The sequence below is a fragment of the Mycolicibacter nonchromogenicus genome (assembly GCF_002101775.1).
Taxonomy (GTDB): domain Bacteria; phylum Actinomycetota; class Actinomycetes; order Mycobacteriales; family Mycobacteriaceae; genus Mycobacterium; species Mycobacterium nonchromogenicum.
In genome coordinates this window covers 1-55,897 of sequence record NZ_LQPI01000090.1, presented here as the reverse complement: position 1 = coordinate 55,897, position 55,897 = coordinate 1, and the positions used below count along the sequence as shown (strand labels likewise).

At 68.7% G+C, this 55,897-nt stretch carries 55 protein-coding genes, 5 tRNA genes and 1 other RNA gene (1 of these 61 cut by a window edge); 29 read left to right on the top strand and 32 right to left on the bottom strand.

Annotation, left to right across the window (positions count from 1 at the left end):
• Window positions 1-4,787, top strand: the 3' portion of a protein-coding gene (locus AWC18_RS22270) for a PE family protein (RefSeq protein ID WP_165758029.1). 4,219 nt of this gene lie to the left of the window's left edge; the window shows 4,787 of its 9,006 coding nt (coding positions 4,220-9,006); the start codon falls outside the window, past its left edge; its stop codon occupies window positions 4,785-4,787.
• Between the two features lie 143 nt (window positions 4,788-4,930).
• Here the strand turns inward: AWC18_RS22270 and AWC18_RS20625 are convergent, their stop codons facing one another.
• Both AWC18_RS20625 and AWC18_RS20620 read right to left on the bottom strand, forming a co-directional pair.
• Window positions 4,931-5,542, bottom strand: a complete 612-nt coding sequence (locus AWC18_RS20625) for a GNAT family N-acetyltransferase (RefSeq protein ID WP_234806615.1) — start codon at window positions 5,540-5,542, stop codon at window positions 4,931-4,933.
• 183 nt (window positions 5,543-5,725) lie between these two features.
• Window positions 5,726-6,694: an NAD(P)H-quinone oxidoreductase gene (locus AWC18_RS20620; protein ID WP_207504853.1), complete on the bottom strand. Its 969-nt coding sequence runs from the start codon at window positions 6,692-6,694 to the stop codon at window positions 5,726-5,728.
• A gap of 107 nt (window positions 6,695-6,801) precedes the next feature.
• Here AWC18_RS20620 and AWC18_RS20615 point away from each other — a divergent pair.
• A tRNA-Ser gene (locus tag AWC18_RS20615) sits at window positions 6,802-6,891 on the top strand.
• A 12-nt stretch (window positions 6,892-6,903) separates the two neighbouring features.
• Here the strand turns inward: AWC18_RS20615 and lipE are convergent.
• The 4 genes from lipE to AWC18_RS20595 are packed head-to-tail and all read right to left on the bottom strand — an operon-like array spanning window position 6,904 to window position 10,191.
• The gene (gene lipE / locus AWC18_RS20610; RefSeq protein WP_085139948.1) at window positions 6,904-8,142 is read right to left on the bottom strand and encodes a lipase LipE; all 1,239 of its coding nucleotides are present in this window, start codon (window positions 8,140-8,142) and stop codon (window positions 6,904-6,906) included.
• 26 nt (window positions 8,143-8,168) lie between these two features.
• Window positions 8,169-9,035 carry an acyl-CoA thioesterase gene (locus AWC18_RS20605; protein ID WP_064999350.1) on the bottom strand — a complete coding sequence of 289 codons (867 nt, stop codon included), beginning with the start codon at window positions 9,033-9,035 and terminating at the stop codon, window positions 8,169-8,171.
• An 8-nt stretch (window positions 9,036-9,043) separates the two neighbouring features.
• Window positions 9,044-9,367: a DMT family transporter gene (locus AWC18_RS20600; RefSeq protein WP_085139947.1), complete on the bottom strand. Its 324-nt coding sequence runs from the start codon at window positions 9,365-9,367 to the stop codon at window positions 9,044-9,046.
• Window positions 9,367-10,191 carry a crotonase/enoyl-CoA hydratase family protein gene (locus AWC18_RS20595; protein WP_064999346.1) on the bottom strand — a complete coding sequence of 275 codons (825 nt, stop codon included), beginning with the start codon at window positions 10,189-10,191 and terminating at the stop codon, window positions 9,367-9,369. Before AWC18_RS20595 ends, AWC18_RS20600 begins: the two co-directional genes overlap by 1 nt.
• A gap of 23 nt (window positions 10,192-10,214) precedes the next feature.
• On the opposite strand from AWC18_RS20595, the gene AWC18_RS20590 reads away from it, so the two are divergent.
• Window positions 10,215-10,790 (top strand): TIGR03086 family metal-binding protein, encoded by a 576-nt coding sequence (locus AWC18_RS20590; RefSeq protein WP_064999347.1) that lies wholly within the window; start codon window positions 10,215-10,217, stop codon window positions 10,788-10,790.
• A 56-nt stretch (window positions 10,791-10,846) separates the two neighbouring features.
• Entirely contained in the window at window positions 10,847-12,052 is a 1,206-nt protein-coding gene (locus AWC18_RS20585) for a TerC family protein (protein ID WP_085139946.1), read from the top strand.
• Here the strand turns inward: AWC18_RS20585 and AWC18_RS20580 are convergent.
• The 3 genes from AWC18_RS20580 to hisC are packed head-to-tail and all read right to left on the bottom strand — an operon-like array spanning window position 12,034 to window position 13,990.
• Window positions 12,034-12,504 carry a DUF4334 domain-containing protein gene (locus AWC18_RS20580; RefSeq protein WP_085139964.1) on the bottom strand — a complete coding sequence of 157 codons (471 nt, stop codon included), beginning with the start codon at window positions 12,502-12,504 and terminating at the stop codon, window positions 12,034-12,036. The genes AWC18_RS20585 and AWC18_RS20580 overlap by 19 nt on opposite strands.
• 13 nt (window positions 12,505-12,517) lie before the next feature.
• Window positions 12,518-12,931 carry an SRPBCC family protein gene (locus tag AWC18_RS20575; RefSeq protein WP_085139945.1) on the bottom strand — a complete coding sequence of 138 codons (414 nt, stop codon included), beginning with the start codon at window positions 12,929-12,931 and terminating at the stop codon, window positions 12,518-12,520.
• Between the two features lie 12 nt (window positions 12,932-12,943).
• Window positions 12,944-13,990, bottom strand: a complete 1,047-nt coding sequence (gene hisC / locus AWC18_RS20570; protein ID WP_085139963.1) for a histidinol-phosphate transaminase — start codon at window positions 13,988-13,990, stop codon at window positions 12,944-12,946.
• 154 nt (window positions 13,991-14,144) lie between these two features.
• Between hisC and AWC18_RS20565 the strand changes: the two genes are divergently transcribed.
• Window positions 14,145-14,233: transfer RNA gene (locus tag AWC18_RS20565), tRNA-Ser, on the top strand.
• A gap of 37 nt (window positions 14,234-14,270) precedes the next feature.
• Window positions 14,271-14,343: transfer RNA gene (locus AWC18_RS20560), tRNA-Arg, on the top strand.
• 51 nt (window positions 14,344-14,394) lie between these two features.
• Here AWC18_RS20560 and AWC18_RS20555 read toward each other — a convergent pair.
• From AWC18_RS20555 to AWC18_RS20520, 8 genes are all read right to left on the bottom strand, one after another.
• On the bottom strand, window positions 14,395-15,126 hold the full coding sequence (locus AWC18_RS20555) for a hypothetical protein (RefSeq protein WP_234806614.1): 732 nt from the start codon (window positions 15,124-15,126) through the stop codon (window positions 14,395-14,397).
• Window positions 15,127-15,140: 14 nt separating this feature from the next.
• Window positions 15,141-15,878, bottom strand: a complete 738-nt coding sequence (locus AWC18_RS20550; protein WP_076049245.1) for a hypothetical protein — start codon at window positions 15,876-15,878, stop codon at window positions 15,141-15,143.
• Window positions 15,875-16,615, bottom strand: a complete 741-nt coding sequence (locus AWC18_RS20545) for a hypothetical protein (RefSeq protein WP_076049244.1) — start codon at window positions 16,613-16,615, stop codon at window positions 15,875-15,877. Before AWC18_RS20545 ends, AWC18_RS20550 begins: the two co-directional genes overlap by 4 nt.
• A 9-nt stretch (window positions 16,616-16,624) precedes the next feature.
• Window positions 16,625-17,380 (bottom strand): hypothetical protein, encoded by a 756-nt coding sequence (locus AWC18_RS20540; RefSeq protein ID WP_085139944.1) that lies wholly within the window; start codon window positions 17,378-17,380, stop codon window positions 16,625-16,627.
• 28 nt (window positions 17,381-17,408) lie between these two features.
• Window positions 17,409-17,717 carry a hypothetical protein gene (locus AWC18_RS20535; RefSeq protein ID WP_085139943.1) on the bottom strand — a complete coding sequence of 103 codons (309 nt, stop codon included), beginning with the start codon at window positions 17,715-17,717 and terminating at the stop codon, window positions 17,409-17,411.
• Window positions 17,718-17,787: 70 nt separating this feature from the next.
• A complete protein-coding gene (locus AWC18_RS20530) occupies window positions 17,788-19,032 on the bottom strand; it encodes an amidohydrolase (protein ID WP_085139942.1) in 1,245 nt (414 codons plus the stop codon).
• A complete protein-coding gene (locus tag AWC18_RS20525; RefSeq protein ID WP_076049251.1) occupies window positions 19,029-20,027 on the bottom strand; it encodes a phosphotransferase family protein in 999 nt (332 codons plus the stop codon). The genes AWC18_RS20530 and AWC18_RS20525 overlap by 4 nt, the downstream gene beginning before the upstream one ends.
• 83 nt (window positions 20,028-20,110) lie before the next feature.
• Entirely contained in the window at window positions 20,111-20,455 is a 345-nt protein-coding gene (locus tag AWC18_RS20520; protein WP_076049250.1) for a nuclear transport factor 2 family protein, read from the bottom strand.
• A 77-nt stretch (window positions 20,456-20,532) separates the two neighbouring features.
• On the opposite strand from AWC18_RS20520, the gene AWC18_RS20515 reads away from it, so the two are divergent.
• The 6 genes from AWC18_RS20515 (at window position 20,533) to AWC18_RS20495 (ending at window position 25,860) form a co-directional block, all read left to right on the top strand.
• Complete coding sequence (locus AWC18_RS20515) at window positions 20,533-21,237, top strand: response regulator transcription factor (protein ID WP_109551918.1); 705 nt, start codon at window positions 20,533-20,535, stop codon at window positions 21,235-21,237.
• Window positions 21,215-22,738 (top strand): sensor histidine kinase, encoded by a 1,524-nt coding sequence (locus AWC18_RS20510; RefSeq protein WP_085139941.1) that lies wholly within the window; start codon window positions 21,215-21,217, stop codon window positions 22,736-22,738. The genes AWC18_RS20515 and AWC18_RS20510 overlap by 23 nt, the downstream gene beginning before the upstream one ends.
• 195 nt (window positions 22,739-22,933) lie before the next feature.
• On the top strand, window positions 22,934-23,116 hold the full coding sequence (locus AWC18_RS20505; RefSeq protein WP_085139940.1) for a hypothetical protein: 183 nt from the start codon (window positions 22,934-22,936) through the stop codon (window positions 23,114-23,116).
• 4 nt (window positions 23,117-23,120) lie between these two features.
• Complete coding sequence (locus AWC18_RS22265) at window positions 23,121-23,255, top strand: hypothetical protein (protein ID WP_272937701.1); 135 nt, start codon at window positions 23,121-23,123, stop codon at window positions 23,253-23,255.
• A 54-nt stretch (window positions 23,256-23,309) separates the two neighbouring features.
• On the top strand, window positions 23,310-25,181 hold the full coding sequence (locus tag AWC18_RS20500) for an alkyl/aryl-sulfatase (protein ID WP_085139939.1): 1,872 nt from the start codon (window positions 23,310-23,312) through the stop codon (window positions 25,179-25,181).
• A gap of 34 nt (window positions 25,182-25,215) precedes the next feature.
• Complete coding sequence (locus AWC18_RS20495) at window positions 25,216-25,860, top strand: histidine phosphatase family protein (protein ID WP_064997464.1); 645 nt, start codon at window positions 25,216-25,218, stop codon at window positions 25,858-25,860.
• 1 nt (window position 25,861) lies between these two features.
• Here AWC18_RS20495 and AWC18_RS20490 read toward each other — a convergent pair whose 3' ends face one another.
• The gene (locus tag AWC18_RS20490) at window positions 25,862-26,194 is read right to left on the bottom strand and encodes a LapA family protein (RefSeq protein ID WP_085139938.1); all 333 of its coding nucleotides are present in this window, start codon (window positions 26,192-26,194) and stop codon (window positions 25,862-25,864) included.
• A 170-nt stretch (window positions 26,195-26,364) separates the two neighbouring features.
• Between AWC18_RS20490 and AWC18_RS20485 the strand changes: the two genes are divergently transcribed.
• Window positions 26,365-26,889, top strand: a complete 525-nt coding sequence (locus AWC18_RS20485) for a putative glycolipid-binding domain-containing protein (protein ID WP_234784422.1) — start codon at window positions 26,365-26,367, stop codon at window positions 26,887-26,889.
• Here AWC18_RS20485 and AWC18_RS20480 read toward each other — a convergent pair.
• Window positions 26,855-27,790, bottom strand: a complete 936-nt coding sequence (locus AWC18_RS20480) for a prephenate dehydrogenase (protein WP_420093376.1) — start codon at window positions 27,788-27,790, stop codon at window positions 26,855-26,857. The genes AWC18_RS20485 and AWC18_RS20480 overlap by 35 nt on opposite strands.
• 90 nt (window positions 27,791-27,880) lie before the next feature.
• Between AWC18_RS20480 and AWC18_RS20475 the strand changes: the two genes are divergently transcribed.
• The 3 genes from AWC18_RS20475 (at window position 27,881) to AWC18_RS20465 (ending at window position 28,986) form a co-directional block, all read left to right on the top strand.
• Complete coding sequence (locus AWC18_RS20475; protein ID WP_064997453.1) at window positions 27,881-28,402, top strand: tRNA adenosine deaminase-associated protein; 522 nt, start codon at window positions 27,881-27,883, stop codon at window positions 28,400-28,402.
• On the top strand, window positions 28,399-28,866 hold the full coding sequence (locus AWC18_RS20470) for a nucleoside deaminase (protein WP_064997454.1): 468 nt from the start codon (window positions 28,399-28,401) through the stop codon (window positions 28,864-28,866). The genes AWC18_RS20475 and AWC18_RS20470 overlap by 4 nt, the downstream gene beginning before the upstream one ends.
• Window positions 28,867-28,895: 29 nt before the next feature.
• Window positions 28,896-28,986: transfer RNA gene (locus tag AWC18_RS20465), tRNA-Ser, on the top strand.
• A gap of 132 nt (window positions 28,987-29,118) precedes the next feature.
• Here AWC18_RS20465 and AWC18_RS21280 read toward each other — a convergent pair.
• From AWC18_RS21280 to AWC18_RS20450, 3 genes are all read right to left on the bottom strand, one after another.
• The gene (locus AWC18_RS21280) at window positions 29,119-29,448 is read right to left on the bottom strand and encodes a DUF4333 domain-containing protein (RefSeq protein WP_234806613.1); all 330 of its coding nucleotides are present in this window, start codon (window positions 29,446-29,448) and stop codon (window positions 29,119-29,121) included.
• A gap of 289 nt (window positions 29,449-29,737) precedes the next feature.
• The gene (locus AWC18_RS20455) at window positions 29,738-31,201 is read right to left on the bottom strand and encodes a neutral zinc metallopeptidase (protein WP_085139935.1); all 1,464 of its coding nucleotides are present in this window, start codon (window positions 31,199-31,201) and stop codon (window positions 29,738-29,740) included.
• Between the two features lie 2 nt (window positions 31,202-31,203).
• Complete coding sequence (locus tag AWC18_RS20450) at window positions 31,204-31,935, bottom strand: Rv3717 family N-acetylmuramoyl-L-alanine amidase (protein WP_085139934.1); 732 nt, start codon at window positions 31,933-31,935, stop codon at window positions 31,204-31,206.
• 50 nt (window positions 31,936-31,985) lie between these two features.
• Here AWC18_RS20450 and AWC18_RS20445 point away from each other — a divergent pair, with 50 nt between their 5' ends.
• Window positions 31,986-33,344, top strand: a complete 1,359-nt coding sequence (locus AWC18_RS20445; protein ID WP_085139933.1) for a WS/DGAT/MGAT family O-acyltransferase — start codon at window positions 31,986-31,988, stop codon at window positions 33,342-33,344.
• Between the two features lie 4 nt (window positions 33,345-33,348).
• A complete protein-coding gene (locus AWC18_RS20440) occupies window positions 33,349-33,822 on the top strand; it encodes an NUDIX hydrolase (RefSeq protein ID WP_085139961.1) in 474 nt (157 codons plus the stop codon).
• Here AWC18_RS20440 and AWC18_RS20435 read toward each other — a convergent pair.
• The 3 genes from AWC18_RS20435 to AWC18_RS20430 are packed head-to-tail and all read right to left on the bottom strand — an operon-like array spanning window position 33,819 to window position 36,252.
• Window positions 33,819-35,654, bottom strand: a complete 1,836-nt coding sequence (locus tag AWC18_RS20435; RefSeq protein WP_085139962.1) for a fatty acyl-AMP ligase — start codon at window positions 35,652-35,654, stop codon at window positions 33,819-33,821. The two genes, AWC18_RS20440 and AWC18_RS20435, sit on opposite strands and share 4 nt — an antisense overlap.
• 34 nt (window positions 35,655-35,688) lie before the next feature.
• A complete protein-coding gene (locus tag AWC18_RS22385; RefSeq protein WP_526022697.1) occupies window positions 35,689-35,823 on the bottom strand; it encodes a DUF8730 family Cys-rich protein in 135 nt (44 codons plus the stop codon).
• A gap of 12 nt (window positions 35,824-35,835) precedes the next feature.
• Window positions 35,836-36,252, bottom strand: coding sequence for a DUF302 domain-containing protein (locus AWC18_RS20430; protein WP_085139932.1), 417 nt, complete (start codon window positions 36,250-36,252; stop codon window positions 35,836-35,838).
• A gap of 77 nt (window positions 36,253-36,329) precedes the next feature.
• On the opposite strand from AWC18_RS20430, the gene AWC18_RS20425 reads away from it, so the two are divergent.
• The 3 genes from AWC18_RS20425 to AWC18_RS20415 all read left to right on the top strand — a co-directional run bounded on the left by AWC18_RS20425 (window position 36,330) and on the right by AWC18_RS20415 (window position 39,500).
• Window positions 36,330-37,235, top strand: coding sequence for a haloalkane dehalogenase (locus AWC18_RS20425; RefSeq protein ID WP_085139931.1), 906 nt, complete (start codon window positions 36,330-36,332; stop codon window positions 37,233-37,235).
• Between the two features lie 188 nt (window positions 37,236-37,423).
• Window positions 37,424-38,467 (top strand): ATP-dependent DNA ligase, encoded by a 1,044-nt coding sequence (locus AWC18_RS20420; RefSeq protein WP_085139960.1) that lies wholly within the window; start codon window positions 37,424-37,426, stop codon window positions 38,465-38,467.
• A 1-nt stretch (window position 38,468) separates the two neighbouring features.
• On the top strand, window positions 38,469-39,500 hold the full coding sequence (locus tag AWC18_RS20415) for a DNA polymerase domain-containing protein (protein ID WP_085139930.1): 1,032 nt from the start codon (window positions 38,469-38,471) through the stop codon (window positions 39,498-39,500).
• Window positions 39,501-39,504: 4 nt separating this feature from the next.
• Here AWC18_RS20415 and AWC18_RS20410 read toward each other — a convergent pair whose 3' ends face one another.
• The 4 genes from AWC18_RS20410 to AWC18_RS20395 all read right to left on the bottom strand — a co-directional run bounded on the left by AWC18_RS20410 (window position 39,505) and on the right by AWC18_RS20395 (window position 45,169).
• Window positions 39,505-40,740 (bottom strand): GNAT family N-acetyltransferase, encoded by a 1,236-nt coding sequence (locus tag AWC18_RS20410; protein ID WP_085139929.1) that lies wholly within the window; start codon window positions 40,738-40,740, stop codon window positions 39,505-39,507.
• A gap of 45 nt (window positions 40,741-40,785) precedes the next feature.
• A complete protein-coding gene (locus AWC18_RS20405; RefSeq protein ID WP_085139928.1) occupies window positions 40,786-43,128 on the bottom strand; it encodes an MMPL family transporter in 2,343 nt (780 codons plus the stop codon).
• 26 nt (window positions 43,129-43,154) lie between these two features.
• A complete protein-coding gene (locus tag AWC18_RS20400) occupies window positions 43,155-44,081 on the bottom strand; it encodes a DMT family transporter (protein WP_167659261.1) in 927 nt (308 codons plus the stop codon).
• A 401-nt stretch (window positions 44,082-44,482) separates the two neighbouring features.
• Entirely contained in the window at window positions 44,483-45,169 is a 687-nt protein-coding gene (locus AWC18_RS20395) for a TetR/AcrR family transcriptional regulator (protein ID WP_420093375.1), read from the bottom strand.
• A gap of 109 nt (window positions 45,170-45,278) precedes the next feature.
• Here AWC18_RS20395 and AWC18_RS20390 point away from each other — a divergent pair, with 109 nt between their 5' ends.
• From AWC18_RS20390 to AWC18_RS20375, 4 genes are all read left to right on the top strand, one after another.
• Window positions 45,279-45,701, top strand: a complete 423-nt coding sequence (locus tag AWC18_RS20390) for an MmpS family transport accessory protein (RefSeq protein WP_085139958.1) — start codon at window positions 45,279-45,281, stop codon at window positions 45,699-45,701.
• Window positions 45,698-48,607, top strand: coding sequence for an MMPL/RND family transporter (locus AWC18_RS20385; RefSeq protein ID WP_085139927.1), 2,910 nt, complete (start codon window positions 45,698-45,700; stop codon window positions 48,605-48,607). The genes AWC18_RS20390 and AWC18_RS20385 overlap by 4 nt, the downstream gene beginning before the upstream one ends.
• 207 nt (window positions 48,608-48,814) lie before the next feature.
• Window positions 48,815-49,297: a DUF5078 domain-containing protein gene (locus tag AWC18_RS20380; protein ID WP_234784406.1), complete on the top strand. Its 483-nt coding sequence runs from the start codon at window positions 48,815-48,817 to the stop codon at window positions 49,295-49,297.
• A 10-nt stretch (window positions 49,298-49,307) separates the two neighbouring features.
• Window positions 49,308-49,865: a hypothetical protein gene (locus AWC18_RS20375; protein ID WP_085139926.1), complete on the top strand. Its 558-nt coding sequence runs from the start codon at window positions 49,308-49,310 to the stop codon at window positions 49,863-49,865.
• 33 nt (window positions 49,866-49,898) lie between these two features.
• Here AWC18_RS20375 and AWC18_RS20370 read toward each other — a convergent pair whose 3' ends face one another.
• The 3 genes from AWC18_RS20370 to AWC18_RS20360 form a co-directional block, all read right to left on the bottom strand.
• A complete protein-coding gene (locus tag AWC18_RS20370; protein WP_085139925.1) occupies window positions 49,899-51,230 on the bottom strand; it encodes a DUF4226 domain-containing protein in 1,332 nt (443 codons plus the stop codon).
• A gap of 29 nt (window positions 51,231-51,259) precedes the next feature.
• Window positions 51,260-51,961 carry a lipid uptake coordinator LucA gene (gene lucA, locus AWC18_RS20365; RefSeq protein ID WP_085139957.1) on the bottom strand — a complete coding sequence of 234 codons (702 nt, stop codon included), beginning with the start codon at window positions 51,959-51,961 and terminating at the stop codon, window positions 51,260-51,262.
• 81 nt (window positions 51,962-52,042) lie between these two features.
• Window positions 52,043-52,128, bottom strand: a tRNA-Ser gene (locus AWC18_RS20360).
• Window positions 52,129-52,275: 147 nt separating this feature from the next.
• On the opposite strand from AWC18_RS20360, the gene ffs reads away from it, so the two are divergent.
• The 4 genes from ffs to AWC18_RS20340 form a co-directional block, all read left to right on the top strand.
• Window positions 52,276-52,370: signal recognition particle sRNA small type (gene ffs / locus AWC18_RS20355), an RNA gene on the top strand.
• A 30-nt stretch (window positions 52,371-52,400) separates the two neighbouring features.
• Window positions 52,401-53,675: an aspartate aminotransferase type Ic gene (locus AWC18_RS20350; RefSeq protein WP_085139924.1), complete on the top strand. Its 1,275-nt coding sequence runs from the start codon at window positions 52,401-52,403 to the stop codon at window positions 53,673-53,675.
• A 97-nt stretch (window positions 53,676-53,772) separates the two neighbouring features.
• Window positions 53,773-54,432: a CHAP domain-containing protein gene (locus AWC18_RS20345; RefSeq protein WP_085139923.1), complete on the top strand. Its 660-nt coding sequence runs from the start codon at window positions 53,773-53,775 to the stop codon at window positions 54,430-54,432.
• 54 nt (window positions 54,433-54,486) lie between these two features.
• A partial coding sequence (locus tag AWC18_RS20340; RefSeq protein WP_109560158.1) for a DNA polymerase III subunits gamma/tau occupies window positions 54,487-55,897 on the top strand: 1,411 nt, incomplete at its 3' end.

Below are 55,897 nucleotides of genomic sequence, written 5' to 3'. Positions count from 1 at the left end.
CGGACGGTGGCGCCGGTGGTAACGGTGGCCAGGGCGGCGCGGCCAGTGCCGGCGTCGGTGGTGTCGGTGGCGACGCCGGCAACGGTGGTGACGGTGGCGCCGGTGGCATCGGTGGCGTCGGCCTCGGCGGCGGCGGTGGCACCAACGCGGGCAACGGTGGTAACGGCGGTGACGGCGCTGAGGGCGCCGGCGCCGGTGCCAAGGGCCTGGGCGGCGTCGGCACGCTGGGTGACGGCGCGGCCGGGAACGCAGGTGTCGCGGGCGTCGGCAGCGACGGTGGCGCGGGCGGTAACGGTGGTGCCGGTCTCGGCGTGATCGGCGTCAGCGACATCGGCCAGGGCGGTGGTACCGGTGGTACGGGCGGTAACGGCGCCGTGACGGGCAACGGTGGCGCCGGTGGTGCCGGCGGTGCCGGTGCGGCGGGCGCGGACGGTATCACCGACATCGACGGCCACGGCACCAACGGCACGCACGGTGGCGTCGGTGGCACCGGCGGTGTCGGCGGCAAGGGCGGTTCGGCATCCGGCAACGGTGGTGCAGGTGGTGTCGGTGGTGCCGGTGGCGGTGGCGGCAACGCGGGTAACGGCGCCGAGGGCATCAGTGGTGCTGTGGTGGCCTTCGGCAGCGGCCTGTCCGGCGCGGACGGCACGGACGGTGGTAACGGCGGTATCGGCGGTAACGGTGGTGCCGGTGGTAACGGTGGTGCCGGCGGCACCGCGACCAACGGCGCGACTGGAGTCGAAGGCGCCGGCGGCGTGGGCGGTAGCGCGGGTAACGCGGGCAACGCCGGCAACGGCGGGCGCGGTGCCGACGGTGCCGGCGGCGGCCTCAACGCAGTGGCCGGCTCGGGTGGTAACGGCGGCAACGGTGGTAACCGGGGCACGGCCGGTACGGCCGGTGTCGGCGGCTGGAACGCCTCGAACACCGCGCAGGCGGCGGCTGGTGCCGCCGGTGTTGCGGCGATCGGTGGTAACGGTGGCGCCGGTGGTAAGGGCGGCAACGGCGTGTTGCTGGGTGACGGGACGGCCCAGATCGGTGGCGCCGGCGGTGACGGCGGTAACGCCGGAACCATCGGTACCGGTGGTGCGGGCGGTAACGGTGGCGCCGGCGCGAACGGTGCCACCGGGTCGGTCGCGACCGCCAACGGTGGTGCCGGTGGAGCCGGTGCGGCCGGTGGTCACGCCGGTAACGGCGGTAAGGGCGGCACCATCTCCGGTAACGGCGGCCTGGGCGGCGTCGGCGGCGCCGGTGGTAACGGTGGCGCCGGTGGAGCGGGCGTCGAAGGTATCGCGGGTGCCGACGCAGCGGCGGGCAGCGGCGGCAACGGTGGCGACGGAACCGACGGCGGTAACGGCGGCGACGGTGGTGCCGGTGGCACCGGCGGTAACGGCGGTAAGGGCGGTTCGGCGACCAACGGTCTCGCGGGCCTCGACGGCACCGGCGGTATCGGCGGTAACGGTGGCGCCTCGGGCAAGGCCGGTAACGGCGGTAACGGTGGTGCGGGCGCCGGTGGCGGCGCCAACGACACCGCCGGACACGGCGGTAACGGTGGTAACGGCGGTGACCGCGGTGCCGTGGGCGCAGCCGGTAAGGGCGGCCTGAACGGTGACGGCGTCACCTACCGCGCCAGCGGCGCCCTCGGCGCCGATGGCGGCGGCGGCAACGGCGGTAATGGTGGCGCCGGTGGTCACGGCGAGCTGCTGGGCGACGGGTCGACCGGCCAGGCCGGTGGCTATGGCGGTAACGGCGGTGCGGCCGGCACGGTCGGCACCGGTGGTGCCGGTGGCGCTGGCGGTAACGGTGGCAACGGTGTGCTGGGCGGCGTCGACCTCGACGGCAACGGCACGCTCGGCGGTAACGGTGGCGTCGGTGGCGCCGGCGGTAACGGCGGCCAGGGTGGCACGATCTCCGGCGCCGGTGGAGTCGGTGGTGCTGGTGGCACCGGCGGCAGCGGCGGTAACGGTGGCGACGGTGTGCTCGGCGCGGCGGGCGAAACCGGTGGCAACGGTGGCCAGGGCGGTAACGCAGCCGCCGGTGGTGCCGGAGGTATCGGCGGCAACGCGACCAACGGCGCAGGCGGTGTCGGTGGCGTCGGTGGTAACGCCGGTGCGGCCGGTAACGGTGGCGCCGGTGGCCACGGTGGCGACGGCGGCCTGGACGTGGCGGCCGGCAACGGTGGTCACGGCGGTACCGGTGGTGACCGCAGCGTCGGTGGTGTCGGCGGTGCGGGCGGCCTCGGCCTGGGTGGTCAGGCGGCCACCGGTGCGACGGGCACCAACGGCTCCGGTGGTGACGGCGGTGCCGGTGGTAACGGCGGTAACGGCGTGCTGCGGCCGGGCGACCTGGCACAGGATGGCGGTGTCGGCGGTAACGGTGGCGCGGCCGGTGCGATCGGCACCGGTGGTGCCGGTGGTAACGGTGGCGCCGGTACGGCCGGTGTCGACGGAATCACCGACATCAATGGCGACGGCACGGCCGGTACTGCGGGCGGCAACGGCGGCGCAGGCGGTAAGGGTGGTGCCGGTGGCACCACCGAAGGCAACGGCGGCGCCGGTGGTCTCGGCGGCGTCGGTGGAGCCGGCGGCCACGGTGGCGCCGGTGAGAACGCCGCGAACGGTGCGGACGCGGCCGGCGGTAGTGGCGGCAACGGTGGCGACGGCGACGACGCCACCAGCACCAACGGTGACGGTGGCGCGGGCGGTAACGGCGGTGCCGGTGGCGCCGGCGGTACGGCCACCAACGGTGAGGCCGGACTGGCCGGAGCCGGCGGTGCCGGTGGTGCCGGTGGTAACACCGGTAACGGTGCCAACGGCGGTAACGGCGGTAACGGTGCCGGTGGCGGCATAGCGAACATCGCCGGATCCGGCGGTAACGGTGGTGCCGGCGGTATCGCGGGCACGGCCGGTGTCGGCGGTGCTGGTGGTCTGGGCGGCGACGGTGTCGCAGCCGAGAACGGCCAGGACGGCGCGATCCTCGGCGGTAACGGCGGTAACGGCGGTCGCGGTGGCGACGCCGCACTCGGCCAGGTCGGCGGTAACGGCGGTAACGGTGGCGCAGCCACCACCATCGGCACCGGTGGCGCCGGTGGTGACGGTGGCTCCGGAGCCGACGGCCTCGCGGGCAGCACCGACATCTCGGGCAATGGCACCCACGGTACGGACGGCACCGCGGGTGGCCACGGTGGCGCGGGCGGCGCCGGTGGCGCGATCGCCGGTGACGGTGGTGCCGGCGGTAACGGCGGTGTCGGTGGACACGGTGGTGCCGGCGGCCACGCGGCCAACGGTGCTGACGGAGCCCACGCCACGGCGGGCACCGGCAACGCCGGCGGCAACGGTGGCGACGCCACGGGTACGGCCGGTAACGGTGGCGTCGGTGGCGCCGGCGGTAACGGCGGTGTCGGTGGTGCTGCGACCGTCGGCAACGCGGGTGCTGACGGCTCCGGTGGTGTCGGTGGCGACGGTGGCGCGGGCGGTAACGCCGGCGTGGGCGGTCGCGGCGGCGACGGCGCCGGTGGCGGTTCGAACCTGGTGGCGGGGTCCGGCGGCAACGGCGGTAACAGCAACAGCATCGCGGGTGAGGGTGGCGCAGCCGGTGCAGGTGGTCTCGCTGGCGACGGCGTGACCCAGGCCGACAACGGAAACGCCGGCAACGGCGGCGCGGTGGCCACCGGTGGTACCGGCGGCAAGGGCGGCAACGGCGTGGTGCTCGGCAGCGGCCTGGCCCAGGCCGGTGGCCACGGTGGCACCGGCGGTAACGCCTACGGCGAGTTCGGCAACGGCGGCACCGGTGGTAACGGCGGTAACGGTGCCAACGGCACCTCCGGTACCAACGCCGCCAACGGCGCCGGCGCTGCCGGTGGTAACGGTGGTAACGGTGGCGCGGCGGCCCAGCACGGCACCGGTGGTACCGGCGGTAACGCCGGTAACGGCGGTAACGCCGGCGCCAACACCTCGGTGGCGGCCAACGGCGCTACGGGCACCTCGCCCAAGGACCCCAACGGCAACTCCATGGCCGGTAACCCCGGCGGCGACGGCGTCAAGGGCGCCACCGGTTACGCCGGTGGAGCCGGCGGCCGGGGTGGCGTCGGTGGTGCTGGTGGCACCATCACCGGCGACGGCGGTAAGGGCGGCCTCGGCGGCAGCGGCGGTATCGGCGGCGCCGGCGGTAAGGGCGGCAACGGTGGTACCGGCGGCGCCGGTGGTGCTGGTGCCCTCGGTCTGCCCGGACGCACCGGTGGTACCGGTGGTGTCGGCGGCCAGGGCGGTGACGGTGGTGTCGGCGGCAACGCTGGCCTGGGCGGTGCCGGTGGTGTCGCACTGGGTATCGGCAACTCCGGCGCAGTGGGTGCGGCCGGCGTCGGCGGTAAGGGCGGTGCCGGTGGTGCTGCGGGTGTCGGTGGCACCGGTGGCGCCGGTGGCGCCGGCTACAACGGCCTGCTTGGTCAGGGCACCGGCGGTGGTGGCCGCGGCGGTAACGGTGGCGATGGCGGCCAGGGTGGTACCGGTGGTCTGGGCGGCCTCAACGCCGACGGCACCCGGGCCCAGGGCGGTTCCGGTGGCATCGGCGGCGACGGCGGCAAGGGCGTCAACGGCGCCTCCCGGCCCAGCAAGTCCAACTGGGCAGGTGCCGGCGGTAACGGCGGTTCCGGTGGTACCGGCGGTACGAATGGCGACGGTGTCGCCGGTACGCCGGGTACCCCGGGTGTCTTGGGCACGCCCGCCGGCGCTGGTAAAGGCCCCGCTGGTACCGGCGGCAGCGGCGGCAAGGGCGGTGCCGGCGCACCGTAAGGCAGCGCTGAGCACGGACGAATCCCCGGACGCGACACTTCGGTGTCGGGTCCGGGGATTCGTCTTATTCGTGCGGCGATGGCACCGGCAAAAAGGGGCGGTGACGGAGTCGATCCGTCACCGCCCCTGCGGCATCACCGGTGTCAGACCGAAGCCTCGTCTTTCGGCCGCGGCCAGGCGAACAGAGCGATGTGCTGGTCCCACTTGGCGATGTAGTGTTCGCCGAGGAACTGACCGCCGCGACGTTCCCAGAACCGGCGCCCGTGTGAGCCGGCGGCCTGGGAGTCCCCGATCACTCGTTGACACTCGGGCTCGGCCGCGAAGATGCTGGTGACCAGCGGGCCGAAGATATTGGCCCCGTGCCCCTTCTCGACCATGTTGGGGTCCGCCATGGCGCCGTGCAGTCCGATGTCGTACGGGTCCGCGTCGTAGACGGTCGAAATGTCGTCCTGTGCGGCCCGGAACAGCTCCATGTACCCCAACGGCTCGCCGTGCAGGTTGTAGACGTAGGGCCGCGAATAGCTGCCCTCGTGCTGGATCTCGAGGTGGCGGCGCCATTGGTCAGGCGGGTAGTCATAACCCCAGGTTTGGGCCAGATGGGGCCGGTTCATCCACTCGGAGATCATCGCGGCGTCTTCGACCGGATCAGCGAAGCGGATGCTGTAGGGCTCGGCAAGGATCGGCAGTGGTGGCGGTGGGACCGCCAGGAGCTCCTCGGACAGGCCGACCCGTTGCCGCGGCATCCGGGCGCTCATGACGCCGCCGAATCCGTTGCGGCGGTGCCGGTTCCGATAACCATGAAAACTCCTCCTGAGTACGTTGACGGCATCGCCGTCGCCGATGGGACCGCTATTGATGCTACGTCGATCACGCGGGGCGCAGCACCAAATGTGCTGTCTCGGGCCAAAAGAAGGGCAGCTACTGCGCGGATAAGCCGGCTACAGCGTCAGAACCACCTTGCCGGTCACCTCGCCCGAAGACAGCAACCGGTGCGCCTCACCGGCCTGCTCGATGGGCAGCCGGGCCCCGATCACCGGCTTGATCCGGCCGGCGCTGACCATCGGCCAGAGTTCGGCGGTCACTGCGGCGACGATCGCGCCTTTGCTGTGCGGACCCTCCACGGGACGACCGCGCAAGGCGGTCCCGATCACCCGGGCGCGTTTGGAGATCAGCTTGCCCAGGTTCAGTTCGCCCTTGACCCCGCCCTGCATCCCGATGACCACCAGCCGGCCGTCGTTGGCCAGCGCGTCGACATTGCGGTCCAGGTAGGCCGCCCCCATGATGTCGAGGATCACGTCGGCGCCGCCGGCTTCGCGCACCCGCGCCACGAAGTCCTCGTCGTGGTAGTTGACGGTGATCTCGGCGCCCAATTCGCGGCAGAACGCCAATTTGGCCTCCGATCCGGCGGTGACGGCCACCCACGCCCCGAGTTGGCGGGCCACCTGAATGGCGTGGCTGCCCACGCCACTGGCACCGCCGTGGACCAGCAGCAGTTGGCCCTCGGACAATCCGGCCGTCAAGACCAGATTCGACCAGACCGTGCAGGCCACCTCCGGTAGGCCGGCGGCATCTGTCAGGTCCACCCCGACCGGTATCGGCAGCAGCTGGGGGGCCGGAACCGCCACATACTCGGCGTAGCCGCCGCCGGCCAGCAGCGCGCAAACCTGTTGGCCGATCACCCAATCCGACACGTCGTCGCCCACCGCGGCGATCTCGCCGGAGACCTCCAGGCCGAGGATCTCGCTGGCCCCGGGCGGGGGCGGGTAGCGGCCCGCCGCCTGCAGCAGGTCGGCGCGGTTGACCCCGGCCGCCGCCACGCGAATCAGCACCTCACCCGGGGCCGGTTGGACGTCGGGAACCTCTTGCCAAGCGAGGACGTCGGGGGATTCGGCGACGATGGCACGCATATCCGACACGCTACTACCGGCTGTGAAGTCGCCCGCGATGCGCAGCGCAACCCGCACGGCGGCCAACCCGGCGGGACCGCTGATCCGGCCAAGGTACGATTTCCCGCGGTGGCGTGGCAGAGCGGCCTAATGCACTCGCCTTGAAAGCGAGAGACGGCTAAAACCGTCCGGGGGTTCAAATCCCTCCGCCACCGCCATATCGAGGGGCGTCACCCGACGCGCGGGATCTCCGCGGCGATGGTGTTCATCAGGGCGGTGTAGCGCTTGGCCTCCGGGTCCTGGCCGGGTTTGCCGCTGGAGATCAGCCCGGCCGACAGCCCCCGCTCCGGGTCGGTCCAGATGGCACAGTTGACCAGGCCGAGATGGCCGAACGCCGCCGGGGCGTTACGCCCGAACGGGCCGAACCGCTTGGATCCCAGCATGAAACCGGTGCCCCAGCGCAACGGCGCCAGGCCGGTGGCGACGTCGGGCCGCAACCGGCGGCACTGTGTCGTCGCGCCGGCCAGCGTCTCCTCCGACAGCACCCGCACCCCGTCGAGTTCGCCTCCGCGACGCCAGATCTCGGCGAAGCGCGACAGTTCGAACGCGGTGGAGATGGTGTTCGACGACGGCACCACCGTGGTCAGGAAGAACGGGCTGTTGGTGACCGGGATGATCTCGTACACCGACCCGCCGATCGCCTTGCGGAACACCGCGACCGCCGCCCCGGTCGGCTGCTTACCGGTGGCATGACTGGGCGCCACCAGTGGAATATCTTGCGGGGCAACACCGTAGTTGGTCCACCGAAAGCCCAGCGGATCCAGGATCTCGGTGGCCAGCACGTCGCGGATGTCCTTGCCGGTGGCCGCCCGCACGATCTCGCGCGTCAGCGGTCCCCAGGTCAGGGCGTGGTACATGTGCATCAGCCCGGGGGGATACACCAGCTTCAGGTTGGCCAGCTGCGCCTGGGCGTACTCCGGGTCATCGGCACGGTTGAGGTCTGGCTTGGGTCCGGTGGCAAACGGCACTCCGGCGCTGTGGGTCATCACGTGCCGAATGGTGGTGCGGTGCTTGCCGTGTCGGCCGTAGTCGGGCAGGTAGTCGCTGACCCGGTCATCCAGGGAGAAGGCGCCCCGCTCGGCCAGCATGTGCATCACGGTGCTGGTGATGGCCTTGGCGGTCGAATACACGCAGAACGGGGTGTCGACGCTGACCGGGACCAGATCCGCGTCGTCGGGATCACCGGGACCATTGCCCCAGCCGTGCCCGATTGCCCGGTTGAGCACCACCCGGCCGTTGTGGCGCAGGCACAACTGGATGGCGGGGTGCAGGCCGGCGGCATACCAGTGCCGGGCGGCCCGCCAGATCCGGTCCACCGCCGCCGGGTCGATACCGGAGTGGTCCTCGTCGCCGATCGCGGTGACGGCGTCGAGGTCGGTGGGGATACGGACGGTGCCGTCGGGTGTCATGCCCGCCAGGTTACGTGGCCGGCGTGTCAGTGCCGAGGGGCTGTGCCCCGGCCGAAATAGAGTTCCTGGGTGGCCACGCAGACCAGCTGCCCCGCCCGGTTGTACATCGTCGAGGTGGTCAGGCCACGCCCGGCGATACCGCTGGGGGTGAACTGGTCGGAGAGCACCCAGTCCGACAGATCGACGGGCCGCTGAAACCACAGCGCGTGGTCGATCAGGGCGTTGAACGTGGCGGCCTGGTTGGTTCGCCGCATGGCCAGCGCCGTCTCGACCATCTTCGTGCCGGACAGGTAGGCCAGCAGGGCACTGTGCATCACCGGATCCGCCGGCACCGCATCGACGGGCTTCCACCACATGCGCAGCCGTGGCGACGGTTCGCCGAGGTCCGCGGCCAAGCGCGGTGGGGTGTCGATGTAGCGCACGTCGAACGGGTGGGGCTGCACCCAGTAGCCGCCCAGCTCGTCGGCGTAGGCCGCGTGCTGCTCCTGCGACGACGGCAGCGAATCCGGGTCGGGCACATCGGGTATCGGCTGCTGGTATTCGGGTGCGTCGACGTCCACGGTGAATGACGACAGCACTTCGAGCAGAATCTGGCCGTCCTGGCGGGCGGTGACCTGCCGCGTCGACAGCGTCCCGCCGTCGCGCGCCACCTCCACGTGCATGTCGACCGGTCGGCGGGCGTCGCCGGCCCGCAGGTAGTAGACGTGCACGCTGTGCGGCATCCGGCCCGGCGCGGTGCGACTGGCGGCGATCAGCGCCTGGCCCGCGATGTGCCCGCCGACGATGTGGTGGGCCGGGTTGTCCATCTGGGTGGCCACGAAGTGCTCGTCGTCGATGCGGTCGACGTCGAGGGTGGCGATGATGTCGGCCAGGTCCGGCTGGCGGTGCGGCATGTCGTGGCTCATGCGTGCGCACCCATCTCCAGCAGGTACACCCCGGCTCCGATCAGGACCACGCCACCGGCCATCGCCGGGGTGAACGGATCGTGGAACAGGAACCGGGCCAGCACCGCGGTCAGCGCCACTCCGACGCCCGACCAGACGCCGTAGGCCACCCCCACCGGGAGACCGCGCTTGAGCACCATCGCCAGAAACACGAACGAGACTGTGTAGCCCACCGCGACCGGGATCACCCACGGCCACCGGCTGAAGCCTTCGGAGGCGCGCAACGACATCGTCCCGGCGACCTCGAACATGATCGCGCCGAGCAGCAGGATCCAGGCCATCACTCGCCGGTGAACTCCGGCTTGCGTTTGCCCATGACGGCGCCGATACCTTCCAGCAGGTCTTTCGATGCCAGGAAGGCCGAATTCCACGCCGCGACGTAGCGCAGGCTGGCCGATACCCGGTCGGTGCGCTGCTGGTCGAGCACATCCTTGATCCCGGACACGGTCAGCGGGGGGTTGGCGGCGATCTCTGCGGCGGTGGCATGTGCGGCGGCCAGGCAGGCCTCGGCGTTGGCGTAGACGTCGTTGACCAGACCGATCTTCTCCGCCCGGGCCGCGTCGATGTCCTTGCCGGTCAGCGCGAGTTCGCGCAGGTGGCCGTCGGACAGGATCAGCGGAAGCCGGGCCAGGCTGCCGACGTCGGCGACGATCGCCAGTTTGACCTCGCGCACGCTGAATTTGGCGTCCGCGGACGCGTACCGGATGTCGACCGCGGAGATCAGGTCGACCCCACCGCCGATGCACCAGCCCTGCACGGCCGCGATGGTCGGCGTGCGGCAGTCGGCGACCGCGGTGATCGCGCCCTGCATGCGGACGAGGTCGCGGTGGAAGTCCGCCCGCGGCCGGGCCAGCGCGCCCTCCGCCAGCATCGGGGTCATGGTGCCGCCCATCGCGGCCAGATCCAGCCCATAGCTGAAGTTCTTGCCGGAACCGGTCAGCACGATCGCGCGCACATCGCGGTCGGCGTCCAGCTCGGCGAAGACCCCGGGCAGTTCCGCCCAGAACGCCGGGCCCATCGCGTTGCCCTTGCCCGGCCCGATCAGCGTGACCTGGGCGACGTGGTCTTTGATCTCGATGGTGACGGATTCATAGGTCTCGGCCATACTCCAGACCGTAGCGTTAGTCCATGGCCTCTGATCTACGACCCGGTCCCGACGCGCCTCCGGCTGACGAGCTGGCCGGCGCCGAAGCCGCCCTGGCGGTGCTGGCGCAGGTGCTGCACCACATCAGCCGCGACCAATTCTCCAATCCGACGCCGTGCTCGGAATTCGACGTCACGCAGCTGACCGAGCATCTGCTGAACTCCATCAGCGTCCTCGGTGGTGCGGCCGGCGCTGAGGTGGCGGACCAGGGCCCCGAGGAGTCGCCGGAACGGCGGGTCATCGCCGCGGCCCGGCCTGCCTTGGACGCCTGGCACCGTCGTGGGCTCGGTGGCAGCGTCACCATCGGCGCCCACGAGCTGCCGGCGACCATGGCGGTGGGCATTCTCGCGCTCGAATTCCTGGTGCATGCGTGGGACTACGCGACGGCCACCGACCGCACCGTGCCGGTGGCCGAACCGCTGGCCGAGTATGTGCTGAGCCTGGCGCACACCATCATCACCCCGCAGGGCCGGGCGCGAGCGGGCTTCGACGACCCCGTCGACGTCCCCGACTCGGCGCCGGCCCTGCAACGGCTGGTCGCGTTCACCGGACGGTCATAGCCCCGTTACCTGCAGGTCGAGTCGATGTCGCCGAACTCGCATACCGTGGACGGGACATGGACATCGCCGGTTGGGTGTGGGGGCTGACGGTCGTCGGACTTGTCGGTCTGCTGGCGTTCGACTTCTTCGCCCATGTGCGTAAGGCACACGTCCCGACGCTGCGCGAAGCGGCGATCTGGTCTGCCGGGTACGTCGGGATCGCGGTGCTCTTCGGGATCGGGATGCTGGTGTTCGGCGGAGTGGACGCCGGATCGGAGTACTTCGCCGGGTATGTCACCGAGAAGGCCCTGTCGGTCGACAACCTGTTCGTGTTTCTGGTCATCATGGCCGGATTCCGCGTGCCGCCCGAGGATCAGCAGAAGGTGCTGCTGTTCGGGATCGCCTTCGCGCTGATCGCCCGGACCGGCTTCATCTTCCTCGGCGCGGCATTCATCCACACCTTCGCCTGGGCCTTCTACATCCTGGGCCTGATCCTGCTGCTGACGGCGGGCAGCATGCTTCGTTCAGCCAGCGGCGACGAAGCCCTCCAGGCCGACAACGTGGTCATCCGACTCGCGAGGCGGATCATCCGCACCAGTGACCACTACGACGGCGACAAGCTGTTCACCATGGTCGACGGCCGCCGTGCGATGACCCCGATGCTGTTGGTGATGGTCGCCATCGCCGGCACCGACGTGATCTTCGCGCTCGACTCACTGCCGGCGATCTTCGGCCTCACCCGCGACACCTACATCGTCTTCACCGCCACCGCGTTCTCCCTGCTCGGCCTGCGGCAGCTGTACTTCCTGATCCAAGGTCTGCTGGATCGGCTCGTCTACCTGTCCTACGGCCTGTCGGTGATCCTCGGGTTCATCGGGGTGAAGCTGGTCCTGCACGGCCTGAACGAAAACAACGTCCCGTTCATCAACTCGGCCGAACCGGTCGAGGTCGTCGAGATCGGCACCGGGATGTCGTTGGTGGTGATCGTCGCCGTGCTCGCGATCACCGTGACGGTGTCGCTGCTGAGCCGGCGCGGCCGCACCCAGGCCGCGATGGCCAACGCCCGGCGCTACGCCACGGCCTACCTGGATATTGGGGCCGGCCACAGCGCCGCTGAGCGCGAGCGGTTGTTCGCGATGCTGGTCAACGAATGCGACCAGATCGTGGAGCTTGATCCCGGCGACGGAAAACAGGTCCGGGAGGATCCCGATCTGATCGATCTACTCGACCGTGCCACCGCCGACCGTCAGCGAGACGGCGACGATCAGATCCGCTCCAGGTAGAAGTAGAAGTAGCGGCCGTTGTCGAGAACCTGTCCCTTGCCGTTCATGATGCCCAGCACGGTGTTGTCGTCGACCCGCTTGAAGTGGTCGTGGGTGGGCTGACCGTCATAGACCATGGTCGCCACCACCTCGCCGCGGAACTCCTCAGCCCACAGGCTCGCCTCGCCCTTTCCGAGCTTGACGTTGGAGAACTTGTTGCCGTCTTCGTCCAGGCACACCAGCGGCTGCACGTCGGTGAGCGAGTTGAAGGTCTTGCCGAACCAGCGGGCCTTCTCCAACAGGCCGTTCATCTTGTGGCCGGTGACGAACTCCCCGCCGCGCCACTCGCCGATCATCTGCTCGACGGTGGCCGGCGGCAGTGCCGCCCAGAACGCGTCGAGCTCGGCGTCGGCGATGACATCGGTGCGCTGCCGGAGTGCGTCGAACGTGGCGCGGGCCTGCTCGTCATTCATGGTGGTCATCGTGTCAGACCGCCTTGTTCACGGCACGCTTGAGGCCGAACAACAGTCCGTGGGCCAGGACGGCGGCCACCCCGGGCAGCCGATTGTCGGCGCTGACGGTGTAGCTGATCTGCGTACCGGATCCCGTCGATCGCAGCGCGACGTCGCCGACGTAGTTGCGGAAGGGCACCCCTGAGACGCCCCGGTAGCTCAGCCGCTGTTCCGGCTCGAAGGTGATGATCTCCTCCACCAGTGGCGCCATTCCGGGCACCGCCTGGATCCGGCGCTGGGCGCCGACGCCGTTGGGCTCGGGGGTTCCGGGCCGGATCACGGTGATCTTCAGTCCGGGGGCCCAGCCCGACATGCCCTCGTAGTCGGAGAGCACCGCCCACACCTGAGCCGCGGATGCGGCGACGGTGGCAGTCGCTGTCGCGTGCATTTCAGTTCCTCCTCAGCGGTACGTCTGTGCGAACCGTAACAGCGCGTCGTTCTCCTCCGGCGCGCCGATGGTCACCCGGACGCCGTCCTGGCCGTAGGGGCGCACGACGATGCGGGCCGCGGCGGCGGCGGCCACGAAATCGGCGGTGCGCTCGGCCAGCGGCAGCCACACGAAGTTGGACTGTGAATCCGGCAGCTCGAACCCGGCGTCACGCAGCGCAGCCGACACCCGGGCCCGTTCGGCGACCACCGTGTCGGTGCGGGCCATCAGCTCCTCGGCGGCGTCCAGTGAGGCGATCCCGGCGACCTGCGCCACGCTGGAAACCGTGAACGGCACGTAGACCTTGCCCAGCGCGGTGATGATCTCCGGGTCGCCGACCGCGTAGCCCAACCGCAGGCCGGCCAGCCCGTAGGCCTTGGAAAAGGTGCGCAGTACCACCACATTCCGGTGGCGCCGGGCCAGCCCCAGGCTGTCGGGCAGCAGGCCGTCGCGGATGTACTCCACATACGCCTCGTCGATGGCGATCAGGATGTGCGGCGGCACAGCGGCGACGAACCGCTCCAGTGCGTCGGGGTCGACCACGGTGGACGTCGGGTTGTTGGGGTTGCAGACGAAGATCAGCCGGGTGCGCTCGGTGATGGCGTCCAGCATGGCGTCCAGGTCGTAGGTGTGCTCGCGCAGCGGCACCTGCACCGGCACGGCGCCGGCGGTGCGTACCTGCAGCGGGTAGATCTCGAAGCTGCGCCAGCCGAACACCACCTCGTCGCCGGCGCTGGTGGTGATCTGGATGAGCTGCTGGCACAGGCTGACCGAACCGCACCCGGCCGCCACGTGCTGCGGGTCGAACCCGACATGCTCGGCCAACCGGGCGCGCAGCGCGGCATAACCGTTGTCCGGGTAGCGGTTGGTGGTGGCCAGCGCGGCCTCGACGGCTTTGACCACGCTGGGCAGCGGGGGGAGCACCGTCTCGTTGCTGGCGAGCTTGATCGAACCCGGGACCGTCTTGCCCTCGACGTAGGCCGGCAGTGCGGCGATCTCCGGGCGCAGTCGGGCGGTCACGGACCACAGCATATGTGTGCGGTTGGCGGCTGGGACCGCCGCATTGACCCCACGGTTCAGCGAGGCTCGACGCAGGAGAGGTGAAGCTGGGGCCGCCGCGTGAACCGGGCGGTTTCAGAACTGGGGGAGTGATCCGGTACCCTCAACGAGTTCGGGAGGCGTGCCAGAGCGGCCGAATGGGACTCACTGCTAATGAGTTGTCCTCTTTACGGGGGACCGGAGGTTCAAATCCTCTCGCCTCCGCAACGGCCGGGCTTGCTCGACCGACAACTGAAGACAGGCGCCCGTAGCTCAACGGATAGAGCATCTGACTACGGATCAGAAGGTTGGGGGTTCGAATCCCTTCGGGCGCACATTTCAGCGGTGACAGAAGCCCCGGCTACGGCCGGGGCTTTTCTGTTCGGCTAGGACCGGTCGCTTCGCCGATCGGTGCGCGGTTCGGAGGTATCGGGCGAGAACCACGCCCTCTTGGCCTGCCAGGACTGCGCCAGGCCATAGGCGAAGATCGACACCGAGAGACACAGGCAGGCCCAGATCACCGGGCCGGCATAGCGGTGGGTAGCTACCGAGATGATCCCCACCACGACGCCCGCTGTCGCGAAGCTCATTGCCGCCACGTACAACCGAATCGTCGTTCGGGCCCGGGGATCGCGCCACAATGCCCACGACAGCCGCGCGACGTAGCCGCTCAGGTACAGCACCAGCACGCTGACCGTCACCTCGTAGACAGTCAACCAGCCGTCACCGTCCAGGCGCGCGAACATGTCCGGCTCGAAGCCCCGGGTGGAGTTCACGAACGCAATCAGCATCACCGCCAGCCCCAAACCCACCGGCGCCAACAGGTGCTTGCGCATGATCGGCCACACGTGCGCAGGATCGGTGAGGCGCACCAGCATGTGGTAGATGTTGCCGATCACCCCCGCGATCAGACCGAGCCAACCGATCAGCTGCGGCACATTCCACAAGTCCAGCAAGCTGTACGTGGGCGGGCCCAGCTCGTCGCTGGCCCACGGTGTCACCAGCAGCAGCGAACCGCCCTCCATCGCGATGGCGAAGGTGGCGCCGGCCTCCCAGCGCGACCACCAGGTGTCGCGGCGAACCCACAGGCAGTAGAGGACCACCACTACGGTGGCCACGATACAAACAGGTGTCATTGCGCGTCGATCACCGACTCGTCGCCGTCGGCGGTGAACCAGGCGCGCTTGGCTTTCCAGGACCGCGCCAGGCCATAGGCGAAGATCGACACCGACAGGCATAAGCCGACCCAGATCACAGTGCCGGCATATCCGCCGAACCAGATCGAGACGACGGCAGCGACACCGGCCATCGCCGCGAAAGTCATTGCCGCCACGTACAGCACGAGCGTCGTCCTGGCCCGTTGATCGTGCCGCAGCGACAGCACCAGCCGGCCGACGTAGCTGCTCAGGAACAGCACCAGGGCGGCGATCGCCACCTCGGTGACGGTCACCCAGTGGTCACCGTCCAGAGCGGCGAACAGGTCTGGCTCGAAGCCTCGGTCGGTGCTGACGAAGGCCACCACTACCACCGCGACGCCGATACCCACCGGCACCAGCAGGTGCTTGCGCATGATCGGCCACACGTGTGCGGGATCAGTCAGCCGCACCAGCATGTGGTAGATGTTGCCGATTATGCCTGCGACCAGGCACAGAAATCCGAGCAACTGCTGGACGTTCCACACTCCGGTAACGGTGTGCAGGGGCGGGCTCAGTTCGGTTGCCGCCCACGGCGTCAACAGGAGCAGCCCGAGCCCCTCCATCGCGATGGCGAAGGTGGCGCCGGCCTCCCAGCGCGACCACCAGGTGTCGCGGCGAACCCACAGACAGTAGGTGACCATCACTGCGGTGGCCCCGATACAAACAGGTGTCATTGGGCGCCGATCACCGACTCGTCGCCGTTGGCGGTGAACCAGGCGCTCTTGGCCTTCCAGGACCGCGCGGACCCGTAGGCGAAGGTGCCCACCGCCAGGCAGATGAACAGCCAGATCGCGGGGCTGGCGTCGTCGCCGTCGATCCAGCTCGAACCGATCACGACCAGGCATGCGGCGGTGGCGAAGGCCATCGACACAAGGTAAAGGTCGATGGTGGATTTGGCGCGCGGATCATGCCGCAGCGTCAACATCAGCCGACTGACGTAGCCGCTGAGAAAGACCACCAGCGCACAGCCGACCACTTGGTAGAGCTCCATCCAGCCGTCGGTCCGGGGTGCGGCGAACACATCCCGTTGGTAGTCCTGATCGGAGCGCAGGAAGGCCGGCACCATCACCGCGAAGCCCAGCCAGATCGGGATCATGAGCTGGCGGCGCATGATGAGTCGCACCTGAACGGGGTCGGCCAGGCGCACCAGCATGTGATGGATGTTGGCCGTGATGGCCACGATCAGGCACAGGTGACCGATCAGCTGTTGCACGTTCCACACCCCGAGCCCGTGGTGCAGCGCCGGGCCGAGCTTGGCTCCGGCCCACGGCGACATCAGTAACAGCGCAACCGCTTCCAGCGCCAGCGCGAAGGTCAAGGAGTTCTCCCAGCGGGTCCACCAGGTGTCGCGGCGAACCCAGAGGCTATAGGCGACAAGCACCAGCGTGGCGGCAATGATCCCAGACGTCATGGGGCGCCCTCACGACAGCGGTTGCGGCGGGTTGGGCTGCGCCGTGGCACGCCCGTCGCCGGCGAACCACGCGGCCTTGGCCTTCCAGGAGCGGGCCGAGCCGTGGGCGAAGATCGCCACCGAAATACACACGCACAGCCAGATCAGCCGGCTGTCGTCGGATTTGGTCCAGGCATTGCTCAAGATCGCCATGATGGCCGCCACGGCGAAAGCCGTGGAGACGGTGTAGAGCTCGACGGTCTCCCGGGCGCGTGGGTCGGATCGCAGCATCGACAACACCCGCGTCGCGTAGCCGGCCAGGTAGATCATCAGCACGGAGAACAGTGCCCAGTACGCGCCTGCCCAGGCCCCGCCGCCGCCGAGCGCCGAGAATCCATCCGGGCGGTAGCCCGCGTCGGCGATCACGAACGTGACCACCAACGCCGCCACACCCACCAGCATGGGCGTTCGCACCTGCTGGCGGAACAGGGGGCGGAGTTGGTCGAAGTCGGCCAGCCGGACCATGACGTGGTAGACGTTCGCCGTGACGGCAACCGCGAAGAGCACATGACCGGCCAGCTGCTGGATATTCCATATCCGGGTGAGGTGGTGCAGCGCCGGTCCCAGATGGGTGGCGGCCCAGGGCGACATCAGGACCAGTGCGATGGTCTCCAGGGCGATCCCCGCGGTGATACCGCTCTCCCACCGCGACCACCAGGTATCGCGGCGCACCCATAGGCTATGCAGCGTCACCAACACGGTGGCGCCTATCAACGCCGACGTCATGGGTCGACGGTACTTCCTGCCGGTGCTCTTAGACGGGGGGTTTGTCCAGATCCGCCTTCAGATCACTGAGCCGCAGCGGTTGTGACGAGGACTGCAGGTATTCGGCGACCGCTTCGTGCTCGATCAATCCGAACCGCACCTGCAGGTCGACGGGGTTGAGTCCGAAGTACCTGGCAACTCGGATCAGGTTGTCTGCACTGATAAGTCGGCCCTCGTGGGCCGCCTTATAGTAAGCGGACTTGCGATAGCCGAATGCCTCGTAGACCTCGGTCGCTCCGAGCGGCCTACCCACGAGATAAGGCAACACGACGGTTGGGTCTTTGTGACGATCGTCCACAGCAATACACCTTAGCTCTTCTTGGTGGACCGCACAAGTATTTCAGAAACTGAGCGGTGTGTATTTTGTACTAAAACCGACTGACAGTAAGCAATTCAAGCATGACACGGGCCGCAATCCTGGTTCCGAGTGGGATAGCGGAAAGATCGACCACATAATCCGGCGAGTGCGGAATATAGGGGAACAACCGGCCCTTGTTCGCGGACTTCGCGTACACCCGTGGATCGGCGACCCCGACCAGCAGATAGGCCAGCGGTATATCGGCATACGGTCCTTTGAGTAGATGGCAGTCCTCCGAGCCGGTCAGCGCCGGCAGTTGGCGCACCACGTTGTCCGGTCCGAGGAGGTCGCCCAGCGCGCCGGCTACCCGATCGGTGAGGGCGGGGTCATTGACCAGCGGGGTGGCACCACCGCCCAGGGTGATTTCGGGCATCCGGTCCTCGGGCATGCCGTAGCCGCGTGCGATGCCCGCGCAGATCGCCCGAATGCGGGTCAGCATCGTCTCGCGTACCTCGGGTCGAAACCACCGCAGGTTGACCTTGAGCAGTGCCCGGTCCGGGATGACGTTGTAGGCACTGCCGGCCTGGATCGAGCCGACCGTCAGCACCGCCGTCTCGCCGGGTGTGACGGCGCGGCTGACGATGCTCTGGAACTGCACGACGGCCTCCGCAGCCATGAGCACCGGATCGCAGGCCAGCTGGGGCATCGACCCGTGCCCGCCGACCCCGTGGAACACGATGTCGAGCTGGTCGGTCCCGGCCATCCGTTCCCCGCCGACCGCCGCGACCATGCCGACCGGCACCGGCGCGGTGTGCATCGCCAGGAAGGCGTCCGGCCGGGGCGCCACGTCATACAGGCCGCCATCGACCATGGCCTGGGCGCCGCCGATCAGTTCCTCGGCAGGCTGTCCGATCAGCACCGCGGTGCCCGACCAGGAATCGGTGGTCTCGGCCAACACCTTGGCCAGCCCCAACATCCACGTCACGTGTGCGTCGTGGCCGCACATGTGGCCGAGTGCCGGGTTGCTGCTGGCGTAGTCGAGGCCGGTGGCCTCCGGTACGGCCAGTGCGTCCATATCGGCGCGGTACATCACCACCGGGCCGGGGCCGTTGGCCAGGACCGCCACCACACCGGTGCCCCCTATCCCGGTGGTCACCGTGAAGCCCAGGTCGCCGAGAGCCTGTGCGACCGTCCGGGCGGTGCGCACCTCCTGGAACCCCAACTCGGGGTTGCGGTGCAGGTCTTTGAAGACCTCGATCAGGCGGCGCGTGTCAGCCTCGACGATCCTGTCGATTGCGTCGATGCCGGCCGTCATGTCGCGCTCGCCATCCAGATCTGGGCCCGGTCGAAGAGCCAGACGGCGGCCTCGTGCAACTGATCGCCCACCTCCTTGTCGGCCATGCCGGCCGACGCCCGGGCCAGGGTGCCCTCGATCACGATGGCCAGCTTGAAACCGGCCATCACCGTGTACCAGCCAATATGCGACAGATCGCGAGAGCTGCCCGCGGCGTAGCGCTGGACCAGGTCATCGGGAGAGGCCAGCCCGTCCATGCCGGTCAGCGTGTGGCTGAACACGCTCGATCCGTCATCTTGACGCCAGGTGGCCAGCAGCCAGCCCAGGTCCAACAGCGGATCCCCGATGGTCGACATCTCCCAGTCCACGATCGCCGCCACCTCCGGTCCGGTGGGAGAGAACATCACGTTGGCCGCGTGGTAGTCGCCGTGCAGGATCCCGGGCTGCCAGGATGCCGGGACATTGCGCTGCAACCAGTCAGCGACGTCCTCGAGGCCCGGCAGATCCGGCCCCGGATAGTTCTCGAACTGCCGGTAGGAGTCCAGTTCGGCCAGCCACCGCGGCACCTGGCGCTCCAAGAAGCCCTCGGGCTTGCCGTAGTCGGCCAACCCCACCGCGACATGGTCGACAGCACCGAGTTTGGCCAGTGCGTCGGCCATCGACAGCCCCATCCCGTACCGGACCGTCGGGTCGCCGGCGTGCAGCGCGGGCAGCTCGCCGCTCGCGTTGAACCCGTCGACCGGTTCCATCAGGTAGAACACGGCGTCGCCGAGCACCGTCGGGTCGTCGCAGACGGCGATCAGTCCCGGATGCGGCACGTCGGTGCCGGCCAGCGCGGCAAGCAGCCGGGTCTCCCGCAGCATCACCGCGTTGCTGCGCGGTCGCAGATGCCGCGGGCCCCGTCTCAGCACGTAGCTGCGACCGGATCGGGTGAACTGCAGCATGACGTTCTGGGTGCCGCCGGACAGCTCCGTGACGTCGTGCAGCGGGCCCTCGCCCAGGCCTTGGGTGGACATCCATTCCGCGACCGCTTCGAGGTTCACGGGGGAAACCTAACCGGTCAGCCCGCAGCGATTCAGGGGTTTCGCGGGGCCCGGTGTCAGCTCTTGGGTCGGACCTGCTGGGAGATCGTCTGCACCCGGATGGAGTCGTCGTCGAACAGGAACGTGTCCACCCCGTCGACGCCGAAACCCGGTGCGTCCAGAGTCCATTCCAGCAGCAGCACATTGCCGCTGTAGGTCTGCGACTTGACCTCCAACTTCGCATCGGCCATGGCGCCGGCCAGCTGACTGAAGGCGGCCCGGATGCCGCTGCTGCCCTGCGCCACGCCGGCGGGGGTGATCAGTTCCGAGTCGTCGGTGTAGTCGACGAGCAGTTCGTCGACGTCGCCGGCGAGCAGAGCCTGCAGATGGTGGTCGAAGATTTCCTGCGGTGAGCGTGCCATCCGATGAAGATAATCGGTCGCGACCGACATACTGGAACCTGATGTCTGCGCCACGGGGATCGGTCGAACGTGTCGTGCTGTCGCACGCCGACGGCACACCCATCACGGCACTGGTGGTCGACGACGAATCGGTGCTGGCCGAGATGGTGTCCATGGCGCTGCGCTACGAGGGCTGGACCACCGCCACCGCGGGGGACGGCGCCGCAGCGATCGCCGCCGCCAAAGCGAAACGCCCCGACGTCGTGGTGCTCGACGTGATGCTTCCCGACATGAGCGGACTCGACGTGCTGCACAAGCTGCGGGAGATCAACCCGCGGTTACCGGTGCTGTTCTTGACCGCCAAGGACGGCCTGGAGGACCGCATCGCGGGCTTGAGCGCCGGCGGCGACGACTACGTCACCAAGCCGTTCAGCATCGAGGAAGTGGTGTTGCGGCTACGGGCGCTGTTGCGCCGCAGCGGGGTGGCCACCGCCGAGGCCGGCGCCCAGATCGTGGTCGGTGACCTGGTGCTCGACGAGGATTCCCACGAGGTGACCCGTGGCGGTGACCCGATCACCCTGACATCCACCGAATTCGAGTTGCTGCGTTACCTGATGCACAACGCCAAGCGGGTGCTGTCCAAGGCGCAGATCCTGGACCGGGTGTGGGGCTACGACTTCGGCGGCCGGGCCAACATCGTCGAGCTCTACATCTCCTACCTGCGGAAGAAGATCGACAACGGCCGGCCGCCGATGATCCACACGCTGCGCGGTGCGGGATATGTACTCAAACCCGCCGGATAGTTCGCCGCCGCCCGGCACGCGGCGCACCTGGTCGCTGCGGGCGCGGCTGCTGACCGGTCAGATCGTGCTGCTGACCCTGGCCTGCCTCGGGATCGGCGCGGTGACCGAGGTGGCTCTCTACCAGTACCTGGTCGGCCAGGTCGACGATCAGCTCTCCGACGCCTCGCACCGCGCGGCGCGGCTGCACGGCCCGCATCTGCTGCCGCTCGGGCGCCGGCTGCACCGGCCGCGACCGGGGCCCGGCCCGGACTTCCTGGACGCCCCCGGCCAGCCGGCCGGCATGGTCGGCGCGGTGTGCGACAGTCCGGACACTCCCGATGGCGCCCCCCTCGTGGAGGCCGGCTACCTCAGCGTCTCCGGTCAGCGTGAGCAGCTGAGCCCAGCGGCCGCAAGGCAATTGACCGAAGTGGTGGCGGGGGCCCCGCCGGTGACCCTTCGCCTGGACGGGGTGGGTCGCTACCGCGTGGTCGCAACCCCCGCCCGCCGCGGTGACGACGTGATCGTCACCGGGCTGCCGCTGGCCGCGGTGGACGACACCATGGTCCGGGTGCTGCTGATCTTCGGGCTGGTCACTCTGGTCGCGGTGGCCGCGGCGGCCTCGGCCGGCAGTGTTGTCATCCGGCGGGCACTGACCCCGCTGCGCCGTGTCGCGCAGACCGCCGGTGAAGTCGCCGGCCTGCCGTTGGATCGCGGTGAGGCGACGCTGCCGGTGCGGGTCGCGCCGTCCGACGCCAACCCCCGCACCGAGGTCGGACAGTTGGGCGCCGCGGTCAACCGGATGCTCGACCATATCGCCGCCGCGCTGTCGACCCGCCAAGAAAGTGAGACCCGGGTGCGTCAGTTCGTCGCCGACGCCAGCCACGAGCTGCGCACGCCGCTGACGGCGATCCGCGGTTACACCGAATTGGCGCAGCGCATTCCGGTATCCGACGGCACGGCCTCCGAAGCCCTGACCCACGCGTTGAGCCGCGTGCAGTCCGAAACCGAGCGGATGACCCAGCTGGTCGAAGATCTGCTGCTGCTGGCGCGGCTGGACTCCGGCCGTCCGCTGGAGCACGACCCGGTGGACCTGTCCCGGCTGGCGGTCGACGCCGTCAGTGACGCCCACGTCGGGGGACCGGACCATCAGTGGCGACTCGAACTGCCCGACGAGCCGGTTACCGTGCCCGGCGACGCCGCCCGCCTGCATCAGGTGGTGGCCAACCTGCTCACCAATGCGCGCGTGCACACCGGCCCGGGAACCGTGGTGACTCTTCGGTTGGGTGTCGACGGCGACCACGCCGTGCTCAGCGTCACCGACGACGGCCCGGGCATCCCCGCCGAGGTCCTGCCCGAGATCTTCCAGAGGTTCGCCCGCGGCGACACCTCCCGCTCACGCAAGGGCGGCAGCACCGGACTTGGCTTGGCGATCGCCTCGGCGGTGGTGCGGGCGCACCGGGGAACGATCGGTGTCACCAGCGCCCCCGGCCGCACCGAATTCACCGTCCGCCTGCCCCGCTAGCCCGTCTATTTCCGCGAGCGGGGGGGCTTATTTCCGCGAGTGGGCGTGTTTGCACACGACACGCCGGGTGCTGACGTACAACTGCGCACGCTCGCCGCTGGGTTTGCCACGCTCACCGGCCCCGGAGGGTTTGCCCGCCCCGCAGCGGCACCCCCGTCGGGTTTGCACCCGCCGTGTGGTGGGTAGGCGACCGGTATGAATCCCGAACTGCCACCCGAGCCGGGCCGGCCCGACGAACCGCCCCATCGGCGCGTTCCCGAGGAGCCACCGGAACGGCTGGTGCCCGCGGAACCGCCCGAGCGACTGGCGCCCGCAGAGGTGCCCGAGCGGCTGGTTCCCGAAGACCCGCCGAACCAACCCGACGACTCACCGGAGTGATCCCATGCGTGCTGAAGAAGGCGACGAATCCATACGTGACTACGCCCACGAGGCGCGGGTGACCCGCGACCGGGTCGCCCGCCCCTCCTGGCCGACGCGGCTGCGTCACGCGTTGACCTCGCTACGCCGGCGCCACTGACACTGACCCACCAACTCGCCGCGTGCTACGGCGGCGGGTGGCAAGCTGTGCGCCATGGAAAACCAGCCGGTGAGTGCCACGATCGCAGCCGCCCACGCCGAACACCGCGCGAAGCTGCCTTTCGACGACACAAGGGATTTCGCCGATGCGGATCGTGGCTTCATCGCAGCCCTGTCACCGTGCGTCATCACCGCTGCCGACGGCCGGGTGGTCTGGGACAACGACAGCTATGACTTCCTCGAAGGTGAAGCGCCGACCTCGGTACACCCGTCGCTGTGGCGGCAATCGCAGCTGGCCGCCAAGCAGGGCCTCTATGAGGTAGTCGAGGGCATCTACCAGGTGCGCGGCTTCGACATCTCCAACATCACCTTCGTCGAGGGCGACTCCGGCGTCATCGTCATTGACCCGCTGATCTCCACCGAGGTCGCCGCCGCCGCGCTGAAGCTCTACCGAGAACACCGCGGCGGAGACCGGCCCGTCACCGCGGTCATCTACACCCACAGTCACGTCGACCACTTCGGCGGTGTGCTGGGCGTGACCTCGCAGGCCGACGTCGACGCCGGTCGGGTGGCCGTGCTCGCCCCGGAGGGCTTCATCGACCATGTGGTGTCCGAGAACGTCTACGCCGGCACCGCGATGCTGCGCCGGGCCGGCTACATGTACGGCACCATGCTGGCCCGCGGGCCGCGTGGTCAGGTGGGCTGCGGCCTCGGCCAGAACACCTCGACCGGGGAGGTGTCGGTCATCGTCCCCACCGTCACCATCAGCCGAACCGGCGAGTCCCATGTCATCGACGGCGTCCAGATCGAATTCCAAATGGCGCCGGGCAGCGAGGCGCCGGCCGAAATGCATTTCTACTTCCCGCAATTCCGGGCGCTGTGCATGGCCGAGAACGCCACCCACAATCAGCACAATCTGCTGACACTGCGCGGCGCGCTGGTTCGCGACCCCCATGCGTGGGCCGGTTACCTCACCGAGGCCATCGACGCCTTCGCGGGACGCTCCGACGTCGTCTTCGCCTCGCACCACTGGCCGACGTGGGGCACCGAGCGGATCACGGAATACCTTGGCCTGCAGCGCGATCTGTACGCCTACCTGCATGACCAGACGCTGCGACTGCTCAACCGCGGCTTCACCGGAATCGAGATCGCCGAACAGTTCCAGCTGCCGCCCGCGCTGGAGGCCGCCTGGCATGCCCGCGGCTACTACGGCTCGGTGAGCCACAACGTCAAAGCGGTCTACCAGCGCTATCTGGGCTGGTTCGACGGCAACCCGGCCCGGTTGTGGCCGCATCCGCCCGAGGCGCTGGGACCCCGCTACACCGCAGCGATGGGCGGCGTGGACCGCGTCGTCGAATTGGCGCAAGCCGCCTTCGATGAGGGTGACTTCCGTTGGGCGGCAACCCTGCTCGACCATGCGATATTCACCGACGCCGACCATGCCGGGGCGCGCAGGCTCTACGTCGACACTCTCGAACAGCTGGCCTACGGCGCGGAGAACGCGACCTGGCGCAACTTCTTTCTGTCCGGCGCCACCGAACTGCGTACCGGAAACTTCGGCACCGTCGGCCAGGTCACCTCGGTGGGGCTGGTCTCGCAACTTACCCCCGAGCAACTCTTCGAGAGCCTGGCGATCCGGATCAACGGGCCGCGGGCGTGGGATCTGGTGCTGGCCCTCGACGTCTCGTTCGCCGACACCGGGGTCAACTATCGGCTCACCCTGCGCAACGGGGTACTGGTGCACCGCAAGACTCCGGCAGATCCCGACAGCGCGGACGTCACCGTCACCGCGCCCACCAAGCTGGCGCTGCTGGCGGCACTGCTGGGCGGTGGCGGGCTGGAGGTCGCCGGCGACCAGACCGCCTGGGCGAACCTGCTCGGCGTCCTGGACGCCCCGGACCCGAACTTCAACATCGTCACCCCGTGAGGCGGGGCCGAACTGGCCCCTTAGGGTGACAGGCGTGCAGTTGCTGTTGATCCGCCACGCCCTTCCGCTGCGCAGCGAATACGGTCAGGGTTCAGACCCGGAACTGTCCGAGACCGGATTCGCCCAGGCGCAGCGTCTGCCGGACGCGCTGACGCGGTTCCCGATCACCCGGCTGGTCAGCAGCCCGCAGCGCCGCGCGATCCAGACCGCGGAGCCGCTGGCCGCGCAGCTGGGGCGCAGCATCGACATCGACGAGCGATTCGCCGAATACGACCGCGACCTGGCCGGCTACCTGCCCGTCGAACATCTGCGCGCGGAGCGGCCCCAGGATTGGGCCCGGATGGCGCAGGGCCACCTGCCCGCCGACGTCGACGAGGCCGCGTTCTGCGCCCGCGTCTCTGAAGCCGTCACCGACGTGGTGGCCAGTGCCAATCCCGACGACACCGTCGCGGTGTTCAGCCACGGCGGCGTGATCAACGTGATCCTGCACCAGGTTCTGGGCACGCAGCGACTGCTGTCATTTCCCATCGACTATGTGTCGATCACCCGTCTGCTGTACTCGCGGTCGGGCCAGGCCGCGGTGGCGTCGACCAACGGCACCGAGCATGTCTGGGACCTGCTGCCGCGCAACCAGGCCCGACTGCCAGGCGCCGACCAAAACGGCGAAGCCGCGGGCTGATCTAGCGCTGAGCCGCCAGAGACTTCTTGGCGGCGCGGCGCAGTTGGAAGATCCGCGCGGTTCCCACCAGGGCGGTCAGCAACCCGCCGCAGATCGCCGCGAGCAGGATCGCCACCCCCGTCGGCAGGCTCCAGGTCCAGGTCAAGAACGCCAGGTCGACCGGACTCGTGTTCTGGGTGATGAACACCAGCAACACGATCAGCACCAGAAAACCGCCGATCAGCGCGCTCCACAGCGCGCCGGCACGGGTGAACGGCACCGCCGCCTGATGCTGCGGCGGTGTGCTGGCTTCGCCGGCAGGCGGGTCGACTGGCACGCTCGGATCGCTGCTCATAGGGATATCTTGCCGCTTGGCGCGCCGAAAGAAACCCGTTCTGGTGACTTTGCGCACCGGGGGTCCTCGCTGCGGATGCAGGGCCGGTCGCTTACGGTGTGCTGGTGAGTGCACCCCCGTCCGGCCGGTGGCCGGCCATTCTGACCTGGCGCGCGCCCGACGCCCCGCGGATGGAGTCGGTACGTGTGCAGATGTCCGGAAACCGGATCCGTGCCAACGGCCGCGTGGTGGCCGGGGCCACCGCCGAGCATCCGGCGTTCGGCATCTACTACGACCTGCACACCGACGAGTCCGGGGCCACCAAGCGGCTGGGACTGACCGTCACGCTCGCCGAACGCGAGCGCCAGCTGGTGATCGCCCGCGACGAAGAGAACATGTGGCTGGTCACCGACGCCCGCGGGCAGTCCCGTGCCGGCTATGACGGCGCGCTGGACATCGACATGCTGTTCAGCCCGTTCTTCAACACCTTGCCGATCCGGCGGGCCCGGCTGCACGAGCGGTCCGCCGCGATAACCCTGCCCACGCTGTACCTCAACGTGCCCGACATGACGGTGGTGGCGGCGACCGCGAGCTACAGCAGCGTCGGGACCGACGGCGGCATCAAGGTGAGTACTCCGGGAACCGATGGTGTCACCGTCACGGTCGACTCCGACGGGTTCGTCATCGACTATCCCGGGTTGGCAACGCGGATCTGATCACCCCGCCGGCCCGGCCGGCGGCGGCCAATTCTCGGCGCCAATCCCCGGCGCCGACGACCACGGTGACGATCTCGCTGCGCGGGAAGTTGTCGTAGCGCGTGCGGGCAGCGTGCCCATGATTGACCAGGTCGGCCACCGAATCCGCGGCGGACAGCGAGTCGCGCGCGTCGGCCAGCAGCGCGATCGCCCGGTCCAGCGCCGGCAGCAGTCGCTGCCAGTTGGCCTCGCACATGGCCCGGACCAGGTCCGGTGCCGTTCCGGCGACCCGGGTGCCGTCGCGAAAGGACCCGGCGGCCAGCGCAAAGGCCAGCGGCACGTCGGATGCGATCACGGCCAGCGCCTCAGCCATCAGGTGCGGCAGGTGAGAGATGGCGGCAGCGGCCGCGTCGTGTTCCTCAGAGCGGGCCGGCACCGCCAGCGATCCGCAGTCCAGAATCAGGTCCAGCACCTGCGTGAACACCCCGGGATCCACGTGGTCGTCGACGCTGATCACCCACGGTGCGCCCTGGAACAGACCGGCATGCCCGGCCGGCCACCCGGAGTGCGCAGTGCCCGCCATCGGGTGGCCGCCGACGAAGCGGTCCTGTAGTCCCGCGGCGGTGATCTCGTTGAGCACCGGGGTCTTGACGCTGGTGACGTCGGTCAATGGACAATCGGGCGCCAGGCGGCTGATCGGGCCGAGCAGCATCGACAGCGCCGGCACCGGAACGGCGATCACGATCAGCGCACCGGTGTCTGCGGCACGCTTGAGGGCCGTCTCCAGCTCGGTGGTGGCGTCGAATCCGTCGGCGACTGCGGCGTTGACCCCATCGGCCGACCTGTTGTAGCCGAACGCCGTCCGGCCTGCGGCCGCAGCAGCGCGCAGCACCGACCCGCCGATCAGGCCGAGCCCCAACACGCATACCGGAGTTTTCACTGTGCTTGATGCCACCTGTCCAGGTTGGCACACGCTGGTCAAGGGCGTAAGCGGCGACTACCGTAGGCGCCCATGGGAGCACAGAGCTCGTCCGCCCCGGGCCGGCCGGCAGAGACGCTGGACGGCTTCGGCGTGGCTGTGGTGCGCGAGGACGGCAAGTGGCGTTGCACGTCCATGCGCGCCGCTGCGCTCACCAGTTTGTCCACAGCTGAGACGGAGCTTCGTGAACTGCGCAGTGCCGGCGCTGTTTTCGGTCTGCTCAATGTCGACCACGAGTTCTTCGTGATCGTTCGGCCGGGCCCGGCTGGCACGCGGCTGCTGCTCTCGGATGCCACAGCAGCGCTGGACTACGACCTCGCCGACGAGGTACTCGAGGAACTCGACGCCGACATCGACGCCGACGACCTGGAGGAATCCGACCCGTTCGAGGAAGGCGACTTGGGGGTGTTGTCCGACATCGGGCTGCCCGCCGCGGTGCTCGGCGTCATCCTTGACGAGTCCGACCTGACCGTCGAAGAGCAGCTGCACCGAATCGCCAACGAGATGGGATTCGACGAGCAGCTCACCGCGGCGCTGCCGCGACGCGGTCGGTGAGCGGCCCGCTCACCGACGAGGACCTGATCCGCGCGGCCCTGGCGGCCGCCGGGCAGGCGGGGCCTCGCGATGTGCCGGTGGGTGCGGTGGTGGTCGGCCCGGACGGCACGGTGCTGGCCCAGGCGGCCAACGCCCGTGAGGCTCTCGGCGATCCGACCGCGCATGCCGAACTGCTGGCGATCCGTGCTGCTGCCGCCGTGCTCGGTGACGGATGGCGGCTGACCGGCGCGACGCTGGCTGTCACACTGGAACCGTGCACCATGTGCGCGGGCGCGCTGGTGGCGGCGCGGGTGGAGCGACTGGTGTTCGGCGCGTTCGAGCCCAAGACCGGGGCGGTGGGGTCGTTGTGGGATGTGGTGCGCGATCGCCGACTCAATCACCGCCCGCAGGTGCGCGGTGGAGTGCTGGCCGACGAGTGCGCTGCGCCACTGGAAGCGTTCTTCGCCCGGCAGCGATTGGGCTGACGGCCCACTCGTTGGGTACGCTGTCCCGCGGTGGCGTGTCCGAGCGGCCTAAGGAGCACGCCTCGAAAGCGTGTGTGGGGTAACCCCCCACCGAGGGTTCAAATCCCTCCGCCACCGCCATTGGTCGATCATCCCGGCCCCGCCGCCGGGATGATCGACAACTCCGCGAGATCTCATCCACGCAGGAAAAGTGCGAGTAGTGGGCTGCGTCAGCCCGATCTCGCGTAAGTAGCGTGCGTAGCGCCCCGAGAATTACCGGGGACGGTCCACCGCGTAGGTGCCGGCGTCGTCGGTGAACTCCACCAGGACCTGCCGCTGGGCGCCGTCGACCACCACCGCACAGGTGAAACTGCTGCCCCTGCGCACCGTCGGGTTGACCCCGTTGTTGCAGCGCACACCGGTCACGTCGGCACGCCCGTAGCCGTTGATCGGGTCGGTGAGCACCTGGCGCACACCCTCTTGAGCCTGGAGCACGTCGAGTTCGACGGGGCCGGAGCCGCCGACGGCCCCGCGCAGCACCAGCGTCAGCAGCACACCGAGCGCGAGCAGGCCGGTCAGGCCCGCGGCGATCACCACGGCCACGTTCGACGGACGCTGCGGGCTCGCCGGGGCACCGGCACTCGGCTGCCGGCGAGGGTCCACCGGAGGCCGCGGCCCCGGCGGCGGCCGGTGCTGACGGGGCGGCGGCACGCGGGGCGGTGGGGGTGGTGCGGGCCGGCGGACCTCCAGATACCAGGGTCGTTCGGGCGGCCGCGGACGCTGCGGGGGCGGCCCCACCGGCCCCCGCACCGGCCCACCGGGCCCTGTGGCTGCCCCACCGGCCCCACCGGCCGCCGCCACTGCGGCCGGTCGCGCGGATCCTCGGGACGGTTCACGGGAACCGCTCGAAGCAGCCGTCGACGTCGCCGTGCAGCCCGGAGCGGAACGCGAGGATCCGGGTGAACCCCGCCGGCACGGTGTGCTCGTCGGCGTCACTGGCCACGATGCCGTTGAGCAGCAGCCCGGTCACCGCCTCGTCGAGGTCGCCGCCGGCCAGCGTCAGGCCCGGACCGGTCGACAGCGTCATGGGCTCGGCCATCCGGCGTTGGGCCACTCCGGTCAGGCACGCGGTGCGCAACGCCGCCGCCGCCGACTCCAAGCCGACCTCGCGTTCGCGTTGCACCGCAAGCGCATACCGCGACGTGACGGCCGACAATCCGGTGTTGTCGCCCTGCGGCATACCCAGCGTCGACTGATCGGTCGGCGCGCTCATCTCCTGCAGTCCGGCCAGATCGACGACGACGAGGTTGGACTCGGGGCAGTAGGCCACCGGGTCGGGCTGGTGGCCGCTGGGGCATTTACCCGACGTCGACAACTGCGGCGGGCGGGACAGGCCGAAGATCTGGCCCAGCTGCTCCATCAGCGTCGAGAGCACCGCCTCGTCGATGGTGAGGTCGCTCTGCGGGTTCTCCGAATCGAACAGGGAATTCGGCAGATCGCCTCGGCGCCTGCGGATCTCATCCATGTCCATCTCCGCGCACCTCTCCGCCCCGCCGTCGAAGCCGGTCTGGAAGGCGCCGACCCGGTCCAACGCGGTGCCGTGCTCATCGGAGATCGACACCGGATTGTCCGGCGTGGACACCGGGTCGCGGATCACGATCAGCCCGGCCAGCACATGGTTGAGTCCGTCGCCGGTGCTCAACTGCACGCGCGAGGAACTGCCGGCGGCCACCCACTGCAGATACACCCCGGCGAAGCAGTCGGCCTGCTGTTCGCGAACCAGGGTGCGCGTCCACGGGTGGACGATCCCCGCCATGTTCTGCAGGGCGTGCCCGTACTCGTGCGCCAGCGTCCCGTTGATCGCCATGTCGCCGAAGTACTTTCGGGCCGTGGGAAGGAACTTGGCGCGGTCCCAGGCCATTGTGTCGGTCCGGCGGCAATACATCGCGTTCGGCAGGTGGTAGACGTCGCCGCCGCATACCTGCGGACCGTCGGCGTCGGTGGAGTCATAGGACACCAGCGTCGAGACCGGCTGGAAGCGTCCCTGCAGCGCCTCGGCGTAGTGATGCGTCCAGAAGTCCTCGATGTCGTCGATGGCCAGCAGCGAGAGTCGATCGATGTCCCCGCCGTCGCTGTTGCGCACCCGGTCGGTGACCGGCGGAACATCGCCGCGCGGGCCGCTGGGCCCCTCGGCGGTGGGCAGACCACCCACCCGTCCCGGGTCGTACAGCATCGATATCGCATGCCCGGCGATCACCGTCGGGGTGTTGTTGTCCGAGCAGCCCGGCAGCGCCAGGACCAGGGCGGCCACCCCGAAAAGTGTTCTGGCGGTGCGCACGAATCCGCGGTGAGACATCGTCACCTGCTGAGGTAGGCGACGATCCCGTTGGTGACCGCCGAGGCGTACTGCGCCCGCCCGTCGGCGCTTTCCAGCAGTGCCGCGTCCTGCGCATTACGCATGTTGCCCAGCTCGACCAGCACCGCCGGATACTCGGCCAGATTCAGCCCGGCCAGGTCCGCTCGCCCGTAGAGGCCGTCGGCGCCCAGGTAGCTGGACGGGGGGATTCCCGCGGCCACCAGGGAGTCCCGGATGTCGCCGGCCAGCGCCACGGCCGGACCGGACTGGGCGCCGTTGAGCGGCGGGCTGGAGTAGTTGACGTGAAACCCGCGGCCTGCGGCCGGCCCGCCGTCGGCGTGGATGGACACGATCGCGTCCGGGTGCGCGGCGTTGGCCGCGGCGGCCCGCGCGTCGATGCACGGCCCAACCGAGGTGTCGTCGGCACGCGAGAGCTCGGTGTGCACCCCCAGCCCCTCGAGTTCCGCGCGGATCCGGTTGGTCACGTCCCAGTTCAGGCTGTGCTCGGGGTAGCCGTCGTCGGCGGCGGTGCCGCTGGTCTGACAGGGCTTGGTGCCGCCGCGCCCGTTGGGGACCTGACGGTTGAGGGAGGCGTCGTTGGCGCCGCTGTGCCCGGGGTCCAAGAACACCGTCTTGCCGGCCACGGAAGGATCTGCCGAAGCGGCGGGCGCGCCGATGCCGGCCGCGAGTAGGCACGCGGCCGAGGCGACGCAGACAACGGCCCGCCGATGCACGGGCCCAGACTAGCAAGCGGGCAGGGGCCGCTACGGGGTCTAATGGATCGATGCAGCTGATGTCACCGCTCGACTCGGTCTTCCTGCTGACGGAAAGCCGGGAGCACCCCATGCACGTCGGCGGGTTGATGCTCTTCGAGCCGCCGGAGGGTTCCGGGCCGGAATTCGTCGGCGAGATCTACCGAGGTCTGTTGGGTGCCCGCGATCTGCAGCCCACCTTCCGGAAGCGCCCGGCAGCGCTGTTCGGCGGCATCTCAAGCCTGCGCTGGGCCGTCGACGACGACGTCGACCTCGAGTACCACGTGCGGCGTTCGGCGCTGCCGGTGCCGGGGCGGGTGCGCGATCTGTTGGAGCTGACCTCGCGGCTGCACGGCACCCTGCTCGACCGGCACCGCCCGCTGTGGGAAGCCCATGTGGTGGAGGGCCTCAACGACGGCCGGTTCGCCGTCTACGTCAAGGTGCACCACAGTCTGATCGACGGTGTCTCCCTGTTGCGGCTGCTGCGCCACACCCTGTCGGCCGATCCGCGCGAACCGGAGCTGCGCGCCCCGTGGTCGGTCCAGCGCCGGTCGCGGCCGCGACCGGACTCCCCGTCGCCCTTGGGCGAGCTGACGTCGATGGTCAAAGGTGTTGCCGCCCTGGGTCCGTCCACGGTGAAGCTGGCACGCGCCGCCCTGTTGGAGCAGCAGCTGACCCTGCCGTTCGAGGCGCCGCGCACCATGCTCAACGTCAAGATCGGCGGAGCGCGCCGGTGCGCGGCGCAGTCCTGGCCGGTTGCGCGGATCATCGCGGTCAAACGAGCGGCCGGGGTCACCCTCAACGACGTGGTGCTGGCGATGTGCGCCGGCGCGCTGCGTGCCTACCTCGACGAGCAGAACGCCCTGCCCGACCATCCGCTGGTGGCGATGGTCCCGGTGAGCCTGCGGACCGAGGCGGAGGCCGACGCCGGCGGCAACATGGTCGGAGCCATCCTGTGCAACCTGGCCACCGACGTCACCGACCCGGCGCGGCGCCTGGCGACCATCAGCGAGTCGATGGGCCGCAACAAGAAGGTGTTCAGCGAGCTGCCGCGCACTCAGGCGCTGGCATTGTCGGCGGCCAACATGGCGCCGTTGGCGCTGGCCGCGATTCCCGGATTCGTCTCGGCGGCCAAGCCGCCGTTCAACATCGTCATCTCCAATGTGCCCGGCCCGGCCGAGCCGCTCTACTGGAGCGGCGCCCGCCTGGACGGCAACTACCCGATGTCGATCGCGCTGGACGGGCAGGCGCTGAACATGACCGTCGTCAGCAACGCCGGCAACCTTGATTTCGGGCTGGTCGGCTGCCGCAGCTCCGTTCCGCACCTGCAGCGCCTGCTCGGGCATCTGGACACCGCGTTGGAAGACCTGGAATACGCCGTGGGTGTGTGACGCGGTGGCCAAGCGCAGCGCCGGGCTGCTCTTGTACCGGGCTGGCGCCGACGGCGCCGTGGAGGTGCTGATCGCCCATCCCGGCGGACCGTTCTGGGCGCGCAAGGACGACGGCGCCTGGTCGATTCCCAAGGGTGAACAACCCGAGGGCGAGGACCCGTGGCACACCGCTCAGCGGGAATTCGTCGAAGAGCTCGGCCTGGAACCGCCGGATGGCGAACGGGTCGATCTCGGCGTGGTGCGACAGGCCGGCGGAAAGCTGGTCACGGTGTTCGCCGTGCGCGGCGACCTCGACATCACCGACGCCCGCAGCAACACCTTCGAAGTGGAGTGGCCGCCGCGCTCAGGCCAACACCGGGAGTTTCCCGAAGTCGACCGGGTCGGCTGGTTTCCGCTGGAACAGGCGCGAGTCAAGTTGCTGGCCGGGCAGCGGCCCGTCCTGGACCGGCTGGCCGACTACCTGGGGGCGCTGCCCTAACGGGTGGGCGGCGTCCCGCCCTGTTGGCGCCGCTGCGCCAGACCGGAGGCGATCATGCGGCCCAGCAGGGCCGCGCCGGCGCCCCCTCCCTGCGGGGACCGCACGGCCGGCGGTTTGGGCGCATGCCACTCCGCCAGCGCCTCCAGTTCGCCGGCGAGGAACTGCCGCCGGCACTCGCTGCGCTGAATCTTGCCGCTGGAGGTGGTGGGGATCCGCATCCCCGGCACCAGCAACACGTCGTGCGGATCGAGGCCGTGCTTCTCGCTGACCGCGGCGCGGATGGCCTTGATGATGCCGGGATATTGGGTGTCGGGGACCTGCTGGTGATAGTCCAGCTCCTGCACGATCACCAGGCGGTTGTCGGCATTCGGTTTCGGCTGCACCGCGAAGACCGCGCCGCGGTCGACCAGCAGGCCCGGGTGGCAGGCCTGCACGGTCGGCTCAATGTTGTTCGGGTAGTAGTTGCTGTCGTCGATGGTGATCAGGTCGTTCCATCGCCCGGTCACAAATATCTCGCCCTTGCACAGAAATCCCATGTCACCGCTGCGCAGGAACGGGCCCTCGCCGGTGTCCAGGTAGGCCTCGAAGCTGTGGGCGTTCTCCTTCGGCCGTTCCCAGTAGCCCTGCGCAACGCTGGGCCCCGACACCCAGATCTCGCCGACCTCGTCGTCGCCGAGCTGCCGGTGGGTCTCCGGGTCGGCGATCACCACCCGCTGGCCATACACCGGTGGACCACAGCTCACCACGGGGAGGGCGTTGCCGGGGTCGGCATCGACGGCCCGGTTCTCGCGGAGCGCTGCGCTGTCGACGTAGCGCACGCCCACGACCTCGGGGCTGGGGTCTGCCGAGACCAACAGGGTGGCCTCGGCCAGGCCGTAGCACGCCAGAAAGGCCGGCAGCTTGAATCCCGCCGGAGCGAACGCTTCGGCGAACTCCTGAATCGTTGAGGCGTGGATCTGCTCGGAACTGCTGGCGGCGGTGGTCCAGTTCGACAGATCCAAGGCCGCACGCTGTTCGGGGGTGCTGCGTTTGACGCACAGCCGGTAGGCGCTGTTGGGTGCCGCGGTCGTGTGGGCGCGATACCGAGACATCGCTTCCAGCCACGCCATCGGCCGCTGGAAGAAGACGATCGGCGACATCAGCACGGTGGTGCAGCCGACGTAGATCATCTCCAGGACCCCGCCGATCAGCCCCATGTCGTGCTGCTGCGGCAGGAAGTACACGGCGGTCTCGTTCTCATGACCGTGATAGGCCCGCCGGATGGATTCGAGATTGTGCATCAGGTTGCCATGTGTCACCACGACGCCCTTGGGGGACCGGGTCGAACCGGAGGTGTACTGGATCATGGCGACGGTGTTCGGGTCGATGTCGGGCGCCTGCCACGCATCGGGGTCGGTGGCCTGGTCGATGGCGCACCATTTCAACCCGGACATACCGTCTACATCGGCGGTCGCCGCCTTCATCTGGTTGTGGGTGGTGGACGTCGCGACCGCAAAGCTTGCGCGCGCGTCGGGCGCAACCAGCTTCAGGCGCGCCAGCGGCGTGTCGACCGGCACCGCGATCGCCCCGGCGTAGAAGCAGGCGAAAATGCTGATGATGCTGTCCAGGCCCGGTCGGCAGATCGCCAGCACCCGTTGTCCGGCGGCGCCCTGATGCTGCAGGTCGGCCGCGACTGCCCGGGCTTTGTCGTCGAGTTCCCGGTAGGTCAGGCTCGCCATGATCTTGTCGCCGTCGGGGGCGAAGTTGAACGCCACCTTGTCCCCGTAGCGGTCTGCCTGTATCCGCAGCATGTCCACCAGGGTGTGCGCGTTCGGCAGGAATTCCTCAGGCATCCACACACCATAATGCGTGCAGCCAGGGGTTCAGTCAGGAGTGCGTTGCCTCCTGATGGCCCCCGCACCACTGTTCCGGCGGCACCTGAGCGCGTACCTCCGCGATGTGCTCCCCGCAGCCGTCCCAGGTGATCTTGCCGCAGACTCGGCACGGCACGGGGTAGCACATGGGCGGTTCCTTTCAGGTGGTGCGCAACGCACCCGCCAGGGTATCGATGACGTTGCGGATTTTCTCGCTCACCTCGTCGGCGATCGGCGCCACCGCCGGATTGTCGAGGACCTGGGCCATCAGCTCCGGATTCATGGCCTCCACCAGCACCGTGCCCGGGTGCTCGGTGTCTTCGCGGACCACGACGTTGCAGGGCAGCAGCACCCCGATGCGCTTCTCGGCGGTCACGGCCCGATGCGCCAGCGGCGGATTGCAGGCGCCCAGGATGAGGTAGCGCTCCATATCCTCGCCGAGCTTGGCTTTCAGTGTCGCCTGCATATCGATTTCGGTCAGTACACCGAAACCGTTGTCCTTCAAAACTTCTCGGGTCTTCTCGGCGACTGCGTCGAAATCGGCGCCGGTCACAGCAGTGCTGATCGCCACGGACATGAGGCCTCCTCGGTCGGGTTGACACCAGTGTATCAAAACACCCCGGGGGGTATATACCGACACGGTATCGTCGCCTCATGCAGACGCTGCGCACGCCCGACGACAGGTTCGTCGGACTCCCGGATTTCGCCTACCCGCCGCAGTATTGCGACCTCGACGACGATGACGGCGGCACGCTACGGGTGGCGTGGGTGCAAGACGGTCCCGACGACGGGGACCCCATCCTGATGCTGCACGGCGAACCGTCGTGGTCGTTTCTGTACCGCAAGATGATGCCGATTCTGGCCGAGGCGGGGTATCGGGTCATCTGCCCGGACCTGGTCGGCTTCGGACGTTCCGACAAGCCCACCCTCGCGGAGGACCACACCTATGCGCGCCATGTCGAGTGGATGCGTGCGCTGGCGTTCGACGTCCTGGACCTGCGCAATGTCACGCTGGTGGGCCAGGACTGGGGTGGGCTGATCGGGCTGCGGGTGCTGGCCGAGAACCCGGACCGGTTTTCCGGCGTGGTGGTGGCCAACACCGGTCTGCCCACCGGGGACATCCCGATGCCGGAGGTCTGGTGGCGCTTCCGGGAGGCGATCCAGACCGCGCCGACGATCAACGTCGGCTGGTTTGTTCAGGCCGGATGCCGCCGGCCGATGAGCGACGCCGTTCGGGCCGGCTATGACGCCCCGTTCCCCGACGACAGCTACTGCGTCGGCCCCCGCACCATGCCGTCGCTGATTCCCACCACACCCGAGGATCCCGCGGCCCCGGCCAACCGGGCGGCTTGGGCGGCGCTGTGCTCCTCGCAGACCCCGATGCTGGTCGCGTTCAGCGACGGTGACCCGATCACCGGGGCCATGGCCCCGATCTTCGAGCGCGAGATGGTCGGCGCACACGGCCGCGCGCACCCGGTGATCCACGACGCCGGGCATTTCCTGCAGGAGGACGCCGGCGAAGAACTCGCCCGCCACATCGTGGAGTTCCTGCGGCGGTGACGTCGGTGGCGCCGCCCCGTCGTACCCCGGCGACGCCGCTGACGCCGCCCCGTCGCACCCCGAGCCGGAATCTGACGACGCAATAGCGGCGTGTCGTGTCGTCAGATTCCGGCTCGCGGTCAGGCGATGACGGCCCAGCGACGCCCGACACTGCGCCTTCGGTGACAGATGCCTCGCCAACGCCCATGATGGACACCATGGACCTGCCCGTGGCACCGCCGGTGGCCCCGATGCTCGCCAAGGCGGCCGCCAAGGTCCCCAGTGACAGCGGAGCACCCGGGTCCTGGTCCTACGAACCCAAATGGGATGGCTTTCGCGCCATCGTGTTTCGCGACGGCGACGACGTGCTGCTGCAGTCCCGCAACGGCAAGCCGCTGAGCCGCTACTTCCCGGAGCTGCTGGAGGCCCTGCGCGCCGAGACCGCCCCGCGCTGTGTGCTCGACGGCGAGGTGGTGGTGCCGCGCCGGATCGGCGGGCGTACCCGGCTGGACTGGGACTCGCTGAGCCAGCGGATTCACCCCGCAGAGAGCCGAGTGCGGTTGCTGGCCGAACAGACTCCGGCGCAGTTCATCGCCTTCGATGCACTGGCCACCGGTTCGGCGTCGCTGCTGGGCGAGCCGTTTCGGGTGCGACGCGACGCGCTGTCGGATCTGATCACCGGGGGCAAGAGCTGTCACATCACCCGTGCCACCGCCGACCCCGAACAGGCCACCCGCTGGCTCACCACATTCGAAGGCGCCGGGCTGGACGGGGTGGTCGCCAAACGGACCGACGGGCCGTACCTGCCCGGCAAGCGCGAGATGGTCAAGGTCAAACACCACCGCGACGCCGACTGCGTGGTGATGGGCTACCGCATCCACAAGAGCGGTGTCGGCATCGGCTCGCTGCTGTTGGGTCTGTACCGCCCCGACGGCGAGTTGGCGATGGTGGGCGGCTCGTCGGCGTTCACCGACGCCGACCGGCTCAAGCTCCTGAACGAGCTGGAGCCGCTGCGCCTCGGCGACGTCCGCGACGGGGAGCCGAGCCGGTGGAACTCGGCCGCCGACAAACAGTGGGTCCCGATCCGGCCCGAGCGCGTCGCCGAGGTCGCCTACGACCAGATGGAAGGGGATCGCTTCCGGCACACCGTGAAGCTGGTGCGGTGGCGGCCCGACCGGGATCCGGCCAGCTGCACCTTCGACCAGCTCGAGGCGCCGCTGAACTACGACCTCGGTGACGTACTGGAGACCTGAGGTGGCCAAATCGAAGCAGGCCGAGGAATTGGACGTCGCGGGCACCGCGGTCCGATTCACCAGCGGCGACAAGGTGTACTTTCCCCGGCTGGGGGCGGGTGGCACCAAACGGGCACTGGCCGACTACTACCTGGCGGTGGCGAGCGGACCACTGCTGCACGCCCTGGCCGACCGGCCCAGCCATCTGCAGCGGTTCCCAGACGGCATCGACGGCGATGAGGTCTACCAGAAACGGCTACCGCGGGGGCACCCCGATTACCTGCAGTCCTGCCAGGTGACGTTCCCCTCCGGCCGTACCGCCGACGTCCTCAAGGTCACCCAGCCGGCCGACATCCTGTGGGCCGTGCAGATGAGCACGGTGACCTTCCATCCGTGGCCGGTGCGCTGCAGCGACACCGACCACCCCGACGAGCTGCGCATCGACTTGGACCCGCAACCGGGCACCGGCTTCGTCGAGGCCCGTGCGGTCGCGCTGGAGGTGGTGCGCCCGTTGCTCGACGAACTCGGGCTGGTCGGCTACGTCAAGACCTCCGGCGGCCGCGGGCTGCACGTCTACCTGCGGATCAAGACTGACTGGGACTTCATCGAGGTCCGCCGGGCCGGTATCGCGCTGGCTCGCGAGATCGAGCGACGCGCACCGGAGGCGGTCACCGCCGCATGGTGGAAGGAAGAACGCGGCTCAAGGATCTTCGTCGACTTCAACCAGAACGCCCGCGACCGCACTATGGCGTCGGCATATTCGGCGCGCGCCACCCCGATCGCCACCGTGTCCACGCCGTTGACCTGGGACGAGCTGGCCGAGGGGGCCGATCCAGACGATTACACGATCAGCACCGTGCCGGATCTGATCGCTCGGCGCGGTGACCCGTGGAGCAGCATCGACGACCTCGAACAGTCGCTGGATCCGCTGTTCGAGTTGGTCGCCGCCGACGAAGGCCGCGGCCTGGGGGATATGCCCTACCCGCCGAACTACCCCAAGATGCCGGGCGAACCCAAGCGGGTGCAGCCCAGTCGCGACACCGACCGCAGGTAGCGCGTCAGAAGAGCGTGCTGCAGTGCGGTGCCCGCTCGGTGCAGAAGGCCGCGTCCAGCTCGCGCATCGCCCCGTCGCGCAGTTCGGTGATGCGGTGTGCCCGGTGCAGCTCGGAAGCGCGATGGGCGCCCATGAAGATGGTGCCCAGCTCGCCGAGGCCGAGTCGGATGTCGGCGGGACCGTCATCGGGCGTGCATTTGCCCATGCCGTCGCGGGTCTGCAGGCGGAATCGTCCCCCGGCGACGGTCAGCGGGTCCTCGACCTCCAGGACCAGGTCGACATCGGCGGAGTAGGTGCGGGCGGCGAGCACTTCGGGCACCTTCATGATCCTGATCCACAGAAAATCGCTGAGCCCCGCCGTCTTGGCCGCCGCCTGATCCTTGAGCTTGAGGGGAAGCGGATCGTCGACCGGGACTTCGATGACGATGTTGTCGAAGATCTCGAAGCCGGACAGTGTGGCGAGCAGTTCGGTATGGGCTTCATCGGTGATGGGGCAGAAGTCCTGAATGACCACGGTGCCGAACGGCGGCCGAAACGCGTGTGCCCGCGCCCCCATCACCCGGTAGGTCAGAAACCCGTCCGGATGGATGACGAAGTTCAGCGGTGACGCGGTATCGCGTTGTGACTCACGGTCTTCCAAGAAGTCGTCCCACCAGGCGGCGTCGCGGGTCAGTTCGCCGTGGGTCTTGGCGCACCAGCGGTCGAAGAGTTCGGGCAGCAGATGCCGTGCCTCGTCGGCGGTCACCTCGCGCGCCCGGTTGGTGCCCGGCGGAGTGCGCAGTTCCGCTGAGTGCGGGTCGACGTGGTACTTGCGGCAGTAGCTGGCGACGCCGGCGCCCATGATCTCGTAGGCGGGCGGCTGGGTCGGAACACCGCACAGAATCGGATAGCCGCGCTCCTGCAGGATCCCGAAGCCCTGCGCGCTGATCTGTTGCCAGATTCCCCTGTTCTGATGGGTGGCGGCGACGGTGATCATGGCCAGCCAGGCGGCGTCCAGGCTGGCGCCGCCCGGAACGGTGAGGTGCAGCCGGTAGTACAGCGAGGTGCCGACCAGAAACGGGTGCTGGGGATCGGAGACGTCTTCGGCGACCAGGATGTCGCCCAGCTTGACGCGCCGTTTCCACGCCTCGATGTCCCCGGTGTCCGCCGAGGTCCCGTAGATGCGGGCCTGATTGCGGTAGACCGCCGGCCAGTCCTCATCGGTGGCCAGTCGGATCCTGATGTTGTCCGTGGTGTTCATCGTCCCTCCTTGGTGGCTGCTCAGAGATCGGTGCGTCGGTCCATGTCACGGCGGGACGCCGACGCACTCCGGGTCAGGTGTTGCAGCGGACCGCGTTGGCGCACCGGCAAATCCGGGCGGTCCGGCCGCGGCGGCCCTACGGCCGGGCACCAAGCGCTGATGCAGCCGCGCCACGGGTTTGGGCGCCCACCAGGTCCATGGGCCGGCCAGATGAATGAAGGCCGGCACCAGGACCATTCGCACCAGGGTGGCGTCGGCCAGCACGGCCAGCGTCAGTCCGAGCCCGAGCATCCGCATGAAGGAGATGTGCGCGGGTATCAGTGCGGCAAAGGAAATCGACATCACCAGGGCCGCAGCGGTGACCACCCGGCCGATGCCGGCCAGGCCGAGGGTGGTGCTGGTGTCGATGGCGGCCCGGGCCTCGGCAGGGGTCCGCGGTGGCGAGGCGGCTTTGGCGGCGATCAGGTATTCGTGTATCCGCGAGATCAGGAAGATCTCGTAGTCCATGGACAGCCCGAAGGCGATGCAGAACAGCAACACGGGGATGTTGACGTTCAAGGTGCCGGTGGGTGTGGTGCCCAATGCCCCGAGGTGCCCGTCTTGGAAGATCCACACCATGGCGCCGAATGCGGCCGTCAGGGACAGCAGATTGCAGGCCAGCGCCTGCAACGGCAGCACCACACTGCCGGTGAGTACGAACAGCAGCGCGAAGGTGACCACGGCGATCAGCCCGAGCGCGACCGGCAACCGGGTGGTGAGTGCGTCGATGCTGTCGCGGTTGGTCTGCGCCAATCCCGCCAGCTGCACCGAGCGTCCCTGCGGTGCGGCGACCTCGTGCAGCCGGTCCAGTTGGGCGTTGGAGGCGTCGGAGAACAACGGGGCGGTGCTGGCCACCGTCACGAACGCGCTGCCGTCGGCGATGCCGGTGGGTGCGGCCGGTGGACCGCTCCGGTGCCCGGCGACGTACGTTCCGGTGGGTGCGGTCACCGCCGCAACGTCCGGCTGCCGCGAGAGCTCGCCCGCATATCGCCCGAGGTCTGCGGCGCTCAGCCCGTCGGCATCGGGGATCACCACGGACACCGCGATACCCACGTCACTGACGAAGTCGTTCTCCAGCATCTCGGCGACGTGCCGCGACGACGCGGATTCGGGCAGCACCCGCTCGTCGGGGAACCCCCATTTCACGCCGAGGAACGGCGCGCCGAGCAACAGCAACAGCGCCACGACGGCGGTGGCGGCTGGAACTGCGTGGCGCAACACGAATTTCGTCGACCGGTACCAGAACACCCAACCGGCCAGCTCGTAGGCCGGACCGCGCCTGGGTGCCATGCCGAACAGCACGCGATGTGTCAGACCGCGTACGTCGAGGGCATCGAGTCGCGGCCCCAGCAGGACCATGGCCGCCGGGGTCACCACCACCGCGGCTATCGCCACGATCGCCGCGGTGGCCACCACGGTGTAGGCGGCCGATTTCAACAGCGTCATCGGGAACAGGGCCATCACCGCCATCGACAACCCCACCGTGGTGGCCGAGAACAACACGGTGCGCCCAGCGGTCGTCATGGTCTGCAGCAGTGCCTGTTCCCGGTCGCTGCGCTGGGCCAGTTCCTCGCGGTAGCGGCTGATGATCAGCAGGGTGTAGTCGATGGCGAGGGCCAGGCCCATCGCGATGCTCAGATCCAGCGCATATGTCGACACTTCGGTCACGGCGTTGATCAGCCGTAGCACCGACATGGTGCCGACTATTGCCAAGGCGCCCAGGCAGATCGGCAGCACTGCCGCGGCCAGGCCGCCGAACACCCAGACCAACACCGCGAAGCTCAGGGGAATCGCGAGGGCTTCCATCAGCCACAGGTCGTGTTCGTTCTGCCGGGTGATCTGGGCGTAGGCCACCGCCATGCCGCCGGCTTGAACGGTGACGCCGTCATCGCGGTCATAGGCCAGGTCGCGGGCGAGCTGCTCGGCGTATTTCGGGGCCTCGTTCTCCCCGCCTTTGAGGTTGGCCACCACCAACCCCGAGCGCGAGTCCTTGCTCACCAGTGCGTCGGCGGTCCGTGGCGGCGACGTCCACGCCGAGGAGACGTCGAGCACCCACTCCGAGTGCTTCAGGTGGTCGACGATCTCGGTGGCGACGGCGCGGGCCTGCTCGCTGCGAACACCACCGGGGGCGGTCACCACCAGCAGCATCTTCTGGTCGGTTTGGTCGAACTTGTCCCGCAGCAGCTCGGTTGCCTGGGCCGACTCCGACGTCGGGTCCTGGAAGCCGCCCGCCGAGAGCTGGTTCACCACCGGGAGCCCGAAGATCGCGGCCGCCAGCGCGAACAGCGCGGCGAACGCAACGGTCCGGCGCGGGGCGGCGATGGCAAGTCGAGTGACTGCTCGCAGCATCTCCGGCCTCCCTTCTGCTGTTCGGCTTACGCGGTCACACGCTGCGGTGTGCCCGAGCCTGTCGGCGGTCTCCGAACCTGCCCGCCATTCGGGTTCTCGTTCGCTTCGGCGGCTTCGACACGGGCGAGCTTGACGATTGCCGTCACCATCACCAGCGACGCCGCTGACAAGATGAGCAGCGGCAGGCGGCCGGTATTGATCGTCTCGCCCAGAAGCCAGACGCCCAGTGCCGCCGCCACCACCGGCTGCGACACCTCCAGCGCCGGCATGGACGCGGTGAGCGGCCCGGCCCGAAACGCCGCCTGTCCCAACACCAGGCCGCCGGCCACGGCCAGCAGGCAGCCATAGAGCTCAGGTGCGCGGGCCACTTCGGCCAGCCCGTCGCCCAGCATGCCGGTGACCTGTTTGGCGAGGACGGCGAACACCCCCCACAGCGATCCCGCCACGAATGCCAGCAGGACCGCTGACAGGGCGCCGTGTCGATGTCGTGTGTAGGCGATGCAGGCCAGCAGCAGCGGCCCGAAGACCACAGCCACGGTGGCCCAGGTGTGGCCGGGCACCTCGGAAAGGCCGGGGCGGGGGTGTCCTACGGTGACGATCGCGATGACGGCGGCGGTGAGCAGGCCGCCCCAGGTCCACTCGTAGGCGCTCATCGGTCGGTGGGTCCACCGGGCATTGATCACCAGCGCGAACAGCACCGAGGGCACGAGCAGCGCCTGCACCAGCAGTACCGAGTACTGGCTCAGGGCCGCGGCCTGCAGTCCGATGCTCGCGGCCAGCAGCACCGCGCCCCAACGCCACTGCCGGTCGCGGACCAATCGCGCCAGCAGGTCGAGATAACCCAGGTGTTGTCCGTTGAAGCGATACGCGGCGCGCTGCTGCAGGATGTCGCCGAGCGCGATGCACGCGGCAGAACTCAACGCGAGCAGCGAGGCGATGCACGCCTTGACCATGCGCAGTACCTCCGTGACGCGGTCGGCCGGCGATGCGCTGTCACATTGCCGGCTGAACTGGTGTCAGTCAGGCGTTGGCCGCTTCGTTTCCCGCCGCCCCCTGACGTCGATCAAACGGGCTTGGTGTCACTGCTTGTCGGTGTCGCGGTTCTCGCCGAGAAATGCCTGGCGGCTGAGTACCCCGCGACTCCGATCGGAAACACCCAGTGGTGGCCGTGCGACGGCGGGGCGCGCAGCGAACGCGTCCGCAGTCCGGCCGGTGAACATTTGCGACACATAACCTCCCCAACTCCCGAAAGGAAATCTGTATTTCCTGATACAGATTTCTGATACCACGGCCGCGAAAGCCCTGCAAGGCGGCCGGATGTTCGGCTCGGGATCGGCGAGGGAGCTGTCCGCCGTCAGTCAGTACGCGGCCGCAAGAGGCCGTGGCAGGTGGCGGTGAGCAGCCGGGTCAATGCGGTGGCGAAGTCCACATTCCACTCCGCCGGAACCTGAGATTCAAGCGCGTCGTCATCGGCGAGGTCTGCCGGGGGATGGGCGATCTGCCACAACGGCGCCGCCAGCGAGTACGCGGCGAGCAGCAGGTCCAGCGCGCCTTCCTTGCCGAGGCCGGGCAGGGCCCGCTCGATGGCATCGGCCATGGCCAGCCCCGCCGCAGAGCTCTTGCGACGCACTTCCATGACCCGCTCGGCGTCGACCTCGTGCTCCAGGTGCAGGTGCAGATTGGCCAGCATGTCGCAGAACAGGGGGTCGGCGACCAATCCGCTGGTCAGCGTGGTGGCCACTCGCGCCGGCGACATCGGGCCGGGCTCGTTCAGCGCTGCGCAGACGGTGGCCGACCAGCGCTCCCAACTCTCGGCGGCCAGTCGCAGCAACACCTCCTTGTGCGAGCTGAAGTAGCGCCGCACCGCGGAGTAGTGCACCCCGGCGCGGCTCGCGACCGCCGTCAGCGTCACCGAGGCGACACCGGTCTCCGAGGCCACCGAGCGTGCCGCCTCCATCAGCGCTTCGGCCCGCTGACGCTTCTTCTCGTCGCTGCGGGCGCGTTGGAAGGTGGCCGGACGCACAGCGCGAGGATAACGCACACGATGTGCGTTGCGGGCGCGCGCGGAAGTGTTGTAGCGTGCGCTTACGCTCGTCGACGTGGGTTAGGGTACCCAAAGATGTCTGGTGAAGGGGACTCCGATTTTCAAGGTGCTGAGCCGGGTGTGGATACCCCTGGTGATATTGGCCGTGGTCGGTGTCGCCGTATTCGCCGTGACGCGCATCCACGGCCTGTTCGGTTCTGAGGATCGGCCCTCCTATTCCGACGGTCAGCTCGACGAGACCAAGCCGTTCAATCCCAAGCGGATCACCTACGAGATCTTCGGTCCGCCGGGAACGGTGGCCGACATCAGCTATTTCGACGTCAACTCCGAGCCCCAGCGTGTGCAGGACGTCGCCCTGCCGTGGCAGCTCGAGCTCGTCACCACCCAGGCCGCGGTGGTGGGAAGCATCATGGCCCAAGGCAACAGCAACAGCATCGGCTGTCGCATCACCGTGGACGGGGAAGTGAAGGCGGAACGAATCTCTAACGAGGTCAACGCCTACACCTTCTGCCTGCTGAAGGCGGCATGAGTCAGCCCGCACCGCGTCGCGCCGACGAACAGGTGAAGCGACCGTTCATCGCACGGACCATCCGCCGCTTCGCCATACCGATCATCCTGGCGTGGCTGGCGCTGATCGCGGTGCTCGTGGCCACCGTCCCGCCGCTGGAAGAGGTCGGCAGGCAGAACGCCGTCTCGGCGAGTCCGCAAGACGCCCCGTCCATGCAGGCCATGACGGAGATGGGCAGGGTCTTTCAGGAGTCGGACTCCGACAGCACCGCGATGATCGTGCTGGAGGCCGACCACGAGCTCGGCGACGCCGAGCACGAGTACTACGCCGAAGTGGTGGAGAAGCTTCGGGCTGACACCGACCACGTCCAGAACGTGCAGGACTTCTGGGGCGATCCGATGACCGCCGTCGGCGCCCAAAGCCCCGACGGCAGAGCGACGTACGTGCAACTGAACCTGGTCGGCAATATCGGCCAGGCGAAGGCGAACGATTCCGTCGAATCCGTTCGTCAGATCGTGGACTCGGTCCAGAAGCCGCCCGGGCTGACCGTCTACGTCACCGGCACCGCGGCGCTGGCCAAGGACATGAACCACGCCGGCGACAAGTCGATGTTCAAGATGATGGTGGTCACCATCCTGGTGATCCTGACCATGCTGTTGCTCGTCTACCGGTCGATCATCACGGTGGCGCTGCTGCTGGGCATGGTCTACGTGGAACTGAACGCGGCCAGCGGCGTGGTGGCGTTCATGGGGCACCATCACTGGGTCGGGTTGACGACGTTCGCCGTCAACCTGCTGGTCTCGCTGGCGATCGCCGCCGGTACCGACTATGCGATCTTCCTGATCGGCCGCTATCACGAAGCGCGCCAGGCCGGCGAAGACCGGGAGTCGGCGTACTACACGGCATTTGAGGGCGTCGCGCACGTCATCCTGGGTTCGGGTCTGACCATCGCCGGAGCGGTGTTCTGTCTGCACTTCACCCGGATGCCCTACTTCTCCACGCTGGGTATCCCGTGTTCGGTGGGCATGCTCGTCTCGGTCTTCGCCGCGTTGACGCTGGGCCCGGCGATCATCACCGTCGGCAGCCGGTTCGGGCTGTTCGACCCCAAGCGCGCGACGAGCACGCGCGGCTGGCGCCGGGTGGCGACGGTGATCGTGCGGTGGCCGGGTCCGGTTCTGGTCGCCTCACTGGCGATCGCGGCCGTCGGCCTGCTGGCGCTGCCGGGTTACCACCCGGCCTACGACGACCGGAAGTACATCCCCAAAGACATTCCCGCCAACGAGGGCTTCTTCGCGGCCGACCGGCATTTCTCGCAGTCGCGGATGCTGCCCGAGATCCTGCTGGTCGAAGCCGATCACGACCTGCGCAACCCGTCGGACTTCCTGATCATCGACAAGCTTGCCAAGTCCATCTTCAAGGTGGTCGGCATCTCCCGGGTGCAGGCCATCACCCGCCCGCAGGGCACCCCGCTGGAACACACCTCGATCCCGTTCCAGATCAGCATGCAGAACGCCGGTCAGCTGCAGACCATGCAGTTCCAGAAGAAGCGCATGGACGACATGCTGACCCAGGCCGAGGCGATGGCCCAGACCATCGCCACCATGCGCCAGATGCACGGCTACATGAGTCAGATGGCCGGCATCACCCACGACATGATCGTCGACATGGACGAACTGCAGGCCCAGATCTACGACATCCGGGACCACATCGCCGATTTCGAAGACTTCTGGCGGCCCATGCGTAACTACTTCTACTGGGAACCGCACTGCTACGACATCCCGATCTGCTTCTCGCTGCGCTCGGCGTTCGACATCGTCGACAGCGTTGACCCGATGAGCGAGAGCATGGACAAGATGATCGCGCACATGGGTGACATGGACGCACTGCTGCCGCAGATGCTGACCACGTTCCCGCCGATGATCGACACCATGGAGACCATGCGGATCATGATGCTGACGATGCACAGCACCATGTCCGGGATCTTCGAGCAGATGGACGAGATGAGCGACAACGCCACCGCGATGGGCAAGGCGTTCGACGAGGCCAAGAACGACGACTCGTTCTACCTGCCGCCGGAGGTGTTCGAGAACCCCGACTTCAAGCGCGCCATGAAGATGTTCATCTCCCCGGATGGCAAAGCGGTTCGGATGATGATCTCGCATCGGGGCAATCCGGCTACGGCCGAAGGCATTTCGCACATCGACCAGATCCGGACCGCGGCGGAGGAAGCGCTCAAGGGCACACCGCTCGAGGACGCCAAGATCTATCTCGGCGGTACCGCGTCACTGTTCAAGGACATGCACGACGGTTCCTACTATGACCTGCTGATCGCCGGAATCGCCTCGCTGTGCCTGATTTTCATCATCATGCTGCTGATCACCCGAGCCCTGATCGCCGCGTTGGTGATCGTCGGCACCGTGGCACTGTCGCTGGGGGCGTCGTTCGGGTTGGCAGTGCTGGTGTGGCAGTACCTGCTGGGCATCCAGCTGCACTGGCTGGTGCTGGTCATGAGCGTGATCGTCCTGCTTGCGGTGGGTTCGGACTACAACCTGCTGTTGGTGGCCCGGTTCAAACAGGAGCTCCATGCCGGCCTGCACACCGGCATCATCCGGGCGATGGGCGGCACCGGGAAGGTGGTGACCTCAGCCGGGCTGGTCTTCGCCTTCACCATGACGTCGATGGCGGTCAGCGATCTGCGCATCATCGGCCAGATCGGCACCACCATCGGGCTGGGTCTGATGTTCGACACCTTGATCGTGCGGGCGTTCATGACACCGTCGATCGCGGCGCTGCTGGGGCGCTGGTTCTGGTGGCCGATCAACGTGCTGCCGCAGATCGGCGGCAAGGCCGACCAGCATCGCCCCGCCGCGGCCCTCGCGCGCGGCGGCGACGCCGACGACACCGAGGAGCTGGCCCACAAGCGGTAACCGGTTGTGGGCGATCGCATGCTCGGCGGCCGGAAAACCAATTAGGTAGCATGGCTAAAGTTATGTAGCATCGCTGATGAGTTCGTCAGGGTTCCGCGGCCTGTCTGCCGCGTGTTCGCCTCACCTGCTTCACCCGACTCAGCGGTCTCACCGGCGGGGTGAGCGTGGCAAAACGAACAGAGTGAAAGGACCGGGGGAATGGCTACAGTGGACTCCATGCGTACGCATCGCCCGACTCTGCGGGGCATCGTCGTGACCGCTGCTGCCGCGGGCGCAGCCGTGGCGTCGGTGCTGCTGCCGGCCACCGCCTCCGCCGACGCCACGGATGACTTCCCGATTCCGCGTCGCGTGATCCGCACCGACTGCAGTGCCGAGCAGATGCTGGCCGCCAGCCGCGACCTGTCGCCGGTCTACTACGAGCGCTACATGATCGACATGCACAACAAGCCGGTGCAGGTACAGCAGGCCACCATCGACAAGATGCACTGGTTCTTCTCGCTGAGCCCCGAGCAGCGCCGGGCCTACTCCGAGGAGCTGGCGACCAACTTCGCCGATCCGCTGACGGTCTCGTGGCCCAACCACGCCAAGATCTTCTTCAACAACAAGGGCGTCGTCGCCAAGTCGACCGAGGCCTGCAGTCAGTACCCGCGCGACGACATGTCGGTGTGGGACTGGGCCCCCAAGCCGTAACAGGAGACCGATGCCCAACCGCCGAGTCATGCGGGTTCTGCTCGTCGCCGGCGCGGCGGGCGGACTGCTTCTCGGGGTCTCGGGGTCACCTGTGGGTGCTCAACCTGCGGAGTTTCCCAATCTGGACGACTTCGCCGCCGTCCCGGTGGACAACTACATCTCGACGGGGCCCAAGGGCCCGGGGCGCTGGGTGAACTTCGCCACGCCCTACAACGTCGCCTGCCAATTCGACGCCGTTGAGCCGGCACCCGGATCGTCGCAGGCCATCATGTGCGACGGCGACATGCCGGGCTTGGCCACCGCGCCGCTCGGCTCGGGCGCGCCGGTGCCGGGCGGCTGTGTGATCGGCACGGTTCGCTCCCAGGGCGCGGCGGGGCTGCGGCTCAACCGCGAATCGACCGATTGTGGCCGACAATTCTCCAACGGAGCCTTCTTGGGCGTCGGACAGAAGCTGTCCTACGGCAACGTCACCTGCGCGGTGGGCACCGACCAGCTGGTCGCCTGTCTGGACACCTCGCTCGGGCATCACGGGTTCGTGCTGAGCCCGTCGGGCAGCACGGCGTTCTAGGGCTTGTTTGGGCCTGCCAGGCCCGCACCTGCGCTACGGGTTGACGGTGACAGTGGTCGTGTAGGTCCGCGGGTGATAGGGCGGTGGCGGGGCATCTGGGCCGATCGGCCAGCCCTCCGGCGTCGGCCACGTGCTGATTCGCATCGTCACCTGCTCTTGCCCGTTGGGAAGTGTCTCGACGTTGACGATGCTGGGCCCGTACGGGAAGGCCGGCAGATTGCCGGGGCTCGCAACGAGACCGGGGCCGGTGAGGTCTTGCGGGGGAGCCTGCAGCAGGCCCTGGGGACTGCCCGCGGCCACGCCCACGACCTGGCTGCCGTCGCTCGCGCTGGCCAGCAGATAGCCGCCCTGCGGTAGCGCCACGATCTGATTCTCCCGGTTGGCGGGGCCGAGATTGTTGAAGGTGCCCACCTCCTGCAGGCTGTTCATCCAGGCATGCGGCGGGTCACCGGCGGCGACCGGGGCCGACTGCCACAGGGTGCGCTGACCGTCTTGACCGACGTTGCCGACGATCACCATGGTTCCCGATGCCGGGTCGTAGACGCCGCTGGCCTGGGAGATGCCCACCTTGGTGTCCGAACCGATCGGGGTGCCCAGCAGCGGTCCCAAATCCGTTGCCGGATCAGCCAGGTTCTGCACCCGCGATTCCGGCGCGATGTAGTTGTCTGGTGATGTGCCGGGCCCGTACGGGCGCACGCTGTAGAACGCGTATTGCTGACCGTCGGGGCCGACGGCGGTGCCGGTCGGCAGCGCCCGGAAACCGTCATCGACGGGGAAGGGGTTGTCGATATCGGGTTGACCGGGGAGACGCAGCCGGGGGTGGCCGCTTTCCGGGTTGCCGGTGATGACGATGCCGGTGCCGGGGATGGTCGCGCCCAGGTCATAGGGCGAACCGTCCTGCCGCTCCGGCATCGGTGGGCTTCCCACGCCGGCGATGGTGGGATCGTGCGGCTGGCTGTCGGCTGGAATCGTGTTGTCCACCAGGCGGATATGGGGGTCCTGCTCATCCTCGCCGGTGCCCAGCCGGTAGTGGTTGGTCAGGGTCTTCACCAGCTGAGTCCGGTGCCGGCTGTCGGCGGCGGCGTCGGCGACCACCCGGTGTATTTCGCGGGTCTTGGCGATCAGGAAGCGCTGGAACTGACGGGAACCGGCGGGGGTGTCCAGGCCGGGCCAGGCCGCCGCCGTCTCGCGGATCTCGGCCTCGATGGCATCCAGGCGTTGCCGGGAACGCGCCGTGCTGCGCAGCGCCTGCTGCAGGATGGTCTGGAACTCTTTGTCAGCCGCTACCGCCGTGGCCAGCCGGCTTAGGAGCTCCTCTTCCCGCGCTCGCGCCGCATTCGCGAAAGCGCCGAGGTTCTCGGCCATAGCCTCAGGGTAACCGGGCCGGATGAGGCTTACTGGCCCTTCTTCGCCTGCCGCTTGCCGGACGGGCGCAGCTTGTCGTCGTCGGCCGGTGCCGGCTCGTCGGCTTCCGTCGGCTCGACGATCTCCGTGGCATCAGCCTCGTCGTCGGCCGCATCTCCCGCGTCGGCATCGGTGTCAGAGTCCTCGGCGTCCTCGGCGTCCTTGGTCTCGGAGTCCTCGGCGTCCTCGGCTTTCGCCTCGCCGGACTTCTTGCCCCACCGACGCGGCTTCTTCTCGGACTTCGGCTTGATCGGTTTGGGCGGCGGCGGCGGCATTTCGGCGACGAAAGCCAGGTAGTACGCGCCAATCCCCAACACGGCGATCGCGGCCGCGGCTCCGTAGATCCCGAACAGCCACACTCCGAAGCTGTCCAGCGACAACCAGATCTCGCTGATCGCGGTCCCGGTGATCAACACCGCGGCCACCAGGTGCGCGACGATCGAGCCCGTCCTCAGCGACAGCGCCAACTGCGGGGTGCCGAACTCGGGCTTGCGGGACTGCTTCAACACCGCTGCCACCGGCAGGGCCATCGCCGCGACCACCAGACCCAGAAGGATTCGCAGGACGGTTCCCAGCACATGCGTGCTGAAACCGGTCAGCTCCCACCATCGCGGCAGGACGAACAGGAAGTAGAGGATGACGGCGAGGGTCGAGAGCGACGCGTGCCAAACCGTGGCGACGGTACGACTCACGCCACCTCCCATGCTCGTCAGGTAGTGATTCAGGTGCGACCGGACCTCGAACTTTCGGTCCGGCCGCACCTGAATCGGGCGCGGAGGATAGGGGATTTGAACCCCTGAGGGCTATTAACCCAACCCGCGTTCCAGGCGAGCGCCATAGGCCACTAGGCGAATCCTCCGTCGGCAATGGTAGCTGAGTCTGTCGCCGGGGTCCGCGCACTCCTCTCCCCGGCCGGCTTCGCCGTGCTCGCGACCACCGCTGGGCTTGATGGCGGTGGCCCGCAGCGCCCGGCTTCGCCGTGCTCGCGACCACCGCTAGACTTGCCCGTGGACCCCGCGCGGCGTCCATCCTGTGAACTCCCCCAGGGCCGGAAGGCAGCAAGGGTCAATGGGCTCTGGCGGGTGCGCGGGGTCCCCTCATGCCGGGCCTTCCACGCTGAAAGGCGCACCCGTGTCGCTGCCAACTCTGAACCGTGCCGACCTGACCGCGCAATACGAGCGCTACCAGCGCGACTACGCCGAACTGCAGGCCAAGAAGCTGTCCTTGGACCTCACCCGCGGCAAGCCGGCATCCGAGCAGCTCGACCTGGCCAACGGCCTGCTGGCCCTGCCCGGCCCGGACGACTACCGCGGCGACGACGGCACCGACACCCGCAACTACGGCGGGCTGCAGGGCCTGCCCGAGCTGCGGGCCATTTTCGGGGAGCTGCTGGGCATCGCGGTGCCCAACCTGATCGCCGGCAACAACGCCAGCCTCGAGTTCATGCACGACGTCGTCGTCTACTCGATGCTGCACGGGGGCGTGGACTCGCCGCGGCCCTGGAGCCAGGAACCGGTGGTGAAGTTCTTGTGCCCGGTGCCCGGCTATGACCGGCACTTCGCGATCACCGAGACCCTCGGCATCGAGATGATCCCGGTCCCGCTGCGTGAAGACGGCCCCGACGTCGACCTGATCGAAGAGCTGGTCGCCGCCGACCCGGCGATCAAGGGCATGTGGACCGTGCCGGTGTTCGGCAACCCGACCGGCATCACCTACTCCTGGGAGACCGTGCGCCGGCTGGTGCAGATGAAGACCGCCGCGCCGGACTTCCGGCTGTTCTGGGACAACGCCTACGCGGTGCACACCCTGACCACCGAGTTCCCCCACCAGATCGACGTGCTGGGGCTGGCGGCGGCCGCCGGCAACCCGAACCGGCCGTATGTGTTCGCCTCCACCTCCAAGATCACCTTCGCCGGCGCCGGCGTCAGCTTCTTCGGCGGCTCGCTGGGCAACATCGCCTGGTACCTGCAATACGCCGGAAAGCGCTCGATCGGCCCGGACAAGGTCAACCAGCTGCGTCACCTGCGGTTCTTCGGCGACGCTGACGGCGTGCGGCTGCACATGCGCCGCCACCAGGAGATCCTGGCGCCCAAGTTCGAGCTGGCCGCGGAGATTCTTCACAGCCGCCTCGGCGACGCCAAGATCGCGTCGTGGACCGACCCCAAGGGCGGCTACTTCATCAGCCTGGACGTTTGGCCGGGCACCGCGCGGCGCACCGTCGCGCTGGCCAAGGACGCCGGAATTGCGGTCACCGAGGCGGGGGCGTCGTTCCCGTACCGCAAGGATCCCGAGGACAAGAACATTCGGATCGCCCCGTCGTTCCCGTCCATCGACGACCTGCGCAACGCCGTCGACGGCCTAGCCACCTGTGCACTGCTGGCCGCCGCCGAGCATCTGCTGGGCTAGCGCATTGCGAAATTCGGCAACGGGGGTGGCCGTTGCCGATAAGGTTTCACGACAGTCGAGTCAGCAGTCCCGTCGAATTGCCCAGGGAGGCGCGAAAATGGCGATCAAGGCCGGTGCCTTCGGTTGCGCGGTGGTGGCGATAGGCGTGGGGCTGGGCCAGCTTCCCGCGGCTCAGGCCGCACCGGAAGTGCCGGTCGAACCGCCGTCGCTGCAGGCGGCGGTAGTCGGACCGGACGGGCCGGTCGAACCGCCGTTGCTGCAGGCGGCGGCAGATACCGTTCCCAGCGAGGGAGAATTCCTGCCGCTGCGGGCCGCCGAACAACTCGACGGCTTCCGTCACGATGCCGCCGAGGCCGCGTTGGGACATCCGGTCATGTATGGCGATGGCCAGTGTTATCCGCTGGTGCAGAAATACATTCAGACCCTGGGTTTATGGCGAAATACCGACCCCAGCGGTAATGCGTTCGATCTCTACCACCATTTCCCCACCAATGGCCTGAGCGAATACTTCGACCAGGTGCCGTTCGATGGTGGGCTGAATGAGCCCCATGTCGGCGACGTCGTGGTCTACGGCCCCGGCGGGGTCGTCAGTGAACACGGGCATGCTGCGGTGGTCACCGCGGTGCGGGGCAGCGGCAGCCTGCTGCAGTATGAGGTCGCCGAGCAGAACTCCGGCGGCCGGTTGTTCGCGACGCTGAACTGGCGTGACGTCACCCCCATGTGGAACACCCTGGGGTATCTGCGCCCGAAGGTGTAGCGCTTGCCCTGCCGGGCGTGCACTGTCGTCGGGCCGAGCAAGTAACCTGCTGGCGTGGCGCTCTACCGCAAATACCGGCCGGCAACCTTCGCCGAAGTGGTGGGGCAGGAGCACGTCACCGGACCGCTGTGCACCGCGTTGTCGGCGGGCCGGATCAACCACGCCTACCTGTTCTCCGGACCCCGCGGCTGCGGCAAGACGTCGTCGGCGCGCATCCTGGCCCGATCGCTGAACTGCGTGCAGGGTCCCACTCCGACGCCGTGCGGCACGTGCGATTCGTGCGTGGCGCTGGCTCCCAACGGGCCGGGCAGCATCGACGTGGTCGAACTCGACGCGGCCAGCCACGGCGGGGTGGACGACACCCGCGATCTGCGTGACCGCGCCTTCTACGCGCCGGCCCAGTCGCGCTACCGGATCTTCATCATCGACGAAGCGCACATGGTGACCACCGCGGGCTTCAACGCGCTGCTCAAAATCGTCGAGGAGCCGCCCGACCACCTGATCTTCGTGTTCGCGACCACCGAGCCGGAGAAGGTGCTGCCGACCATCCGTTCCCGCACCCACCACTACCCCTTCCGGCTGCTGGCGCCGCGAACCATGCGGGAACTGATCGGCCGGATCTGCGAGCAGGAGAACGTCGCCGTCGACGACGCGGTGTATCCGCTGGTGATTCGTGCCGGTGGTGGCTCACCGCGCGACACCCTGTCGGTGCTCGACCAGCTGCTGGCCGGCTCGGAGCCCATGCCCGGCAGCCCCGACACCAGCCACGTCCGCTACCAACGGGCACTGGGACTGCTGGGTGCCACCGATGTCGCCCTGATCGACGAGGCGGTCGACGCCCTGGCCGCCGGGGACGCCGCATCGCTGTTCGGGGCGGTGGAGGCGGTCGTCGACGCCGGCCACGACCCGCGCCGGTTCGCCATCGACCTGCTGGAGCGGTTCCGGGATCTGATCGTGCTGCAGGCGGTCCCGGACGCGGTCGCCAAGGGTGTGGTCGACGCGCCCGAAGACATGCTGGAGCGCATGCACGAACAGGCCGCCCGGCTGGGTCCGGCCACCCTGGCCCGCTATGCCGAAGTGGTGCATGCCGGTCTCGGCGAGATGCGTGGCGCCACCGCTCCCCGGTTGTTGCTGGAGGTGGTGTGCGCCCGGCTGCTGCTGCCGTCGGCCGCCGACACCGAAGCCGCACTGCTGCAACGGATTGAGCGCATCGAGGGCCGACTGGACATGTCGATCCCGTCGGCGCCCGCGCGGACCGGGGCGGCTCCCGCCGCGGGCTCGCCGGTTGCGGGCGCTGCCGACACGGCAGCGGGTGCGTCAGCCGGCAAGCAGTTCACCCGCCGCTCCGTCCGGGCAGCTGAGCCCGCGCCGGCGCCTACCGCTACTCCGGCTCCCGAGCCGGCGCCGGTGGGGGCTTCGGCGCAGGGGCCGGAGCGGGGGCCGGTGCGGGCGGTTTGGGTTCGGG

Coding starts and splice junctions, on each gene's coding strand:
- AWC18_RS20485 (WP_234784422.1), top strand. CDS start 26,365: ATGGAGTCGGTACGTGTGCAGATGTCCGGAAACCGGATCCGTGCCAAC.
- AWC18_RS20410 (WP_085139929.1), bottom strand. CDS start 40,740: ATGAACACCACGGACAACATCAGGATCCGACTGGCCACCGATGAGGAC.
- AWC18_RS20545 (WP_076049244.1), bottom strand. CDS start 16,615: ATGACGTCTGGGATCATTGCCGCCACGCTGGTGCTTGTCGCCTATAGC.
- AWC18_RS20595 (WP_064999346.1), bottom strand. CDS start 10,191: ATGGCCGAGACCTATGAATCCGTCACCATCGAGATCAAAGACCACGTC.
- AWC18_RS20400 (WP_167659261.1), bottom strand. CDS start 44,081: ATGGTCAAGGCGTGCATCGCCTCGCTGCTCGCGTTGAGTTCTGCCGCG.
- AWC18_RS20520 (WP_076049250.1), bottom strand. CDS start 20,455: ATGGCACGCTCACCGCAGGAAATCTTCGACCACCATCTGCAGGCTCTG.
- AWC18_RS20505 (WP_085139940.1), top strand. CDS start 22,934: ATGAATCCCGAACTGCCACCCGAGCCGGGCCGGCCCGACGAACCGCCC.
- AWC18_RS20445 (WP_085139933.1), top strand. CDS start 31,986: ATGCAGCTGATGTCACCGCTCGACTCGGTCTTCCTGCTGACGGAAAGC.
- AWC18_RS20580 (WP_085139964.1), bottom strand. CDS start 12,504: ATGAATGACGAGCAGGCCCGCGCCACGTTCGACGCACTCCGGCAGCGC.
- AWC18_RS22385 (WP_526022697.1), bottom strand. CDS start 35,823: ATGTGCTACCCCGTGCCGTGCCGAGTCTGCGGCAAGATCACCTGGGAC.
- AWC18_RS20510 (WP_085139941.1), top strand. CDS start 21,215: ATGTACTCAAACCCGCCGGATAGTTCGCCGCCGCCCGGCACGCGGCGC.
- AWC18_RS20370 (WP_085139925.1), bottom strand. CDS start 51,230: ATGGCCGAGAACCTCGGCGCTTTCGCGAATGCGGCGCGAGCGCGGGAA.
- AWC18_RS20345 (WP_085139923.1), top strand. CDS start 53,773: ATGGCGATCAAGGCCGGTGCCTTCGGTTGCGCGGTGGTGGCGATAGGC.
- AWC18_RS20430 (WP_085139932.1), bottom strand. CDS start 36,252: ATGTCCGTGGCGATCAGCACTGCTGTGACCGGCGCCGATTTCGACGCA.
- lipE (WP_085139948.1), bottom strand. CDS start 8,142: ATGACACCCGACGGCACCGTCCGTATCCCCACCGACCTCGACGCCGTC.
- AWC18_RS20475 (WP_064997453.1), top strand. CDS start 27,881: ATGGGAGCACAGAGCTCGTCCGCCCCGGGCCGGCCGGCAGAGACGCTG.
- AWC18_RS20575 (WP_085139945.1), bottom strand. CDS start 12,931: ATGCACGCGACAGCGACTGCCACCGTCGCCGCATCCGCGGCTCAGGTG.
- AWC18_RS20490 (WP_085139938.1), bottom strand. CDS start 26,194: ATGAGCAGCGATCCGAGCGTGCCAGTCGACCCGCCTGCCGGCGAAGCC.
- AWC18_RS20420 (WP_085139960.1), top strand. CDS start 37,424: ATGGACACCATGGACCTGCCCGTGGCACCGCCGGTGGCCCCGATGCTC.
- AWC18_RS20540 (WP_085139944.1), bottom strand. CDS start 17,380: ATGACGTCGGCGTTGATAGGCGCCACCGTGTTGGTGACGCTGCATAGC.
- AWC18_RS20585 (WP_085139946.1), top strand. CDS start 10,847: ATGGACATCGCCGGTTGGGTGTGGGGGCTGACGGTCGTCGGACTTGTC.
- AWC18_RS22265 (WP_272937701.1), top strand. CDS start 23,121: ATGCGTGCTGAAGAAGGCGACGAATCCATACGTGACTACGCCCACGAG.
- AWC18_RS20620 (WP_207504853.1), bottom strand. CDS start 6,694: ATGCGTGCCATCGTCGCCGAATCCCCCGACGTCCTCGCTTGGCAAGAG.
- AWC18_RS20530 (WP_085139942.1), bottom strand. CDS start 19,032: ATGACGGCCGGCATCGACGCAATCGACAGGATCGTCGAGGCTGACACG.
- AWC18_RS20605 (WP_064999350.1), bottom strand. CDS start 9,035: ATGCCGCACCGCCAGCCGGACCTGGCCGACATCATCGCCACCCTCGAC.
- AWC18_RS20385 (WP_085139927.1), top strand. CDS start 45,698: ATGAGTCAGCCCGCACCGCGTCGCGCCGACGAACAGGTGAAGCGACCG.
- AWC18_RS20425 (WP_085139931.1), top strand. CDS start 36,330: ATGCAGACGCTGCGCACGCCCGACGACAGGTTCGTCGGACTCCCGGAT.
- AWC18_RS20625 (WP_234806615.1), bottom strand. CDS start 5,542: ATGAGCGCCCGGATGCCGCGGCAACGGGTCGGCCTGTCCGAGGAGCTC.
- AWC18_RS20455 (WP_085139935.1), bottom strand. CDS start 31,201: ATGTCTCACCGCGGATTCGTGCGCACCGCCAGAACACTTTTCGGGGTG.
- AWC18_RS20550 (WP_076049245.1), bottom strand. CDS start 15,878: ATGACACCTGTTTGTATCGGGGCCACCGCAGTGATGGTCACCTACTGT.
- AWC18_RS20435 (WP_085139962.1), bottom strand. CDS start 35,654: ATGCCTGAGGAATTCCTGCCGAACGCGCACACCCTGGTGGACATGCTG.
- AWC18_RS20405 (WP_085139928.1), bottom strand. CDS start 43,128: ATGCTGCGAGCAGTCACTCGACTTGCCATCGCCGCCCCGCGCCGGACC.
- AWC18_RS20600 (WP_085139947.1), bottom strand. CDS start 9,367: ATGGCCTGGATCCTGCTGCTCGGCGCGATCATGTTCGAGGTCGCCGGG.
- AWC18_RS20590 (WP_064999347.1), top strand. CDS start 10,215: ATGGCCTCTGATCTACGACCCGGTCCCGACGCGCCTCCGGCTGACGAG.
- AWC18_RS20525 (WP_076049251.1), bottom strand. CDS start 20,027: ATGTCCACCCAAGGCCTGGGCGAGGGCCCGCTGCACGACGTCACGGAG.
- AWC18_RS20500 (WP_085139939.1), top strand. CDS start 23,310: ATGGAAAACCAGCCGGTGAGTGCCACGATCGCAGCCGCCCACGCCGAA.
- AWC18_RS20375 (WP_085139926.1), top strand. CDS start 49,308: ATGCCCAACCGCCGAGTCATGCGGGTTCTGCTCGTCGCCGGCGCGGCG.